Annotated in this window: 42 protein-coding genes and 1 pseudogene; 23 read left to right on the top strand and 20 right to left on the bottom strand. The window is 46.0% G+C overall.

Annotation, left to right across the window (positions count from 1 at the left end; all coding sequences use genetic code 11):
• Window positions 1-899: 899 nt before the first annotated feature.
• A complete protein-coding gene (locus L5M11_RS19670; RefSeq protein WP_263186503.1) occupies window positions 900-1,805 on the bottom strand; it encodes a helix-turn-helix transcriptional regulator in 906 nt (301 codons plus the stop codon).
• Window positions 1,806-1,860: 55 nt separating this feature from the next.
• Window positions 1,861-2,733, bottom strand: a complete 873-nt coding sequence (locus tag L5M11_RS19675) for a formate dehydrogenase accessory sulfurtransferase FdhD (RefSeq protein WP_113940335.1) — start codon at window positions 2,731-2,733, stop codon at window positions 1,861-1,863.
• Window positions 2,734-3,070: 337 nt separating this feature from the next.
• Between L5M11_RS19675 and L5M11_RS19680 the strand changes: the two genes are divergently transcribed.
• The 14 genes from L5M11_RS19680 (at window position 3,071) to L5M11_RS19745 (ending at window position 20,760) form a co-directional block, all read left to right on the top strand.
• Complete coding sequence (locus L5M11_RS19680; RefSeq protein ID WP_105250549.1) at window positions 3,071-3,535, top strand: DUF3305 domain-containing protein; 465 nt, start codon at window positions 3,071-3,073, stop codon at window positions 3,533-3,535.
• Window positions 3,535-4,215 (top strand): DUF3306 domain-containing protein, encoded by a 681-nt coding sequence (locus L5M11_RS19685; RefSeq protein WP_263186502.1) that lies wholly within the window; start codon window positions 3,535-3,537, stop codon window positions 4,213-4,215. The genes L5M11_RS19680 and L5M11_RS19685 overlap by 1 nt, the downstream gene beginning before the upstream one ends.
• Before the next feature lie 188 nt (window positions 4,216-4,403).
• On the top strand, window positions 4,404-6,065 hold the full coding sequence (locus L5M11_RS19690) for a 4Fe-4S binding protein (RefSeq protein WP_263193051.1): 1,662 nt from the start codon (window positions 4,404-4,406) through the stop codon (window positions 6,063-6,065).
• A 10-nt stretch (window positions 6,066-6,075) separates the two neighbouring features.
• Complete coding sequence (locus tag L5M11_RS19695; protein ID WP_105250552.1) at window positions 6,076-6,753, top strand: molecular chaperone; 678 nt, start codon at window positions 6,076-6,078, stop codon at window positions 6,751-6,753.
• 177 nt (window positions 6,754-6,930) lie between these two features.
• Window positions 6,931-7,122 carry a twin-arginine translocation signal domain-containing protein gene (locus L5M11_RS19700; protein WP_113940320.1) on the top strand — a complete coding sequence of 64 codons (192 nt, stop codon included), beginning with the start codon at window positions 6,931-6,933 and terminating at the stop codon, window positions 7,120-7,122.
• Between the two features lie 24 nt (window positions 7,123-7,146).
• On the top strand, window positions 7,147-9,999 hold the full coding sequence (locus L5M11_RS19705; RefSeq protein ID WP_113940319.1) for a formate dehydrogenase subunit alpha: 2,853 nt from the start codon (window positions 7,147-7,149) through the stop codon (window positions 9,997-9,999).
• A gap of 26 nt (window positions 10,000-10,025) precedes the next feature.
• Entirely contained in the window at window positions 10,026-10,622 is a 597-nt protein-coding gene (gene fdh3B, locus L5M11_RS19710) for a formate dehydrogenase FDH3 subunit beta (RefSeq protein WP_006083566.1), read from the top strand.
• A gap of 49 nt (window positions 10,623-10,671) precedes the next feature.
• Window positions 10,672-11,700 carry a formate dehydrogenase subunit gamma gene (locus L5M11_RS19715; RefSeq protein ID WP_113940318.1) on the top strand — a complete coding sequence of 343 codons (1,029 nt, stop codon included), beginning with the start codon at window positions 10,672-10,674 and terminating at the stop codon, window positions 11,698-11,700.
• Window positions 11,701-12,096: 396 nt separating this feature from the next.
• Window positions 12,097-12,297 (top strand): twin-arginine translocation signal domain-containing protein, encoded by a 201-nt coding sequence (locus L5M11_RS19720; RefSeq protein ID WP_253989766.1) that lies wholly within the window; start codon window positions 12,097-12,099, stop codon window positions 12,295-12,297.
• Window positions 12,298-12,314: 17 nt separating this feature from the next.
• The gene (locus L5M11_RS19725) at window positions 12,315-15,167 is read left to right on the top strand and encodes a molybdopterin-dependent oxidoreductase (protein WP_263193036.1); all 2,853 of its coding nucleotides are present in this window, start codon (window positions 12,315-12,317) and stop codon (window positions 15,165-15,167) included.
• 29 nt (window positions 15,168-15,196) lie between these two features.
• Window positions 15,197-15,766, top strand: coding sequence for a formate dehydrogenase FDH3 subunit beta (gene fdh3B, locus L5M11_RS19730; RefSeq protein ID WP_105250558.1), 570 nt, complete (start codon window positions 15,197-15,199; stop codon window positions 15,764-15,766).
• A gap of 79 nt (window positions 15,767-15,845) precedes the next feature.
• The gene (locus L5M11_RS19735; protein ID WP_263193037.1) at window positions 15,846-16,829 is read left to right on the top strand and encodes a formate dehydrogenase subunit gamma; all 984 of its coding nucleotides are present in this window, start codon (window positions 15,846-15,848) and stop codon (window positions 16,827-16,829) included.
• A 450-nt stretch (window positions 16,830-17,279) separates the two neighbouring features.
• Window positions 17,280-18,863 (top strand): methyl-accepting chemotaxis protein, encoded by a 1,584-nt coding sequence (locus L5M11_RS19740; RefSeq protein WP_263193038.1) that lies wholly within the window; start codon window positions 17,280-17,282, stop codon window positions 18,861-18,863.
• 505 nt (window positions 18,864-19,368) lie between these two features.
• Window positions 19,369-20,760 (top strand): hypothetical protein, encoded by a 1,392-nt coding sequence (locus tag L5M11_RS19745; protein ID WP_263193039.1) that lies wholly within the window; start codon window positions 19,369-19,371, stop codon window positions 20,758-20,760.
• Between the two features lie 73 nt (window positions 20,761-20,833).
• Here the strand turns inward: L5M11_RS19745 and L5M11_RS19750 are convergent, their stop codons facing one another.
• Window positions 20,834-21,745 (bottom strand): bile acid:sodium symporter family protein, encoded by a 912-nt coding sequence (locus L5M11_RS19750; RefSeq protein WP_173248130.1) that lies wholly within the window; start codon window positions 21,743-21,745, stop codon window positions 20,834-20,836.
• 380 nt (window positions 21,746-22,125) lie between these two features.
• Between L5M11_RS19750 and L5M11_RS19755 the strand changes: the two genes are divergently transcribed.
• The 3 genes from L5M11_RS19755 (at window position 22,126) to L5M11_RS19765 (ending at window position 24,818) form a co-directional block, all read left to right on the top strand.
• The gene (locus tag L5M11_RS19755) at window positions 22,126-23,463 is read left to right on the top strand and encodes a coproporphyrinogen III oxidase family protein (RefSeq protein WP_105250563.1); all 1,338 of its coding nucleotides are present in this window, start codon (window positions 22,126-22,128) and stop codon (window positions 23,461-23,463) included.
• Between the two features lie 132 nt (window positions 23,464-23,595).
• Window positions 23,596-23,829: a hypothetical protein gene (locus L5M11_RS19760; RefSeq protein WP_011787794.1), complete on the top strand. Its 234-nt coding sequence runs from the start codon at window positions 23,596-23,598 to the stop codon at window positions 23,827-23,829.
• A gap of 47 nt (window positions 23,830-23,876) precedes the next feature.
• Window positions 23,877-24,818, top strand: a complete 942-nt coding sequence (locus tag L5M11_RS19765; protein WP_219255538.1) for a DUF4424 domain-containing protein — start codon at window positions 23,877-23,879, stop codon at window positions 24,816-24,818.
• Window positions 24,819-24,871: 53 nt separating this feature from the next.
• On the opposite strand, the gene L5M11_RS19770 is transcribed toward L5M11_RS19765, so the two are convergent.
• On the bottom strand, window positions 24,872-26,872 hold the full coding sequence (locus tag L5M11_RS19770; protein WP_263193040.1) for a ligand-gated channel protein: 2,001 nt from the start codon (window positions 26,870-26,872) through the stop codon (window positions 24,872-24,874).
• A gap of 125 nt (window positions 26,873-26,997) precedes the next feature.
• Between L5M11_RS19770 and L5M11_RS19775 the strand changes: the two genes are divergently transcribed.
• Window positions 26,998-27,957, top strand: a complete 960-nt coding sequence (locus tag L5M11_RS19775; RefSeq protein ID WP_263193042.1) for a LysR family transcriptional regulator — start codon at window positions 26,998-27,000, stop codon at window positions 27,955-27,957.
• A 14-nt stretch (window positions 27,958-27,971) separates the two neighbouring features.
• Here L5M11_RS19775 and L5M11_RS19780 read toward each other — a convergent pair whose 3' ends face one another.
• The 3 genes from L5M11_RS19780 to L5M11_RS19790 all read right to left on the bottom strand — a co-directional run bounded on the left by L5M11_RS19780 (window position 27,972) and on the right by L5M11_RS19790 (window position 30,875).
• Entirely contained in the window at window positions 27,972-28,751 is a 780-nt protein-coding gene (locus L5M11_RS19780) for a hypothetical protein (protein ID WP_105250566.1), read from the bottom strand.
• Between the two features lie 299 nt (window positions 28,752-29,050).
• Complete coding sequence (locus tag L5M11_RS19785; protein ID WP_263168491.1) at window positions 29,051-29,989, bottom strand: LysR family transcriptional regulator; 939 nt, start codon at window positions 29,987-29,989, stop codon at window positions 29,051-29,053.
• 28 nt (window positions 29,990-30,017) lie between these two features.
• Window positions 30,018-30,875, bottom strand: coding sequence for a DMT family transporter (locus L5M11_RS19790; RefSeq protein WP_131525530.1), 858 nt, complete (start codon window positions 30,873-30,875; stop codon window positions 30,018-30,020).
• 193 nt (window positions 30,876-31,068) lie between these two features.
• Here L5M11_RS19790 and trmL point away from each other — a divergent pair, with 193 nt between their 5' ends.
• Entirely contained in the window at window positions 31,069-31,533 is a 465-nt protein-coding gene (gene trmL, locus L5M11_RS19795; RefSeq protein ID WP_259566074.1) for a tRNA (uridine(34)/cytosine(34)/5-carboxymethylaminomethyluridine(34)-2'-O)-methyltransferase TrmL, read from the top strand.
• A 29-nt stretch (window positions 31,534-31,562) separates the two neighbouring features.
• Here trmL and L5M11_RS19800 read toward each other — a convergent pair whose 3' ends face one another.
• Window positions 31,563-32,114: a hypothetical protein gene (locus L5M11_RS19800; protein ID WP_263143259.1), complete on the bottom strand. Its 552-nt coding sequence runs from the start codon at window positions 32,112-32,114 to the stop codon at window positions 31,563-31,565.
• Between the two features lie 212 nt (window positions 32,115-32,326).
• On the opposite strand from L5M11_RS19800, the gene L5M11_RS19805 reads away from it, so the two are divergent.
• Complete coding sequence (locus L5M11_RS19805) at window positions 32,327-34,354, top strand: alpha/beta hydrolase family protein (protein WP_263143261.1); 2,028 nt, start codon at window positions 32,327-32,329, stop codon at window positions 34,352-34,354.
• Window positions 34,355-34,442: 88 nt separating this feature from the next.
• Here L5M11_RS19805 and L5M11_RS19810 read toward each other — a convergent pair whose 3' ends face one another.
• The 6 genes from L5M11_RS19810 to L5M11_RS19835 form a co-directional block, all read right to left on the bottom strand.
• The gene (locus tag L5M11_RS19810) at window positions 34,443-35,906 is read right to left on the bottom strand and encodes a M16 family metallopeptidase (RefSeq protein WP_263193043.1); all 1,464 of its coding nucleotides are present in this window, start codon (window positions 35,904-35,906) and stop codon (window positions 34,443-34,445) included.
• The gene (locus tag L5M11_RS19815; RefSeq protein ID WP_198572369.1) at window positions 35,903-37,234 is read right to left on the bottom strand and encodes a M16 family metallopeptidase; all 1,332 of its coding nucleotides are present in this window, start codon (window positions 37,232-37,234) and stop codon (window positions 35,903-35,905) included. The genes L5M11_RS19810 and L5M11_RS19815 overlap by 4 nt, the downstream gene beginning before the upstream one ends.
• A 137-nt stretch (window positions 37,235-37,371) precedes the next feature.
• Window positions 37,372-38,769 carry an amidohydrolase gene (locus L5M11_RS19820; protein WP_263193045.1) on the bottom strand — a complete coding sequence of 466 codons (1,398 nt, stop codon included), beginning with the start codon at window positions 38,767-38,769 and terminating at the stop codon, window positions 37,372-37,374.
• A gap of 258 nt (window positions 38,770-39,027) precedes the next feature.
• The gene (locus L5M11_RS19825) at window positions 39,028-39,444 is read right to left on the bottom strand and encodes a hypothetical protein (protein WP_263182622.1); all 417 of its coding nucleotides are present in this window, start codon (window positions 39,442-39,444) and stop codon (window positions 39,028-39,030) included.
• A 311-nt stretch (window positions 39,445-39,755) separates the two neighbouring features.
• Window positions 39,756-40,202 (bottom strand): DUF6985 domain-containing protein, encoded by a 447-nt coding sequence (locus tag L5M11_RS19830; RefSeq protein ID WP_263182624.1) that lies wholly within the window; start codon window positions 40,200-40,202, stop codon window positions 39,756-39,758.
• A gap of 11 nt (window positions 40,203-40,213) precedes the next feature.
• Window positions 40,214-40,765 (bottom strand): SMI1/KNR4 family protein, encoded by a 552-nt coding sequence (locus L5M11_RS19835; protein WP_263193046.1) that lies wholly within the window; start codon window positions 40,763-40,765, stop codon window positions 40,214-40,216.
• Between the two features lie 261 nt (window positions 40,766-41,026).
• Here L5M11_RS19835 and L5M11_RS19840 point away from each other — a divergent pair, with 261 nt between their 5' ends.
• The gene (locus L5M11_RS19840) at window positions 41,027-41,170 is read left to right on the top strand and encodes a hypothetical protein (protein WP_211085969.1); all 144 of its coding nucleotides are present in this window, start codon (window positions 41,027-41,029) and stop codon (window positions 41,168-41,170) included.
• Window positions 41,171-41,366: 196 nt separating this feature from the next.
• On the opposite strand, the gene L5M11_RS19845 is transcribed toward L5M11_RS19840, so the two are convergent.
• Entirely contained in the window at window positions 41,367-42,029 is a 663-nt protein-coding gene (locus L5M11_RS19845) for a class I SAM-dependent methyltransferase (protein WP_263182627.1), read from the bottom strand.
• A gap of 105 nt (window positions 42,030-42,134) precedes the next feature.
• Entirely contained in the window at window positions 42,135-42,506 is a 372-nt protein-coding gene (locus tag L5M11_RS19850; protein WP_168827272.1) for a hypothetical protein, read from the bottom strand.
• A gap of 292 nt (window positions 42,507-42,798) precedes the next feature.
• Here L5M11_RS19850 and L5M11_RS19855 point away from each other — a divergent pair, with 292 nt between their 5' ends.
• Entirely contained in the window at window positions 42,799-44,919 is a 2,121-nt protein-coding gene (locus tag L5M11_RS19855) for a putative bifunctional diguanylate cyclase/phosphodiesterase (RefSeq protein ID WP_263193047.1), read from the top strand.
• Window positions 44,920-45,477: 558 nt separating this feature from the next.
• Here L5M11_RS19855 and L5M11_RS19860 read toward each other — a convergent pair.
• The gene (locus tag L5M11_RS19860) at window positions 45,478-46,098 is read right to left on the bottom strand and encodes a tRNA-uridine aminocarboxypropyltransferase (RefSeq protein WP_263182632.1); all 621 of its coding nucleotides are present in this window, start codon (window positions 46,096-46,098) and stop codon (window positions 45,478-45,480) included.
• Window positions 46,099-46,239: 141 nt separating this feature from the next.
• Window positions 46,240-47,448 (bottom strand): multidrug effflux MFS transporter, encoded by a 1,209-nt coding sequence (locus L5M11_RS19865; RefSeq protein ID WP_263182635.1) that lies wholly within the window; start codon window positions 47,446-47,448, stop codon window positions 46,240-46,242.
• A gap of 113 nt (window positions 47,449-47,561) precedes the next feature.
• Here L5M11_RS19865 and L5M11_RS19870 point away from each other — a divergent pair, with 113 nt between their 5' ends.
• Window positions 47,562-48,533, top strand: coding sequence for a LysR family transcriptional regulator (locus L5M11_RS19870; RefSeq protein ID WP_113940290.1), 972 nt, complete (start codon window positions 47,562-47,564; stop codon window positions 48,531-48,533).
• A gap of 82 nt (window positions 48,534-48,615) precedes the next feature.
• Here the strand turns inward: L5M11_RS19870 and L5M11_RS19875 are convergent.
• Window positions 48,616-50,390: pseudogene (locus L5M11_RS19875) on the bottom strand (methyl-accepting chemotaxis protein).
• Between the two features lie 499 nt (window positions 50,391-50,889).
• A partial coding sequence (locus tag L5M11_RS19880; protein WP_263193049.1) for a methyl-accepting chemotaxis protein occupies window positions 50,890-51,445 on the bottom strand: 556 nt, incomplete at its 5' end.

A 51,445-nucleotide genomic window follows, 5' to 3' on the forward strand; every position in this document is an offset into this window, starting at 1 on the left:
GAATTCTGATTTTTTGTTTCTAGCTAAAGAAACAAACTGTACATATTACTATGAACACTCATTGTTACATTGATTTAAATTTTTGACTGCCAACCCGAAGGCTAAGCAGTTTCGATTAACTCAACACCTGTGAGTGTCCACACAGATTTCTTGTTTTATCTTGTTAAAGAGCGTTGACCACATACCGTTGCCGGCGGGTCGTGCTGATGCTTCATCAGCTCAGGGTCGTGCATTCTACGCATTTCCCGTTTCGCGTCAAGGAGTATTTTTCAACTTCTTGCTGCGGTTGAATTAAGTGCTTAAAAGCTACTCAATTTAACCTAACTCGTCAGCCTGCTTAACGCTGTCTGCCGTGTCAGTGGATGCGCATTATAGGGAGATTGAGAAAGTGCGCAACCCCTTTTTTAAGTAAATTTGCAGTTAATTCATATTATCTAATCTAGCCACACCATACCCACCGCTTACCCCCAAAGTTATCCACAAAATAGCGCTTTATCTGTAATTTGGCCCAATTGATTGCCAGCGTACAGTATCAAGACAAAGGGATCATGAGCATGAATGCTATCAGATTTAAATGAGAATAACGGCTGCTCGAACCGGAATATCTCACCTCCACTTTTATATAGAGTCGTTAATGGGAGAATTACGGGGAACAACAGAAGAAGATGACACTCTGAGTGTATTTGGCGATGAAGATACTTTACCTATATATAGTAGTTGCCCCCCCATCAACCCACCATAGAAAGTCGAAACGACGTAATCAGCAATATAACGAGGGTCTCTTTGATACTTATTCGTTAGTAGCTGGCTACATTAGATATCAGCATGTAGTAGCAGTAATAAGTAGTTCAGAGACCATTCAACTCTATTCACCTTAATCCATTACCGAGTTGAGTGGATTAGCTCGCACTCCATAGCAGTTGTCCGCAGTCTGTAAGATCATAGCCACCAAGTAGTGCCGCCATTTGCCTCGAGTGACCGCTCGCCAACATAGTAAAAAGTTGTTGAAGCTGACGACGGAAGTAAATGCTTTGCGGCATAATGAAATCAAAAGACTCTTTAATCAACGGCACGAAACTTAAACCACTTTCCAAAGCCACAGATTGACAACCAAAACCAATATCGGCATCACCCCTAGCGATATAACCCGCCAACTCGCGTTCACTATAGGCAGTTAGCACGACATTAAGTTGATCTAAGCGAGCACCTTGCTTTAACAACCAATGCTCTAAGTGCTGTTGGCTACCTGCGCCCCCCTGACGACTCACCCAACGCCAAGGCAAGTTCACGACTTTATCTTCTTCTTGGCATCGGTGGTGCATATCGGCACGCATGATCAACCCTTGCTGACGGGAGTAACCATGCACCATGATCCATTGTTGATGGTTGTTATAACCTTTAAGTAAAGCTGGGTGGCGAATATTTCTATCCTCCATGCTACCCCAGTGTAAGGTGCACACATCGGCATAACCTTTAGCAAGCAACTCTAACCCTAAGCGTGAACCTGTTGCGCTGTAGCTTATCAACTCACGGCTACCAACTTGCGCCATCAAACGCGCCACCAGCATAGATAATAGTGGATCGTCACTACCAGTGATCAATAAACGATCGGTCAGCATGCCACTGTGGCAAGAATCCATTACCCAACGGTCGATTAACACTTTCGGAAATAGCCATTTACCGGTGATTTTAGTGGCGGGGAGAATTCTGTCATTAGCCATGGCGTAGACTTTTTTCTCATTAAGATCTAAATACTCAGCCACTTGCTTCGCGCTCATGTAGACCAATTCACTGGCAGACGTCATCTTGTTTCCTTGTCTTATTCTTCGTTACTGCATGTAAGTCTTAGCTGACTTGAGGCTAAGGAGCCGTATTGGCATCAAACTGCAGATTTTCACTGCCGTGGTACACCAAAAAGTGACGGCCTTTCGCGCGTGCTATAATAGTAATACCCAACTGCTGCGCCAGTGCTAAGCCCATTTGAGTAACGCCACTGCGTGATAACAAAATAGGGATCCCCATTTTGGCGACTTTAATCACCATTTCAGAGGTTAAGCGGCCTGTGGTATAGAATATTTTATTATCGCCACGATCCTGCGTCAGCCACATATCCCCAGCCAAGGTATCGACGGCATTATGGCGGCCAACATCCTCGACGAAAGCCATAATTTTATCGTCTTCGCACAAGCCACAACCGTGTACAGCACCCGCATTTTTATAGGTTTCATTATATTCGTTGATATTTTTCAATAAGCTATAAAGGGTGCTTTGCTTAAGACTTGGCGTTGGTAAATTGATGCCGTCTAAATCTTGCATAAAACTGCCATAAACCGTGCCTTGACCACAGCCTGATGTCACCGTTTTTTCGGAGAGTTTCTCATCCAGATCGGCGGTTTGTTCACGGGTAACCACGGCTGCAGAACTCACATCCCAATCGACAATAACCGAGTCCAATAGACTGACATCCGAAATAAAGCCTTGGTTCTTAAGATAACCTAACGCCAGTGACTCAGGTTTCGCTCCTAGGGTCATAAGTGTCACTATTGGTCGCCAGTTCAAATACACGGTAAGCGGACGTTCGCAGGCGACAAATTTATCCAACACTTCCCCGGCTTCATTCACTGCTTTTACAGCAATGGTTAGCGGTACTTCCACTTGAGTTCTCACAAAAGAACACTGATGCTGAGTTTTTTGAGAAGGATTGGCTGCAGCTATTTCGCTATCTGTGCTCATGTTGTTATCAGGAATAGTGATATTTTCAGAGATCATAATGTTACCGCTTAACGAGTCATGGCCAGAGCATAGCAATATTTATACCTAGACATAAAAATTGGGGTTAAATGCGTGATCTGCCGCAATGCAGATTTTTCATTAGCCCTTTTATGTCCCAAACAAAATCCTGTACTGGACAAAATGTCCAATTTATAGGGTGTTTTTGATGATCTAGCTCAAACTAATCCACTATGTTTACTGGCACCAATATTGCAGTGACCTTTTATCGCAATTTGTTGGTAAAACCGAACCGTTCACTCTACGGTTTGTCCATCAACACGGCTGAGACGGAGAGACAATGCAACATACAACTAGTGTTTGGCCTATGTACGTTTCACTCAAGAAAGTAGAGAAGCAAGTTGGCCGCTGGACCTCAGTACAATGGGAAATTGATCACCTACTTCCCGCCACCCATCAAGCCCCAGACGATGCAACCTTAGTGCTACTCGAACTGCATAAAGACGAACGCGCCAGCTATCGCCTCAATCTCGATTTAGATAACGCCATGCTGTATTTAGTATGTGATGAAACGGCCGATGGCACTTGGATACCTGCGGCATTATCGGCGGATCAGAATGTCGCGGCGGGTTGCCTTGAGGGCAATACCCCTGTCCTCAACTTATTGATGCCAAAAGCTATCGCTTGTTGGATTGAAGCCTTTATCACCCAATATGGTGAAGTCGAAATTGCCGCTCATCGCCGTAAACATGTCGATGGCCGTAATAATCAAGGCCCAAGTCACGATCCATTGCGGAGGGACTAATGGCTGAATCCATACAAAAAACAGGCGGGCTACTGAGTCGCTGGAACCAACGGCGCGAACAAGTTGCAGCAGAGGAAGCGCGAGAGGCTGACGGGGAAATCACACCTCAGGAGACCATCGTAGCCGAGCCCACTATGGCAGTTGAGCCGCTTCAACCCACAGAGTCAGCCATTGAACCTAATACTGCAGAGCATGACGATACTAATCGCATCCTCACTGCAGCGGATTTACCCAATCCCGACGAGATTGAAATAGGCGGCAGCTTTGCGAGTTTTATGGGCGCCAATGTTGACCCTGCGGCTAAATCAGCAGCGCTACGTGCATTGTGGAAACAACCGCATTTCAACGAGATAGATGGGCTTTTGGAATATGCACTCGATTACAGTAATCAACCGAAACTCAGTGCAGAAGTCTCAGCTGAATTGATGCAAAAAGTCTTCCGTTACATAGCCGAAGACAGCGAGACCTCGGATGAAGAATCAGCTGTTTTAGCCAAACAAACTGAAGAAAGCAATCCATCCACGAGTCTTGATGTAAGCGAAACAACAACTCATGAGACTAATGAAGTCGAAGTCGAATGGGCAGCTGAGCCGATAACGGACAATTTGGATGGGGAGACTGATGACCTACCCCAAAATGCACCAGAGCCCTTAGCTCAGGTACATACCCGAGTTGTTTAACGTCAGTTTAGCTAATTTTAATGTCCGTAACTTTGGTATGTGAATTGCTGTACTAAGATATAAAAAGCTTAGATAAAAGCAGAAAAGGCAATGACTTACTTATTACCAGCCGCCTAAATCTGCCCAGATACAGTAAAACAAGAAACAGCCAAAGTACTGTTCAGGAACGCAATGTGAGCACTTATTTGATGACCAATCAAACCCAAGAAGCGTTAAAACAAGCGCGACAACAGGTATTAACGCAAACTCAGATGTTGCAGAATCTGATCCCGCCAACTGTCAGCTATACCACCGAAGGCAATGTTCTTATTATTGGCCCAGAAGATCTGGCTCGCCTCGCCGCGGACAAATTGTCCACTATGGCCCATAGAGTGATTTTAGCCAATGAAGCCATTACCAGCCAAGATGAAGCGCACCTAGAACGTGTCATGGCAGCGGCAACTGATGTCGAAAGCTATTACAACAAACTCATTGGCGTAAAAGGCTTTTTAGGCCAATTTCAAGTCAGTGTTGAACATCAAGATGGGGCTGCCGAACTCAGTTTAGTGTCAATCCGTAAACCCCATTTCGATATCGTGCTCGATTTGAGCAGCGCAGCTTGTTTGAACTTAGAAATGCTGCCACCCGGCTATTTTTACGTAGGCCAAGACGCTGAAAAACTCGAAGATGCCCTTGCGCAAATTCCCGAACTCATCGGCCAATTTGATAAGCCGCGCTACGTCAAAATTAACCCAGATATCTGTGCCCACGACCGCAATGGCATCAATGGTTGTAATCGTTGCCTCAACTTCTGCCCAGCAGATGCGATCAGCAGTGTCGCAAAGAAAATTGAAATCGATCCATATCTTTGCCACGGCGCAGGCAGTTGTACCAGCGCTTGCCCAACGGGTGCTATCAGTTACGATTTACCTACGCCGCAAGCTTTGCATTCATACCTGAACAAAGTCGTTAGCCGTTTCCGCGAGCAAGCACAAACCGCACCAGTGATCTTGTTCCACGATAATGCCGTCGGCGCCAACTTTATTAGTGACGATTTAGCAGGCGACATCATCCCCGTTGCCCTCGAAGAAATTACCGTTGCTAGCGTAGATCATTGGTTGTCAGTACTCGCTTGGGGCGCGCGCCAAGTGCTGATCCTCAACACAGACGCAACAGCGCCAACCCTAACGCAAATGCTTAAAGGCGAACTGTCGTTAGCCAATAGCATTTTAGATGAAATGGGCCAGCCACAACGCATTAGCCTCATCGACCCAAGCATGCTTGCCGATTTAGATTCGATGCTCGATATCAGCTTAGATTGGCCCGTGATCGTGCCCGCTGCATTTGCCTCGACCACTAAACGCAATACGCTATTTGAAGCGATCGATCACCTCAATAGCCAAGCGGGTGAAATTGATACTTGCCTTAGCCTCAACAATATTCCCTTTGGCAAAGTCAGTGTGAATGTAGAAAAGTGCACTATGTGTATGTCCTGCGTGGCAATTTGTCCCACGATGGCATTACAAGATGGTGGCGACAAACCTGCACTACACTTCATCGAGCAAAACTGCGTGCAATGCGGTTTATGTGAGGCAGCGTGTCCTGAAAAGGTTATCAGCCTAACCCCGCAAATTAACTTTAATAAAGCTGCCCGTCAGCAACAACACACCCTGAAAGAAGAAGCCCCCTTCGAATGTATTCGCTGCGGCTCTCCTTTTGCGACCCAATCTATGGTGCATCGGATGCTGGATATGGTCGGCGCGCACAGCGCATTTTCTGCCAATATTGAACGCTTGAAAATGTGTGGCGACTGCCGGGTAAAAGACATGTTTGAAGACATTCTTCAAGATCCTGAAAAGCAACTGCGATAAGAGATCCGCTATGACCGAATCAGTAAGACAAGTTTCAGAAAACGATCAGTTGAGAGCCGATATCTATCAACTGTTAGCCGCCCTATTGCGCCGTCAGCCAAGCCCTGAACTGCTACACTTTTTGGCCAATCTTGAAATTGATGCCAATGAAGACAACGAGATGACTAAAGCTTGGTTATCACTCCAACTCGCCGCACAGCAGTTCAACAGTGCACAACTAGAAGACGAGTATTTTGCCCTGTTCCTCGGTGTAGGTTGCGGTGAGATCCTGCCCTACGGCAGCTGGTTTATGACGGGCTCATTGATGGATAAACCACTGGCATTGCTACGCCAAGACTTAATGCAACTAGGGTTTGAACGCGAAGACAACGTCAAGGAACCCGAAGATCACGTTGCAGCACTGTGTGAAGTGATGGGAACCCTGATTTTAGAAGCGCCAAGTTATCGCCAATTGGCTTTTTTCCAACGCCATATCGGCAGTTGGATTGGCCGTTTTTGCGACAATTTAGCCAAAGCACCAAGTGCGGCGTTTTACGCCACGGTTGCACAGCTAGCAAAAGCTTTTTTTGCAATGGAAGCCAGTGCTTTTGAGCAATTAAGCTTAGATATTCCAGTCAATTGCCCGGGCAGCGCAGACTTACAGCCAGCCACCAGCGATTTAGCAAAACCAGTAGAGTTAATGAACTAAGACTAAACTGAGTGATAGCGCGGCATGTGCGTGCTAAATGTAAATGTTAGAGATGAGTTCAAACTGCGAAGGTGAGATTAATGTTCACCTTAGCAACAATAACGGAAGCTTAGGCTTCCACAATAACCGAGGTGGTAGCCGTTTGTACCACCTTATCCAGTAACACAAGGAGACACTATGAAGAAGCCAGCTTCCGACATGGGCCGTCGTCAATTGCTTAAAGCATTGGCACTCGGCAGTGCGGCAGGCGCAGTGGTCACTGTGAGTAGTCAAGCGTTAGCTTCGACAAAAACGGCAGCAACCACAGAGCCTAAAAGTGAGAACTACCGCGAAACCGACCATATTCGTAGCTATTATGCGTCGCTTTAAAACTAAAATAGAGGAGAGTGTGTGATGCGATTAACCCGCAAAACAGACCAGGTTGTCGAAGCTAAAGCGCCAGCACTGGGTCTCAATCGTCGTCAATTCTTAAAATCGGCAAGTCTTGCCACAGGAGGGATCGCTGCGGCGTCCATGCTGGGCACAGGCATGATGCGTAAAGCACAGGCCCAAGAAGATATTGGCCACAATGTTCCCACCGAAGTCAAACGTACCATCTGTTCTCACTGTGCCGTAGGTTGTGGTGTGTATGCAGAAGTACAAAATGGTGTATGGACGGGTCAAGAACCCGCATTCGATCACCCGTTCAACGCTGGCGGTCACTGCGCGAAAGGGGCTGCACTGCGTGAACATGGTCACGGCGAAAAACGCCTGAAATACCCCATGAAGTTAGAAGGCGGAAAATGGAAAAAGATCTCTTGGGATCAAGCGATTAATGAAGTCGGCGATAAAATGGCTTCAATTCGTCAAGAGTCAGGCCCAGATTCAGTCTACTTTATGGGTAGCGCTAAGTTCTCTAACGAACAAGCTTATTTATATCGCAAATTTGCGGCATTGTGGGGTACGAACAACGTCGACCATTCTGCCCGTATTTGTCACTCTACCACGGTAGCCGGTGTTGCTAACACTTGGGGCTACGGTGCGCAAACCAACTCAATCAACGATATTCGCAACTCTAAGTGCATCATGTTTATTGGGGCAAACCCCAGTGAAGCGCATCCTGTTGCCATGCAGCATATTTTGATTGGTAAAGAACGCGGTGCCAAAATCATCGTTGTTGATCCACGTTTCACCCGTACTGCAGCGAAATCTGACGAGTACGTGCATATCCGTCCTGGCACAGACATCCCCTTCATTTATGGCCTGTTATGGCACATATTTGAAAACGGCTGGGAAGATAAAGAGTTTATCAAACACCGTGTCTATGGCATGGATCGTATCCGCGAGGAAGTGAAGAAGTATACCCCTGAAGAAGTTGAGTTAGTTGCGGGTGTACCAAAGGCGCAGATGTACCGCGTCGCCAAAATGATGGCTGAAACCAAACCCGGCACCATTATTTGGTGTATGGGTGGTACTCAGCACCACGTGGGTAACTCTAACACTCGCTCCTACTGTCTTTTACAGTTAGCACTGGGCAACATGGGTGTACCTGGCGGCGGCACTAACATTTTCCGTGGCCATGATAACGTGCAAGGCGCAACCGACTTTGGTTTGTTATTTGATAACTTACCGGGTTACTACGGTTTAACGACTGGCGCTTGGGCCCATTGGAATAATGTGTGGGATCTCGACCCTAATTGGGTAGCGAGCCGTTTCGATCAAGGCGAATATCTAGGACAAAAACCGCAAACCTCTGCGGGTATTCCTTGTTCGCGCTGGCACGATGGCGTGTTAGAAGATAAAACCAAGATAGCGCAAAAAGACAATATTCGTCTGGCGTTCTTCTGGGGACAATCGGTCAACACTGAAACCCGTGGCCGTGAAGTGCGTGAAGCTTTAAATAAAATGGATACCGTCGTCGTTGTCGATCCATTCCCAACCATGGCGGGTGTTATGCACCAACGTCAAGATGGGGTTTATTTACTTCCTGCGGCAACCCAGTTTGAAACCTACGGTTCAATCTCTGCGACTAACCGCTCAGTACAATGGCGTTCTAAGGTCATAGAGCCCCTGTTCGAATCCCTGCCTGATCATGTGATCATGTACAAACTCGCCAAAAAAGTGGGTATAGATAAAGAGCTATTCAAGCATATTAAAGTCAATGGTGAAGAGCCTTTGATTGAAGATATCACCCGCGAATTTAACACAGGTATGTGGACTATCGGTTATACCGGACAAAGCCCAGAGCGTTTAAAAATGCACCAAGAAAACTGGGGTACTTTTGATGCTGACAGCCTAGAAGCCCCCGGCGGTCCTGCCAAAGGCGAAACCTACGGCTTACCTTGGCCATGTTGGGGCACACCAGAGATGAAACATCCTGGTACCCAGATTCTGTATAACGAAGCCAAACATGTGAAAGACGGTGGCGGTAACTTCCGTGCTCGCTATGGTGTGGAACATGAAGGCAATAATATTCTTGCCGAAGGTACTTACTCTAAAGGCAGTGAGATCCAAGATGGCTATCCTGAATTTACCGCCGATATGCTTAAGCAATTAGGTTGGTGGGATGACCTTACCGAAAACGAGAAAAAACACGCCGAAGGCAAAAACTGGAAAACTGACATTTCCGGCGGTATCCAACGTGTTGCTATCAAGCACGGCTGTATCCCTTACGGTAACGCTAAAGCTCGTTGTATTGTATGGACATTCCCAGACGATATTCCACGCCACCGCGAACCACTTTACACGCCTCGTCGTGACTTAGTCGCTAAATACCCCACCTACGAAGATCGTATGGTTGCACGTTTACCGACACTGTATAAGTCAATTCAAGACAAGGATTTTGCTAAAGACTTCCCATTGGCACTCACATCAGGCCGCCTAGTGGAATATGAAGGTGGTGGTGAAGAATCCCGCTCTAACCCTTGGTTAGCTGAACTACAACAAGAAATGTTCATCGAAATGAACCCTGCTGATGCAGCGGATCGCGGTATTCGCGACGGTGACAATGTTTTTGTTCATGGTCCAGAAGGCGCCAAAATCACGGTTAAGGCTATGGTGACACCGCGCGTTATTGCCGGTGAATGTTTTATGCCATACCACTTTGCTGGGGTGTTTGAAGGCGAAAGCCTAGCGAAAAACTATCCTGAAGGCACTGTGCCTTACGTGATAGGCGAATCTGCAAACACCATTTTAACTTATGGCTACGACGTTGTGACTCAGATGCAAGAAACTAAGTCCAGCCTATGCCAAATCAGCAAAGCCTAACCTACTTGATGAGGAGATAAGCCATTATGGCAGTCATGAAATTTCTGTGTGACACCAAGCGCTGCATCGAGTGTAACGGTTGCGTCACTGCATGTAAGAACGAAAACGACTCCGCTCTCGAGTGGGGAATTCAACGTCGCCGCGTGGTGACGATCAACGATGGTCTACCTGGCGAAGCCTCAATTTCAGTGGCTTGTATGCACTGTACTGACGCTCCCTGCATGGCCGTATGTCCGGCAGATTGTTTCTACCGTACCGAAGACGGCATAGTGCTACACAACAAAGATACTTGTATCGGTTGTGGTTATTGCTTCTATGCTTGTCCATTTGGTGCACCGCAATTCCCGAAAAAGACTGCCTTTGGTAGTCGTGGCAAGATGGACAAGTGTACTTTCTGTGCCGGTGGCCCAGAAGAAACCTTCTCCGAAGCTGAGCGTAAAAAATACGGTGCCAACCGTATTGCTGAGGGCAAATTACCTATGTGTGCTGAGCTTTGTTCTACTAAAGCGCTGCTCGCAGGTGATGCGGAAGTGGTATCAAACATTTACCGTCAACGTATGGCCTCTCGAGGCAATCCTAACGTGATTTGGGGTTACAACCCCAAGACAGGTGAGATTAACTAAGCAGAGCGAGGGTTAGGGAGAAATCCCTAACCTCTGGCAAGGAGTGAAAATGTTAAACAAACAGTTAAACAAATCACTGCGCAGTCTGTTTGCTCTGTTGGTGCTCGTCATGGGATTGGGATTAGGTTCAGTCATGAGCTCAAACCCAGTACACGCAAGTGATCAGCAATCGAGTCAACAACAGGCGAAAGCGCAAACCAGCGATGCCGATCTTTGGCGAGCGGTAAAAGCAGGCGATGCCGGCTATACCACTGCCAAAGGGATAGATACTGGGGTGTTGATTAACGTTGCCGGTAACCAAGGTAAAGAACTGAGAAATGAATACTTAACCCCCGTCATGGCGCTAGCCGTGGTAGGTGTGTTTGGTGCTTTCTTATTGTTTTATCTGGTGAATGGTCCATCAAAACTGAGTCATGGCTTTTCAGGCAAGATGGTTTCGCGCTGGTCAAAGGCGGATCTGTGGATCCATTGGATCATGGCGAGCAGCTGTCTGGCACTGATGTTTACCGGTCTAACCATAATGTTAGGTAAGCATGTCATACAGCCAATGTTAGGCCCCGACCTTTGGGCGCCATTGATCTATGGCAGCAAAACAATCCACGATTGGGCAGGTCCCATTTTTATCGCGGCTTGGGCTGTATGTGTGGTGAAATGGATGCCGTTACAAACCTTCAAGATGTATGATTTGAAATGGTTTTTAGTGGTAGGTGGTTATATCAACTTTGGCCCGTTCAAAGGTAAGCACCCTGACAGTGGTTTCGCTAACGCCGGTGAAAAAATGTGGTTCTGGACCCTGATGTTGTTTGGTTTATTCATCAGCGTATCTGGCATCATGTTGGTATTGCCAGGCTTGGATTTACCCCGCGAAGCCTCTATGGGCGCGCTGCTGATCCACTCTATCAGCGCCATTATCTTGATTGCCTTTACTATAGTGCATATTTGGATGGCGACCGTATTGAGCGAAGGCGGTATGGAGTGTATGAAGTCAGGCTATTGTGATGAAAACTGGGCAATCCAGCACCATAATCTCTGGTATGACGAAATCAAAGCCAACGGCAGCTTAAAGTATAAAGACTAAGTTAAACCGCAGCTTTTACATCCTCAAAACACCCCGCATCGCGGGGTGTTTTTTATTCGCACTGATACCCATCGCATTAATTCAAAAGCACAAAAAATTAACAACTGAAACAGCGAGATACAAAAATCCGCCAACGCCCTCTTCCCCAGTAGTTCACTAAACTATGAGCGAGTTAACGCTTTAAGAGAACGGTCGCCGATTTCAGGGCTGCAAACTGTCCTAGATCAATTCCTACTCAACCCTTTCCTACTATATTGCCGTCACGCGCGATGATTGATGGTAAACAAGATGATTCCATTATCTTTTCCGCCGCTAATCTTCACTTTTTGATAACAAGATGAACCCCACAAAAAGCCGTGCGATCTCAAAAACTAAACCCTAATTTCAGGAGTCAGCATGAAGCAGCAACCCAGCGATTTATCTCGCCGATCTTTGCTCAAAGCGCTCACCGTCGGCAGCGTAGCGGGTGCCGCCATTGCCGCAACCGGCATGAGCGTGGCACAGGCCAGCGAGAGCAGCAAGGTAACCACTAAAGAGTCAAAGGGTTACCACGAAACTGCGCATATCAGCAGCTATTACGATAGCTTGCGCAGCTAATCTAGGAGAAGTCAGCGATGAAGTTAACTCGCAAGTCCAATGTTGCCACAGTGGCAGACAAACCGGCGTTAGGCATCAGCCGTCGTCAATTTATGAAGCACGCAGGTATCGCCACAGGTGGTATTGCCGCAGCATCTCTGATGGGCACAGGCATGATGCGTCGTGTCGAAGCCAAAGAAGTGCCGCATGATGCGCCAATCGAAATCAAACGTACTATTTGTAGTGCCTGCGCCGTCGGTTGTGGCCTGTATGCCGAAGTACAAAATGGTGTGTGGACGGGCCAAGAACCCGCATTCGACCATCCATTCAACGCTGGCGGTCACTGCGCGAAAGGTGCTGCACTGCGTGAGCATGGTCATGGTGAAAAACGCCTGAAATATCCAATGAAATTGGTTGATGGCCAGTGGAAAAAAATCTCTTGGGAAGATGCTATTAACGAAGTGGGCGACCAAATGCTCAACATTCGTCAAGAATCTGGCCCAGACTCAGTGTACTTCATGGGTAGCGCTAAGTTTTCTAACGAAGGTTGTTACATGTACCGCAAGTTGGCGGCTATGTGGGGCACAAACAACGTCGACCATTCAGCTCGTATTTGTCACTCTACCACGGTAGCCGGTGTTGCTAACACTTGGGGCTACGGTGCGCAAACGAACTCTTTCAACGATATCCAGAATGCTCATGCCATCTTCCTGATCGGGGCAAACCCAGCAGAAGCGCATCCCGTTTCGATGCAACATATTCTGATCGCTAAAGAAAGAAACAACGCCAAAATCATCGTCGTTGACCCACGTTTCTCTCGCACTGCAGCGCATTCAGACTTGCATTGTGCAATTCGCCCAGGCACTGACATTCCTTTTATTTACGGTATGTTATGGCACATTTTTGAAAATGGTTGGGAAGATAAAACCTTTATCAAGCACCGCGTATTCGAGATGGAAAGTATCCGTGCTGAAGTGAAGAAGTTCCCACCTAAAGAAGTCGAAAACATCACTGGTGTGAGCGAAGCCGAGGTTTATCAAGCGGCTAAATTAATGGCTGATAACCGTCCTGGCACTGTGATTTGGTGTATGGGTGGAACTCAACACCACGTGGGTAATGCCAACACTCGCGCTTATTGTATTCTGCAATTAGCACTGGGCAACATGGGCGTTTCAGGCGGCGGCACTAACATTTTCCGTGGCCACGATAACGTACAAGGCGCAACTGACTTAGGTTTGTTATTTGATAACTTACCCGGTTACTACGGTTTGACCTCAGCAGCATGGAGTCACTGGACCCATGTTTGGGATCTGGACATGGCATGGGTGAAAGGTCGTTTCGATCAAACAGCCTACCTTGGCAAAGATCCAATGACGACACCGGGTATCCCTTGTTCTCGTTGGCACGATGGTGTGTTAGAAGATAAGAGCAAATTAGCGCAGAAAGATAATATCCGTATGGCGTTTTTCTGGGGACAATCGGTCAACACTGAAACCCGTCAACGTGAAGTGCGTGATGCCTTAGACAAGATGGACACAGTCGTCGTTGTCGACCCATTCCCAACGATGGCAGGTGTTATGCACCGTCGTAAGAATGGCGTATATCTGCTGCCTGCGGCAACTCAGTTTGAGACTCACGGTTCAGTATCTAACTCAGGCCGTTCTATCCAGTGGCGTGAGCAAGTCATCGAGCCACTGTTCGAGTCTAAAACCGACATCGAAATCATGTACCGTTTAGCCCAAAAACTGGGTATTGCCGAGCAGTACACTAAACGCATCGCGATTGAAAATGGTTTACCTGTGATTGAAGAAATCACCCGTGAAATCAACCGCGGTATGTGGACTATCGGTATGACAGGTCAAAGCCCTGAGCGTATCAAGTTACACACCCAAAACTGGGGCACTTTCAGCAACAAGACGTTGGAAGCCGCAGGCGGCCCAGCTAAAGGCGAAACCTATGGTTTACCTTGGCCATGTTGGGGAACGCCAGAGGCTAAACACCCTGGCACTCAAATCCTCTATAACCAAGCCAAACACGTTAAAGACGGCGGTGGTAACTTCCGCGCCCGTTACGGTGTTGAATATAAAGGTCAAAGCATTTTAGCCGATGGCACTTATTCTAAAGGCGCTGAAATTCAAGACGGTTACCCTGAATTTACTGCCGATATGCTCAAACAATTGGGTTGGTGGGATGATCTGACGGCGGAAGAAAAAGCGGAAGCCGAAGGTAAAAACTGGAAAACAGATTTGTCAGGCGGCATAGTGCGCGTGGCGATCAAGCACGGTTGTATCCCCTTTGGTAATGCTAAAGCTCGTTGTATTGTTTGGACTTTCCCTGACCAAGTCCCTGTGCACCGTGAACCGTTATACACAGCACGTCGTGACTTAGTGGCGAAATACCCAACCTATGACGACATGCAAGTACACCGTCTCCCTACGCTGTATAAGTCTATCCAAGACAAAGACATGAGCGGCAAGTACCCGCTGGTACTGACATCGGGTCGTCTGGTTGAATACGAAGGTGGTGGTGAAGAATCTCGCTCCAACCCTTGGCTGGCTGAACTTCAACAGGAAATGTTCGTTGAGATAAGCCCTGCCGACGCTGCCGATCGCGGTATTCGTAACGGTGAATACGTCTGGTTAGAAGGCGCCGAAGGTGGCCGTATTAAGGTGCAAGCCATGGTTACCCCAAGGGTAAAACCCGGCGTTACCTTTATGCCATACCACTTTGCGGGTGTGATGCACGGAGAAAGTTTGGCGCCTAATTATCCAGAGGGAACAGTGCCTTACGTTATTGGTGAATCTTGTAACACTGCGCTGACCTATGGTTATGACCCTGTGACACAAATGCAGGAAACCAAGGCATCACTCTGTCAGATTGTTAAAGCGTAAGTGCAGCTTAAGCTAGGAGAATTGCCATTATGGCTACAATGAAATTTTTGTGTGATACCAAGCGCTGCATCGAATGTAACGGTTGTGTCACTGCCTGTAAAAACGAAAACGACTCCGCTCTCGAGTGGGGGATCCAACGCCGCCGCGTAGTGACAATCAACGATGGTCAACGTGGTGAAGCCTCAATCTCTGTCGCCTGTATGCATTGCTCAGATGCACCTTGTATGGCGGTTTGCCCAGCAAACTGCTTCTACAGAACTGACGACGGCATAGTGCTACACGACAAAGATGCCTGTATTGGTTGCGGTTACTGCCTGTACGCCTGTCCATTTGGCGCACCTCAGTTCCCGAAAAAAGGTGCCTTTGGTAGCCGCGGTAAGATGGATAAATGTACCTTCTGTGCCGGTGGCCCAGAAGAAAACCACTCAGATGCAGAACGCCAAAAATACGGTTCAAACCGTATTGCCGAAGGCAAACTGCCTATGTGTGCAGAACTGTGCGCGACTAAAGCCCTGTTAGCGGGTGATGCCGAAGTGGTTTCAAGCATCTTCCGTGAGCGTGTGGCTTATCGTGGTGCTAAAAACGCGGCTTGGAATTAATTCAGGTCAACAGGATCTGTCCACAGACTTAGCTTAGCGCCTATCTAGGTAGGCGCGACTAAGTGAGAGAGGATGTATGATGAACAAATGGTTCAAACACATAGGTTTAGCCATAGCACTGTTATTTAGTGCTGTGTGTATAGCCAATGGTGGTGATGAACTGGCGAATCAAGTTCAACAGTCTGATGCCCAAATTTGGGCGCAACTGAAGGATGGTGCCACGGGATACACTACCTCCCAAAGTGAGTTTCATGCTCAGCCGATCAATACCTACGATTTACGGGTATTAGCGCTGCGTAGCGACTGGTTAGCGCCCGCCTTAATGGCAGCACTATTCGGTATGATCATTATCTTTGTCCTATTTATCAAGGTGAATGGCATCTCCAAGCTGCACCATGGTTTTTCAGGCAAGTTAGTGCATCGCTGGTCTAAGTTTGATGTTTCAATCCACTGGTTAGGCGCGATTCCATGCTTACTGTTGATTTTAACAGGCTTAACCTTGCTGGCGGGTCGCTTCTTCTTCCAACCTTGGTTGGGTGAAGGCATCTGGGAAGCAATCGTCTATGGCGCGAAGCAAATCCATGACGTGATGGCGATTCCCTTCATGATAGGTTGGGCATTGATGACCACCCTATGGGCGAAAAACCAGCTGCCAAAAATGTACGACGTAAAGTGGTTCATGGTAGTAGGCGGTTACATTAACTTTGGTCCGTTCAAAGGTAAGCACCCAGATGCAGGTTTTGCTAACGCGGGTGAGAAAATGTGGTTCTGGGCATTTGCCCTGTTTGGATTAGTCATTTCAGCCTCGGGCATGTTATTACTCTTCCCTAACCTGTTCGAGCCAAGCCGTTCATTAAGCTTGATCGCCCTGGTACTGCATTCAGTGAGCGCTATCGTGATCTGTGCTTTCTCTATCGTACACATCTTCATGGCAACTGTGATGTCAGAAGGTGGTATGGAATGTATGGTGTCAGGCTACTGTGATGAAAACTGGGCCAGCCAACATCACAACCTATGGTTTGACGAAATCAAAGCTAACGGCACGCTTAAATATAAAGAATAAGACTGAAATCTAGTTGTAGGTATTCAAAAAATACTTAGCCACTAGCAAACGTAGAGCCCCCGTCAATCACTACTGGCGGGGGCTTTTATTTCAGCATGAGTCATCGGCTTTAAGTATATGTCTGAATTACATTTTGAATCATTTATAGCATTTGAGTACGAGATCACAAAGACCAATTTAAATGCTAAATCACTGTAAAAAAAATTGCATGTATCATAGGTATTTAATAATAAAAACAATCATCTAGATAAAATTTGAATTTAAACAACACAACATTTCGTAACTTAGCAACCAACCAGATGCAACACCAATAAAACAATTCAATTAAAAACAGTATCTTAGTAGAAATTCCCATAAAATACTCTCTTGCTGGCTAGCTCACGCGCACGCTAAAATTACCTATAGCGTAATTAAATTACGCATTGCTGCTTTTTATCCTAGAAGGTCACCATGTTTAAAAATGCCAAAACCAGTACATTGACGGCATTGCCATCAGTGTTTACAAGTATCTTACTGATCATCATAGGTATTTCGTGCTATCGCAGTTTTAACGAACTCGGTGAGACCAGTAAAAGCCTAGTCGACAACACTCAGCTCGCAGAAACTTTCACTACAGTACGAGAATCCTTTTTTGAGCTGCGCTTAGCCACCTTAGTCCACAACGGTAAAGCTATCGCCGATCAACAACATAATGTCGCACAACTTGTCTCTCAACTGACCAAATTTAATACCGACTTCATGGGCGCTGATGCTCAAGCTATTCACACTCTTTTACCACAAACAGAACATTATGTTCGTCTCTACCAAGAAGAACTGGCACTCGCTAAACAAACTGGAGCAGTACCTGAGCTAACCGCTGAGCGTGCGGCGCTCGGGCCTAAGGTCAGTAATCAAATCAACCAATTAGTCACGCTGATCACTCAGAGAAATCATGAGTTAGGCAAACAAGCTGAAGATAAAGTCACCTCGACAGAAAGTATCCTACTGGGATTGATCTTGTTCGCGATTGTAGCGTCACTCTTTAGCGCCCTCATTATGAGTAAACAACTCGTCCACATAATCAATGAGATAAAACGGGTAATGGAACGTCTTGCCCATGGCGACCTAACTCATAAAACAAATATTAAAGGACAAAATGAGCTCTGCTCACTCGCAGAAGATCTCGACAGCGTGATAGGTAATCTACGTGAAATTATGTCTGAAATTACCCAAGCCTCAGATCATATGTCCGACCAAATAGGACAATTGAATGTACAGTCAAATGCCAATAATCATGCACTGCAAATCCACGCCGTTGAAACCGACCAAGTCGTGACAGCCATGACTGAAATGAGCGCCACGGCCCATAATGTCGCGGGTGATGCTGCATCCGCAGCCCAGTTTACTCAACAAGCAAATGCGCAAGCGGATAAATCGAAGAAAGCCGTTGAACAAGCTGCCAACACTGTGATTGCCTTGGTCGCTAAAGTCGATGTCGCTGCTGATGCGATTAATGATATGAACGAAAATACTCGTCATATCGCCGCGATTTTGAATGTAATAGGCGAGATTGCCGATCAAACCAATCTGCTAGCGCTTAATGCAGCCATCGAAGCCGCTCGTGCAGGTGAACAAGGTCGAGGCTTTGCTGTTGTCGCCGATGAAGTTCGCTCACTGGCCGCGCGCACGCAAGCAAGTACCGCAGAAATCAACCAGATGCTGGAACAACTTTATCTTGGTGCCAATGCCGCCGTAACCGCAATGGAGCAAACCAAACACAGTTGCCAACAAGCCGCCGATACCACTAATCTAGTGACGGAAAACCTTGATACCCTGACCACTTATGTGTTCGATATTAATGGGCTAAGTAATCAAATCGCCACCGCAGCAGAAGAGCAAAGCGCTGTGACCGAAGAGATAAACCGTAATCTGGCCACCATTCGTGAAATGGTCGATGAACTGAATCAAAGCGGTAAAGCCACCCTCAATAGCGCAACCTCTTTGGCCGCGACGAAGGAACAACTCGTCGGCGTGGTCTCGCATTTTAAGCTTTAAGTTTAGGTTTAGGCTCCCTGAAAAAAGCTTTTAAATCTGCGGCCTAATAACAAAAATTATTGGGCTGTCAGATTTTTAGATGAAATATAAAGCGCGTCACACACCTGCAATATAAATCGCAGCCAAGAAAAATAACCTATTATTAATGCTGTATTTTTAGAAAAATTATTTACCAAAAAATGATTAAATTGATTCAGTGTCAACAGTGCTAAACCAATAATAAGGGCGTGAAGCCTAAAGTTCAGGAATGAAGATACGTATTGCCCATCTCCCACTCCCACAATATTGAATACCACTAAAAAACTTCGGACTCAGCTAATCAACGATTAGCTATCGTCGGCTTCCATGTAAGGCCAACACACGGCAGTGCTACCGCTGCAATTCATCCGCCTGTCCATAACACAGTGGTAAACCACAAGGCTTGCTTGTAGCATAACAAGCCTCTACGTTAAACAACTTCACTAGCACTACCGCTTACAAGTACCCGCTTAACGACAAGGATGTTATGAAGATATTCACTATTGCTACTCTCCTATTACTGTTGACCGTAAGCTTTGCAGCAACTGCAGAAAAGTCCGCGCTGGAACAGGTATTTGAGCAACAACAATACGACGCTTTCTTGCAACAAGCACAGCAGCAAGCAGCAGAGAACAATGCTGAGGCGTTATTCTTACTGGGTAAAGCCTACCATCTCGGCCGTGGCGTCACGCAAGACAATGCCACCGCCAGCCAATACTATGAACAAGCCAGAGCCTTAGGTTCGGCCCGTGCCAGCCATAATCTAGGCAGCATGGCGCTGGATAATGATCGAAAAACGCAGGCAATCCCCTTGTTAGAAGAAGCGCTGGCGCGGGGTCTTAAACTACCGACCTTATATAACCTAGGACGGGTACACAGTCCGGCAGATCCCAGCTCAAGGTTCTATCTAGCGAAAGCAATCACTGCGGCGCAGCAAGCGGGGAGTTACTTTGGACAAGCCTTTGAACTTCAACCCGATAACCTCTATCTGGATAATGCCTCACGCGAGTATCTGCGCGCTTACTTAATAGCGATGCAAAGTGTCGGCAGCGAAAGAGAAAGTCTCGACCTCCCGCAGTTACGCCAGCAAGCCATAAAGTGGCTGGAATTGGGTATGGCAGCAGATGACGGTACGACGTGGACAAACTACGGCGCCCTGCTGTTGAATGAAAATGACTACAGCGGTGCGAAAGCCGCATTTTTACAAGGTGCTAAACGTCAAGTTGCCATCGCTAATTATCATTTAGGCAGCATGGAAGAGCGCGGTTTGGGCGCAGAAGCCGATAAAGTGCAAGCACTGGCATACTACGAGAAAGCGGCGTTAGCCGGCATGGAACAAGCGAAGGCTCCCGCTTATGAACTGCTTAAGGCACAACTGGAATATGAGGACGATCTCACTAAATTGGAACAAGGCATTGCCCGCTTTAATGCACTAAAACAGCAAGCTCAGTATGCTCCCATCTCACTGGACTCAGTTATAAATCGGCTGGCGTGGGGCACGTTTCTGGCACAGCAGCGGCAACAGACTCTTTCGCTACCCACAGCGGCCAAAACCCAATTAAGCTTGCAGGCCTGTGGTTTAGGCTACAACCAATTGCATGGCAGCACATACAATATTGGAGAAAACTCGCACTGGCGTATGGCGGCGTATCTGACCTTAGCCGACAAAATCGCTTTACCACTTGAAGGCAGAGTCGATGAGCATGGCTGCGCCAGTTTAACGATTGCCATGACAGATCAGCTGTATCACTTGTTACAACAAGGTGCCGTATTCGGATTGCGCTTTCCCAACTACACACTACCACTGGCATTAAGCCGGCAAGAAAATATCTTGCAGCTGACACTTATGCCCGTCGAGACCCCATTACCGGTTAATTAGTCACAGCAATTTAAGCCTGTGGCCGCGCTTGCTCAGGTTACAGGCATAGTCTATTTTCGACAGCAACATCTTATTAATCTTGCGATTCCCTCGCCCAATATCCGGCCAACATGGCGCCTGATAGGTTATGCCATATCGAGAAGATGGCACTGGGGATAGCGGAAATGGGGCTAAAAAATTTAATACATAAAGCAGTGGCGAGACCGGAGTTTTGTAGGCCAACTTCGATAGAGATAGTTTTACAAACTGTGTGGTTAAAGCCTAATAAACGGCAACAGAAATAGCCTAAGGCGAGACCAAGACCATTATGTAAGAACACGGCCAGCAGAATAATGGGGCCAACTTTATCAAACTGATTGGCATTTAACGCCACGATAATCGTAATCGCCATCACAATTGCCAAGATAGAAATCAGTGGCAATGCAGGAGCGACTTTAGCCACCAGCGATTTAAAAAAATGATTGATAATCACGCCAACGCTGACAGGGATTAGCACAATTTTCACTAAACTCAGCAGCATATCGGCGAAGGGTATATCGATCATTTCCCCAATCAACAGCTTAATAATCAGTGGTGTTAACACCACGCCCGCTAAGGTTGATAGGGCCGTCATGGTTATCGATAAAGCCACGTCGCCTTTCGCTAAATAACAGACCACGTTTGAGGCGGTGCCGCCTGCAACACTGCCTACTAGCACCATGCCTATGGTGAGTTCCCTATCTAATCCTAATAACAGGCTGATCAATAATGCGCTGAGCGGCATGACCGAAAATTGCAGCACGAGTCCTGCGAGTACCGCACGTTTCTGTTTGAAGGCATTAGCAAAATCCTGAAGATCTAAGGTGAGCCCCATAGATAGCATGATGATCACCAACAGCGGCACTATGGCGGATTTAAGCTCAGTAAACCAACTCGGTATCAGATAAGCTGTCATTGCGCCTATCAGTGCCAACAGCGGGAAGAAGCGGTTTACGTTTGCCAACATAGTGGGCCCTTTACATCAAGAGGTTATTTTTATCGCTCGGATGATGACAGCCGTCCCTTGGATAGACAAGCGCTAATCCGCCAGCAACAAAATGCCTAGAATGGTGATTTTCAATCTCAGTATTTAGACTGACACGGCAAGCTAACCCCGCAAATCTACAATAAACTCCGCTAAAAAATGTATGATAAAAATGCATTCTCAATCGCTAAAACATGATCTGCTTAACAAAAAGCCCGTGATTTCCTTGTTAGGAAACCGTAACTTATAACCAGTTCACGTTTTAACAATTACATACGAGGTAGTCTTATTGCGCTAGGTGGTCGTGAATTACCTAAAGCAATTTCGGTGTTTACGGTTAGCACTCTCAGATAGGAATCGTTATGTCATCAGTTATTCAAACGCTCAGCGGCGCTATCGCAACGCCTTATCAAGCGAATATTACCGTCCCTAACTGGATGCTCGGCTCGATGGAACGGGTCATGCAGTACTATGTCGATAAGAATCTTCGCCTCGATACGCTTTCCGCAGAAATGATGCCTGCACCGGTTGAAGGCAAAAAATATATGCTATACGCACATATTCCCTTCTGCCATACCCTGTGCTCTTACTGTACCTTCCACCGTTTTATGTTTAAGGAAGACAAGGCGCGTGCCTACTTCATCTCATTACGTAAAGAGATGGAAATGGTCAAGGCCCTCGGCTATGACTTTGAATCTATGTACATTGGTGGTGGTACCACCACGGTATTAGAAGACGAATTAGCCCGCACCATAGAACACGCTAAAACCCTATTTCCTAGCATTAAAGAAGTCTCCTGCGAGTCCGATCCGCAGCATTTAGACAGCCCAGGCTTTAAACAGCTCAAAGGCTTAGTGGATCGCATGTCTATCGGCGTACAAAGCTTTAATGACGATATTTTAAAAATGACCGACCGACTCGATAAATTCGGCACGGGTCAGCAAACCTTCGACAAGATCATGGGTGCCAAAGAGTTGTTCCCTATTATCAACGTCGACCTGATTTTTGGTTTCCGCGGCCAAACCGATGAAGTGATCCAGCACGATTTAGATATGGCATCGCGCTTAGACCCAAGACAAATTACCACCTATCCGCTGATGATCACTCATCAAACCCGTAAAAGTGTTAAAGGCAAATTAGCGGCGCCGCAAGCGGATATGGCAAACCAATATCGCCAAATATTAAACAGTCTTAATGGTCAATATAATCAATTGTCTGCATGGGCATTTGGTAAAACCGATGATGAAGGATTTGACGAATACGTTATTGATTACGACGAATACTTAGGGGTAGGTTCGGGCTCATTTAGTTTCTTAAATGACACGCTTTATGTGAACACTTTCTCACTACGTAAGTACCAAGAACGCATCGCAGCGGGTCAAATGGGTGTCGAGCAACAAAAGAACTACAGCAAAAAAGACGTGATGCAATATCGCTTTTTGCTGGGCATGTTCTCCGGCCGTTTATCGCGTAAATATTTCCGCGAAACCTTTGGCGTCAATTTAGATACCGCCTTATTTAAAGAAATGACCTCGATGAAACTGATTGGCGCCATCAAAAACGACCCAACAGATCCAGACAATCTGATCGTCACCGATAACGGCAAGATGATGGGTCTATTGATGATGAAAGAGTTTTACTCAGGCATGGACAACGTGCGCGCTCAATTGCGTAAGCCACTCAAACCCTGCGATATGTAACACTTATTGATGATTGTTGATTCATAAAGACTAAACAGGCCCTTCGAGGGCCTTTTTGTTAACTCGGTTTAAAGGTAATCTTGCCCAGTACTATTAATTGAGCACAATCCCAACAATAAAGGAGTATTCGTTATGGGTTTTAATGAACAAGAAAAACAAGCCTTATTAGCACTCAAAGGCGTTGGCCCGACGGTAATTAAACGCTTCGAAGAAATTGGCATCAGCTCGCTGCAACAACTCGCCCAACACGAAGTGGATGATATTGCTAACTTAGTCGCCAGCATGCTGCGCACCACTTGCTGGAAAAATAGCCCACAAGCGCGAAATGCGATAAGTGCGGCCATCGACCTCGCCCGCGCGCAATAATCGTTCCCCATTGATACTTAAAGCATCCAACTAGAGTTAAGAAGTACATGTCAGCACACTTAGCCATACCCCTTTTTGCTATAGTTTTACTCGTCTACGGAGAAACTGCCTCTGCCAACGATAGCAGTTTTGGCGATGCTAATGGCTCTATTACCTTGAAATATCAGCCTAATATCAGTATGGATAAAGAGTCCCTCTTCATCAGCGAGACCGAAGTCAGGGTCGATTATGTGTTTACCAACACCAGTTCGCAGGATCTTATCGTCCCCATCGCCTTCCCCATGCCACCGATGTTTTTTGGCTCCGCCGATCACAGCAGTATTGATAACTTCACCCTTAAAGTGAATGGCAAAACCCAGCCAACTCAACACAGGCTTGTTGCCCAACTTGCCGATAAAACCGATATTTCAACCGAGCTGAAACAGCTTGGCTGGGGGGTAGATGAAGTCGCTTACTTTGCCGAATATGCCGAAGTCCCCGAGGGCAAACCCGCACTCCCCAAGCAATGGTTGGATGAGGACCAACAAATCGCCTTTACCCTAAGTGATTACTTTGTGTGGGAACAAACCTTTCCCGCGGGCCAATCTGTCGCTATCAGCCATAGCTACACGCCAAGCCTCTCAACGGGCATCCCCGATACTGCCAGTAGTATTATTGATACTTACACTGAACTGGCCTGTTTAGATGAAAGCGCCAAGCAAGGGATTAAGAAACGCAATCTCATCGTCAAACAAGACGGTGAAGATCAGGAGATTGGCGTCGAATGGAGCCATCTTAGCTATATTTTGGTCACAGCTAATAACTGGCAAGGGTCGATTAAGGACTTCAAACTCACCCTAAAAAAATCCCAGCCCACAGATCTCATTAGCTTGTGTTTTGATGGCGAGCTTAAAAAAACCGATCCACTCACCTTTGAATTCCAACAAAAACAGTTCACGCCAAAGCAAGATCTCAGCGTCCTGTTTATTCGTAAACCGAATTTTGAATAATCAAAAAAGAAGCCAGCTAAGTGCTGGCTTCTTTATAACTCGCTATTTTTAATTTAAAAACTATAAGTCATACCTAACCAGTAACGGCGGCCATCTTCGATATAACCGTATTCCTCTTGGGTAATTTCCTTATCGAAGGCGTTATAAATGCCCGCACTAAATTTCAAGCTATCGTTCAACTGGTAGTTAGCCCCCAAATCCAGCAGAGTATAAGAAGGGGCGATTAAACTGCTCGATGAAGGTCCTGTCGTCGGTTGGCTCTCTTCACCACGGTAGTTCACCCTCAACCAAGTGCTTAAATTATCAATAGGCTCGTAGTTGAAAGACGCTTGGATCAAATGCTTAGGCAATTGATTCAATGGGCTACCTTTATAAACACCTGTCTTTTGCTCCGAATCCGTATAGGTATAGTTACCCGTCAAACTCAAGTTTGAGCGAATGCGATAATCGATACTCAGTTCAATCCCTTGGGTCACAGCTTCGTCGACGTTCACATAAGTCGTTGGATTAGAACCAAATTGATTTGGACCATCAGTACATTGAGTCGCAGGACAGGCAACGCGGGTGATCTTGTCATTAAACTCGTTATAGAACACTCCCGCGCTGGCGGTAATGCTCTCGGTCAGATCAGAATACAAACCTAACTCGTAGTTAACTGAAGTTTCAGGTTGTAAATCTGGATTACCGTACATGTTGCCACCGCGGCTAACTTGTCCCCAGTCGGGCACTGTCTGGCGTAAACTCGGCGCCCTAAACCCTGTTGATACACCGCCCTTTAAGGTGGTGCTGTCGGTTAATCCCCACACGCCATAAACGCGCGGACTGACATGATTACCAAAGTTCTCATCATCATCCAAACGCAGCCCCATGGTCAGAGCAAAGTTATCGACAATGCGCCATTCATCCTCTGAAAACACCGACCATTGTTTGCGACTAATATCAGTTAAGTCACTCACTTGGTTACCTGTTTCGTCGGTGAGATCTTGATGGTTGAATGCTGCGCCAAAGGTCGCTGTATGACTTTGGCCTAACGTAGTGATAAGGCTAGATTGCGCATCCGTGTTAGTGATTTTCATCTTACGGGTTTTATTATCAAACACTTCATGCTTGATATAACTATCCGAAGTACCAAAGTCCCAACGACCTGTATGTGAAAGGGAGAAGGTGCTGTTTTCATATTCTGTCGTTGAAGATTCAGGGCAACCGCGACGGCCACAGGCTTCGCCCGGTGCTAACGGTGTGACGGTTTTACCTAAACTGCTGTCGAGTTCTTGGTTAGAAGTACCAACTTCAAACATGATATCGTGATTTTCATTGGGTGTGAGCGCAAATCTCGCGGTCAAGTTAGTCGCATCGCGACCTCGGTAACCACCATAGATTTGATCTTCTTCACGCTGGGTATATTGACCATAAAGTTGCATCCCTAGCAGATCTTTGATCAAACCACCGTTGACGAAAAAGTTGCCTTGATACACATTTCCCGAGTCAGATTTTTCCTGCAAAGTGCTGTCGAGTCGCACCTCACCCTGCCACTCGTTTGGCACTTTGCGAGTGATAATGTTAATTACCCCACCGATGGCATCCGAACCATAAAGTGACGACATAGGCCCACGAACGATCTCAATTCTATCGATAGCAGCCAATGGTGGCGTCCAAGCGCCTTCAACGCCTGGGCCGTCACTGTTGGTCCGTGTCTCGCGCGAGGATTGGCGTTTACCATCCACTAAAATTAACGTGTATTGGCTACCCATGCCCCGCAGACTGATATCCTGACGGTCTGCACCGCCCGTAATCACTACGCCGGGCACTTCTAACATGGCATCGGTTAAGTCGCGGTAGAAGCGGTTATCCAGATCCTCACGGGTGATCACACTGATAGAAGCTGGCGCATCGCGAATTTGCTGTTCAAATCCCGATGCAGTCACCACGATTCTTTCCATCATCTTTTCTTTATCTGACGCGGTATCCGCAAGGGCATTTGTTACTGGTACTGTGGGCAACAAACATAAAGCGGTGATCACTTGAGCGAGGTACTTCTTACGACTTAACAACATAACCGACAAGTCTCCATTAGAGCAAAGATTGTAAATGAGAACAATTTTCAATACGGCAATGTATCTCTATGTTACAATCAGCTCAAGTTAGACTTTAGGTATTCACTTGTAAGAGTTACTTAAAAATGAATAAAAACATGATCAAAGGGATGATCGTTTTTGCGACAATCGCAGAAAAGGGCTCAATGAGTGCCGCAGCGCAGCAATTAAATCTCAGCTCGTCGGCGGTAAGTCAGCAAGTGACCAAGCTCGAAATGGACATGGGGATCAGCCTGTTCCACCGCAATACCCGCAACCTCACACTCACCGAAGCGGGCAGTTTGTTCTACGAGAATTGCCGCAAGGTCATAGCGATAGTCGAAAGCACAGAGCAGAAACTTAATAACTTGAAAGGTATTCCATCAGGGGAATTAAAGATTGCCGCGCCTATAGGATTTGGCGGCGGCCTGTTAAGCGAACCTTTTAATTACCTGTTGGCAGCACATCCACAGATAAGTTTGAATTTACTACTGCAAGATGGCCCGATAGATATAGTCAACGACGGTATCGATCTGGCGATTTGCATCGGCCCCTTATCGGATTCCAACCTAATTGCCCGCCATTTAGCCGATTGGCGTATGTTACTTTGCGCCTCACCCCATTATCTGCCAATGCATAAAAACCTTAGCCACCCAAAGGAATTAACTGAATTAAATCGGATCTATCACACTTATGCTAAAGGCGATATCTTAACCCACGCCTTCAGCCAAGAGTGTTTTGAACTGACAAGCCAGCGAATTAGCGTCAACAATATGCAGGCGTTAATTCAACTCACACTCGATGGTCTAGGATTTGCCGCCCTGCCCGAACCTGAAGTACACAAATACCTCGAAAGCGGCCAACTTGTCACCCTATTACCCGAATGGTCACTCAATACCTACAGTGTTTATAGCGTAACGTCGGCGCGGGATAAGCAGCCCGCAAAAGTAAAAGAAGCGCTCAATGCACTTAGCCAATACTTTAGTCAGGCAGATTTTACAGATAATTATCATAATCGTGCCCCAGCACTCAGCAATATACTATTCGATATGAATTTAAATTTATAAAAACTAATTTACAATTATTTATTAAGCATGTTAGCTAGAGCTTGTAAATTAATAGGTGTCACTTTTATAATACCTTTCCCTGGAGCGTCTATTTCAGCAATCATCAAGAATGATAATGAAATCATTGCAGGTAAGATAAATAACAAACCTAACTTCCCTTTAACTTTCCTTGCATTATAACCAATCAATATATTGCAATTAATTGCAATAACCACCAATAAAATCCAAGCTGCTAATGGAATTTGATGACGCCATCCAGCAAAGGTTTTCTGTTGAGCGAGTACAATTTCGTTAATACTGGCAATCACTAATGAGGTCACAGGAGTTTGTTTCTGGGTAGTTTCATGCACCGCTGTTTCCCATAATACTTTCTGCAAATCCAACACTTTCATCCTAATAAAGTCAATACCTTCAGGCGATTGTGCATCATAAATATTAATTCGTTGCTGTAAATATTCTCGTAGTGTGGCCTTCATTAAATCACGGCTCGATTCAGTCAATAAATCTGCTCGCATAAAACCAGTACGAATAACAAAAGCCTCATACTCTTCCGCTGCCTGCCGACTATTGAAGCCACTTATTGACATCGATAACGTAAAACCAATAATTAAACCAAGAAGAGATAAAGTAGCTCCTAGTATTACTCTAAAATCTTCATCGCCCTCATTATTACTAACGCCCTTCCTACCGATAACTTTTTTCCCAATCCAAGCGGACAGAAATAGCACTATAAATGAACCTAAAAACAATCCAATTGAATATAAAGTTAAACCAAAAAATTGAATATCAAGCAAAGTTTCAACCTATTTAATCATAATAAAACTTAAACCTATGTAATAAAAAAGAGAACCATCTCTTCTAAATAAATTATAGGCCTTCGAAAATTACCTTCGAGAAGTTTAGCCCCGAGGTCCCTAGCTATAAATTTGACCAACTCGCAAAGGTGGTGCTCTGGCATTATATTTACTTATCTATTATTTACAGTAGTCAAAATCCAATTAAGATATTTCCTACAAAAAAACAAGATGCCACTGGGACGATGAACTTAAATCAACCATTAAAAACAGGGAGGGAAACGATACAAGCTATTAATTTATAATGATAAATTATTATCTCGCACTTGGCTAATAATCAACTCTCGCAGCCATTTATGGCTTAAATCATGCTCAAAGTGTTTGTGCCACATCAATAAATACGCGCCGGGGATCAATTTAATGGGTGATGGTAAAGACTGAAGCTCAAAAGACTTCATCACAGCCAAGGCATAGCGCGAAGGCGCGCAGAGGATCAAATCGCTCTGTTCACACAGGGTAAGCGCGCTCTGAAAGTCGGTCATATTCACGGCAATATCCCGTTTACGGCCCTCGAGTTGCAACACATCATCCAGCAACCAATGCTCTAAACCGCCAAAGGCCACTTGCAGATGGCGATAACTCAAGAAGGTATCTAAATTCCATTCTTGTGTTAACGCCGGATGATCACGACGCATCAAACACACGGGATAATCCTGCACTAACTCAACATGGCATAAGTCATCGGGAATATTATTCACATGCATGGGCGAGCGCTCATCCCACTCGCGGCAACCTATGGCTAAGTCGATGTCGCAGCGCAGTAATCTGTCCATGGTATCGAGTCGCCACGTTTGGCAATTGAGACTCACACCGGGCGCTTGAGTGAGCAACATGGGCATAAAATGGGGAAAGGTCAGCGAATAGGTGGTTTCGACCAAATGCATTCTAAACTGTCGTTGGCTCAAGGCGGGTTCGAAGGTATCCGGCCGAGTAAATTGCGCCAATTGCTGTAAGCATTGGCGCAACTCAGGCGCGAGTGACAAAGCCTTGGGCGTCGGTTTTAGGCCGTAGGCGGTACGCTCAAATAAAGGATCATCAAACACTTCCCTCAGACGTGTGAGCTGTTTACTCACCGCCGACTGGCTCAAATGCAACCGCGCAGCAGCGGCGGTCACGCTTTGCTCCTCAAGTAGAATTTCGAGTACGGGCAGTAAATTCAGATCCAAACGTTTTAGCATCTATGCCTCATTCACCCCAAAATAATGACTAGGGTTGCACTTTTTTAAATGGATTTAACCTTAAATTCTGCGGCAATTTCATCAATAACAGTGACAATAAAATCACCGCTATTCCCATCCATTGGCGCATATCTAAAGTTTCCCCCACAATCATGACCCCTAATGATACGGCAACCACAGGGTTGACTAAAGCGACCATACCCATGATTTCTGGCCCTAAGTTTCTCATAGACCACAGCCAAGCCCAATAGGCAACGGCGGTGTTGGCAATCACTAACCATATCAGTGAAGGTACAAGCGTCATACTCGGTAGCTGCGGTGGCCCTGCCATAAACCAAGCCAGTGGGATCAGCATCAAACCGCCCAATAATAGCTGCCACGCGGTCAGCACTAAAAAGTCGCCCACATCCCACTTTTGCATCCAGCGAGAAGAAAAGGCAATTAACGTAGTGGCGCTCAACATGCACAACACGCCGATAGGATCGAGATCCGCCGAAGGGTTAAGCAGTAAAATGACCCCACCTAATCCCATCAAACCTAATAATAACCACTTCATTCCTGGGCGTTTTTTATCAATGAGCCAAGCCAGTATTAAGAAGATGAGCGGCAGAGTGGCCCCTAAGGTTCCCGCCACTGCGCCCGGCAAACGGTAAGCGCCGATAAATAGCAAGGCGAAGAAGGCACCAATATTACAAAAAGCGAGCAAACCAAGCTTTGACCAAACCAAAGTTGGCAAACGAGGACGCAGCATCAGCATTAATATCCCCGCAGGCAAGGCACGCCACACGGCTACCCAGTAGGGCGACATGTCATGTAAGTAGAGACTCACTAACGCATAGGTAGTCCCCCAAAATACAGGAGCGAGTAACGCAATAATAAAGGGCATAATGACTTCTTAGAAAGTATCTTGACGCTGAGATATATTACTTTGAGATAATAAAACAGGCAAGCCTTGAGATAACAATTCCACCAATTACAACCTCTATTGCATGAACTTAGCCAAATCCACTCACAACAGACACTGCGCTTGGGCGCCGTTTGCCGTATAATCGGCCGTCATTTTCTACAGGCGGGCCAGTATGTTCCATATCGCACTCTATGAGCCAGAAATCGCACCTAACACAGGTAATATCATTCGCCTTTGCGCAAACAATGGCTGCCAGCTGCATTTGATTGAGCCATTAGGTTTTGATCTAGAAGAGAAAAAGCTACGCCGCGCGGGTTTGGACTATGCCGACTTAACCAATGTGACTCGCCATAAAGACTTCGATACTTTCCTCGAAGCTATGGCTGGCAAGCGCATTATGGCCTGCACCACTAAGGGGAGTCGCCCGCATACTGAGCTGAGTTTTGCCAAAGACGATGTGCTGCTATTTGGCCCAGAAACCCGAGGTTTACCGATGGCGATTATCGAATCCATCCCCACTGAGCAGAGACTACGCATCCCCATGGCGGCCACCAGCCGTAGCTTGAATCTGTCTAATGCGGTGGCAATTATCAGCTATGAAGCGTGGCGCCAACTGGATTTTGCTGGCGCACTTTAAGCGCTATCGAAGGTAAATCGGATTGGCGACTAAGGAGATGGCGCGACTGGCGTCATCTCTATCCCGCGAAAAAGCTGATAGCGATCAACATCATCATCTAAATATTGAATATTCTGCGTCCATTGCCATGCGTTAGCTTGAGCACCCGCCCCCTTTACCTCAAACAGTAATTGAATTAACGCAGACCGGGCAGTCACCACGCCCTCACCCAGCAAAGAATAATCGCCATTTTGACGATATAAGCTAAAGACTTGCTGCTTCTCTTGGGACACGCCATCGTAATAGGTCAACAACACTTGCTCGCCCTGCTCCCTAAACCACCAGGTTTCACTATAGGGCGCACGCGTGCCAACACTCACAGACAATAACAGCTGCCGCATATCATGGGAGCAAAATCCGGTGACTGTGACTTTTCGTGGCACTTCCCCCACTTTGGCGGCATCGCCCACCCATTGACCGGTAAACTGAGGGCAAAACTCACTAAAACTTACCTTAGCCGCGTGCGCAGCCAGAGGAATAACAGTACTCAGTGCAATTGTCACTCCCCATAATAGTCTTAATCGGTTGATTTTATTCTGCATCTACCTAGTCCTCAGCCGAAATATCACCCTAGATTAGCCTGTAATTCTGTCATCAACAAATCACAATTAGCCGACAACCATTCACAGATGCTTACACAAAGCGTCCCGCTATGGGTTATCACTCAGTTTGCTTTCATGCTCGGTTTCTATACTCTCGAATCTGCACTACAAATAAAATCATTATAACTATATGTATGATAAGGAGACTCACAGTGAAGAAGACAGGAATCTTATTGCTCTGTCTGTTGATGCCATTCGGCTCAGCATTTGCGGAGCAGGGTAAACCGCTCTCGGTGGAATTACTCTGGCAACTTAAGCGTATTGGTACCCCAGTCGTATCGCCCTCTGGTGAGCATATTATTGCGCCAGTCACAGAATATGATCTGAAGGAAGATAAAGGTTCGACCCAGTTATGGCGTTTTGATGGCGAAGGTAAAAATAATCGCGCTATTACAGTCAAAGGGTTAAAGGTGAGCGAGCCCGTGTTTTCGCCCGACGGCAAAACCTTGGCCTTTGTGAGTGAGCGAAATGAAGACGACGCAGGCCAAATCTACCTATTGCCTATGGACGGTCCGGGTGAAGCGCAGCGCTTAACCGACATACCTACTGGCGTAAATGGTATTAAATGGGTTGGCAAGCATTTGTATTTCATCAGCAATGTATTCCCAAATCAAACATGGGACGAGATGAAAACCCAACTAAAAGCCGACGAGGACAATAAGGTCTCCGCTCGCCAGTGGAATGCTTTGCCCTACGCTCAGTTCGATCATTGGTTAGATGAACGTCGCCAAGCCCATGTATTTAAGATCCCCGCTTCGGGCGGCGAAGTCGAATCCGTGACGCAAGCGCTCGGCCATGAGTTACCACGCTCGAGCCAAAGCAGTTCAAGTTACGATATTTCGCCTAATGAACGCTTAATTGCCTTCAGTACTTATGGATCAGACAACCGTGTCGACCCTAAACTGGATATTTTCCTTGCGACGATTGGCAGTGGTAAAGCAGAGAATATCACCCCAGAAAATCAAGCCGCAGATGCTGATCCCAGCTTTAGTCCCAATGGCAAAACGCTGGCTTTTACCCGTCAGAAAATCCCCGGTTTCTATGCCGATACCATAAGGCTGATGTTACTGGATATTGATAGCCGCAAACTTAATACGCTAACACCAGACTGGGATCGCTCGGTCAGCCAATTTAATTGGACCCCCGACAGTAAAGGCTTTTATGCCACCATCGAAGATGCCGCCACTAACCGCATTTATCATATCGATGCCAAAAACGGTAAAGTCAAAGCCATTACAGAGGCAACTGACTTTGGCCAACCCGCCATAGGCAAAGACGGTGAACTGATTGCCACCAACGAGAGCTTTTTGCACCCAGCGCGCTTGGTCAGCATTAATCCCCGCAATGGTAAGACGGTACGCCTAGAGAATTTTAATGACGATATTCTCAAAGATGTTGATTTAGGCACTTACGAATCAGTGACCTACAAGGGATATCAAGATCAAGATATTCAAATGTGGGTTCACTATCCCCCCGGATTTGATCGCAGTAAAAAATATCCCCTCTTTATGCTGGTTCACGGCGGGCCACATAACGCCATTACCGACGGTTTCCATTACCGTTGGAACGCACAAACCTTCGCCTCTTGGGGATATGTCACTGCTTGGCCAAACTTCCATGGTTCTAGCGGCTTCGGACAAGCGTTTGCCGATGCGATTAACCCAGATTGGAAGAATAAATCCCTCGAAGATGTGCTCAAGGCGGCCGACTGGTTTAAACAGCAAAGCTGGATAGACAGCGACCGCATGGTGGCGGGTGGCGCAAGTTACGGCGGTTATCTGACCTCAATTATTTTAGGTCAACCACATCCCTTTAAAGCCTTGTTGATCCACGCTGCGGTTTACGACATGTATTCACAAATGGCGTCGGATTTTGCCGTGCACAGCACCCGATTTGGCAACTACTGGGATAATCCTGAGCTGTATAAAGCTATTTCTCCGCATTACTTTGCGGCTAACTTTAACACTCCGACCTTAGTCAGCCACGGTCAGCTCGACTACCGGGTACCTGTGGGACAAGGATTTGAACTGTTCCGCACCCTGCAAACTCGCAATGTGGAATCACGGATGATTTACTTCCCCGATGAAAATCATTGGGTTATGAAACCCAATAACTCTATCTATTGGTATAACCAAGTGAAAGATTGGATGACCCATTATGCTAAGCCAGGTGGACAATAAACGCAGCACCTAGAACCTAGAACAGAAAAGCAAAAGGTCTGCACTATGCAGACCTTTTCTTTATCGAATCAAGCCTCGCAATGATGGCTTATTGGCCAAATCCCGTGGCTTTAATATCGACGGTTTGCACTTTGCCGTACTTAGCAGCAATCGGTGCAATCTTAGCCGCATTGCCAATCAGCACAAATTGCAGATCTTTTTGCGGGAAGTAAGTTTTCACTAACCTTTGGGTTTCTTCTAAGGTCAAACCATCCACCTTAGCTTGGAACTCATTGATAAACTTATCATCGAAACCGTACAAATACATGCCAGATAAGAGCCCTGCCAGCTGACCTGAGGTTTCAAACTGAGGCGGGAACTGACCCTTAACATAGGCTTTAGCCGAATCTAAAGTCGCTTGATCTACACCTTTCTCCCATAAACGTGCATAGGTTTTTAAGGCTAGATCCATCGCTTCTTGAGTGGTTTCCGTCTTAGTGAAAGTGCTGATTGTGAATACGCCCGAATCGGTATAAGGGCTAAAACCTGAGCGCGCGCCATAGGTTAGCCCCGCGTTCACCCGCAGCTCGTCGTTAAGCCAAGAGGTGAAACGACCACCTAAAATAGTGTTCACTACCGTTAAACCTACATAGTCTGGATTGTCACGACTAATACCTAAGCCCCCAATCACAAAAGTAGTTTCGATTGCATCGGGTTTATCCACCAGCAAGACTTTGGCCTCACTCAACTGAGGCAAACCTTGGTTTAAATCAGGCTGCACCAGCTTTTCGCTGCCCTGCCACTGACCAAAGGCTTGCGCCAGCTTGGCTTTCATCGTCGCCACATCAAAGTCACCCACAACAGTTATCGCGGTATTGGAAGGTTGATAGTAACTCTTATGGAAGGCGCGCAGCTGCGACACAGTCACTTGTTCAAGCGAATCACTGTTACCCGAAGCCGCATTACCATAAGGATGTGCACCAAATACGAGCTTATCGAAGTAACGACCAATCACCGCCCGCGGGCTCTCTTTATCCTGCTGCAGCCCAGCAATCGCGCGCTGTTTGAGTTTATCGAACTCGGCGGCATCAAAATCAGGCGTTAACATCGCCGCGCTAAATAAGCCCAGCATCAAGTCAATGTCCTTCGCCATAAAGTCAGCACTCAGATAACTGCCTTCCTTATCCGCTTCGGCCACTAAGCTTGCACCGAGAAAATCCACTTGCTGCTCGATATCAGCCTTAGATTTCCCCGCCGCACCTAACAGCAAGCCTTCTGCTGTCATTTGTGCCACGCCTGCGGTGGTGTCATTCACTGCACCAGCGCGTACCACGGCATTTAAGGTAATTAACGGCACTTCGCGCTGCGGCATTAAGTACACAGTTAAGCCGTTATCTAACACAAACTTATCGTAACTTGGCATCGCAAAGCTGCCAGTATCGACCCGTTTTGGTGCCGATGTCGTAGCACAACCCGCTAAGGCTAAACTTGTGCCTAGGGCTAATGCGGCCATTAACTTAGACGATTTCCCAAGTGATGCCATCTTAAGTGATTTCACTGCTGTCGATTTCATAGGGAAGACTCCTCAGTTGCCGCCAGCACAGCCACAGTGCGATTCGATTTACGTAAGTAGGTTTGGGCAACTCGTTGAATATCCGCAGGCGTCACCTTGTTATAGGCTTCAGGTGCATTAAATAACTTGTCGTAACTGCCAAAATACATCTCATAGGTGCCTATGGTATTAGCCTTACCATTAATGGTTTCCATCGAGCGATAAAAATCCATCAACTTAATATTTTTAACTTTATCCAGTTCTTGCTGGGTAACACCCGTTGTCGCAATCGCATCGATTTGTTCAATCAACGCATGCTCCAGCGTCGAGGCTTTCACCTCAGGTGTAGCAACACCCATCACATAGAAGAGGTTAGGATCGACCGACATCGGCATGTAGGTTTGCGCTTCTAAGGCCACTTGTTTATCAACCAATGATTGATATAAACGCGAGCTATTACCTTGGCTTAGAATCGAGCTTAATAAATCCAGCGCATAAAAATCCGCATGGGTTGCCGCCGGAATATGGTACGCCAACATTACGTTAGGTGTGCTGACCGATGCCTTTTGTACAAAGGTGCGACGCTCACCCTTTTGCTCAGGTTCGACAGTGCGAATCGCTTTAGGCGGAGTCTGTGCCGGAATAGGCGCAAAGTACTTGTCTGCCAAGGCTTTTACTTGGGCAAGCTTTACATCACCGGCAATCACGACCACGGCATTGTTCGGCGCGTAATAGGTTTTATGGTACTGGACTAAATCTTCCAGCGACCAAGCGGCGATATCCGACTCATGGCCGATCACCGACCAAGAATAAGGGTGGGCTAAAAATGCCACGCCTTTGATTTCGCCTTCGAGAGCATTCCAGTTAGAGTTTTCTAAGCCAGTGGAACGCTCCGACTGCACTACACCACGTTCGCTATCGACCATGGCTTGGTTGATATCTAAGTTAGCGATGCGGTCAGCTTCGAGATCGAACATAGTTTCGAGCGCATTGGCGGGGAACCAATCGGTATAAACCGTCATGTCTTCAGTGGTATACGCATTGTTCGCGCCACCTGCGGCTTCCATAGTACGGTCGAACATTTTTGGGCCGTACTTTTTCGAACCGTTGAACATCATGTGTTCGAAAAAGTGCGAAATACCGGTAATGCCGGGCACTTCGTTACGTGAACCGACCTTCCAAAATAAATACATGTTGGCATTGGGAATTGAGGCATCTTCTAGCACCATGATTTTCATGCCGTTATCTAGCGTGAAACTCTTAATGTCTTCTGCCGTGGTGGCCTGTGCTTGGCTTAGGGGGTTCAAAAGTCCCATGGCCAACACCAGAGCCGATAGCGTGCGCTTCATCTTGTTCGCTCCTTGCTGTAAATATCCACATATAGAGGTAAATTGTTTAACAAATCAAGCGCAGGAAGCGTATCCCGCGCCGATTTTTTGTAAGCTCAAGTTATACCGCAGTGCTTACGGAATAATACGTTAGCCACTTATTGGGCTTTGAGCGCCGTTAACGCCACTTTGGTCATGGCCTCAACGCCCACTTTTAGCGCGCTTTCATCCACATAAAATGCCGGGGAATGATTGCTAGCCGCCGTTTCAGGGTCAGTTCCCTTTGGCGTAACCCCAAGGAAGAAAAACATCCCCGGTGTTTCTAAGGCATAGTAAGCAAAGTCTTCGGCACCTGTGATTAACCCAGGTTCAATCAGCATCTTATCGCCCACCACACTCGCAAGCACAGGCCGCATACTGGCGACTAATTCGGGATTGTTGACCACCACAGGATAACCTTGATGGATCTCAGTAGTGGCAGTCGCCCCTAAGGTTTTCGCCGACAGCTGTGCCATTTCCGCTAGACGCAGTTTAATATCGGCGCGCATAGGTTGGTCGAAGGTGCGAATTGTACCAATCAGCTCGACTTCATCAGGAATAATATTAGAGCGAATACCGCCATTGACCGCGCCAAAACTCACCACTGCCGGCGCTTTAGTGATATCCACCTGACGGCTGACGATCGTTTGCACGTTAGTGATAATTTGTGCCGCAGCGACAATAGGATCGACCCCATTCCAAGGACGCGAACCATGGGTTTGGCTGCCTTTCACTTTGATAGTAAAAGAGTCTTCACTCGCCATTGCTGGACCACTGCGCAGGCCAATCATGCCACTCGGCATGCTCGAGGTCACATGCATACCAAACACTTGGGCAGGTTTACGCTTAGCAAACAGCCCTTCCTTTAGCATCAATTCTGCGCCGCCTTCTTCCCCGTCTGGCGCGCCTTCTTCGGCAGGTTGGAAGATAAACATCACATCACCCGCGAGGCTGTCTTTCACTTTCACGAGGTTTTCAGCCACGCCCATCAACATTGCCACATGGGTATCGTGCCCACAGGCATGCATCACCCCCACTTTTTGATCACGATAGGTATCGGTCGCTTTAGAGGCAAAGGGCAAATCAACCACCTCAGTCACAGGCAAGGCATCCATATCCGCCCGAATCGCAATCAAGGGACCGGGCTTGCCGCCTTTCAGCTTCCCGCCTTTCAAAATGGCCACCACGCCCGTATGCGCCACACCCGTTTGTACTTCTAATCCTAAGGATTTCAGATGTTTTTCAATAATCTTGCTGGTGCGAAACTCACGGTTAGACAACTCAGGATGTTGATGCAAATCACGACGCCAGTCGATCACCTTTTGCTCCACACCCGCCGCCAACTTAGCCGCATCCGGCATAGCACTGGTCGCCGCTTGTACCGAATTAAAACCCGTGCCCATAAAACTCAAGGCTAAGGCCGACGCGAGTAAGGTCTTGGAAAAACGGGATTTATTTACTAGGGGCTTAAATTCAAATGATGTTGATGCAGCAAGTGATACAGAGGGTAAAGTCATAGCGATAGCCTATTGTTGTTTTTATAAGCTACCTAAACTACACGGACAAGGAGGAATTGTTAATAGATTTAGTGATAAAGGTAAAAGAGACTGTGCTTCATTAGAGGCTGTCTTTAACCGTCATTCCCGCAATGTTTGTGGGCTGGAATCCAGCTTTTAGATAAATCAACCTGAAAAAAGATAGGGATGGCGGATCTCAGTTAAAGAAACTCAAGGCAACGGAAAAGCTGTCCTAATGCTTGGCATCGTTAGCTTTAGTCACAAAACAACAAATTCACGATTTTCTTTAAAACCACATGGCCATCGGCCTTGGCTATACAACTCAGCCACCTCACTCCATACGCCCTTTTGTCTGAGAGCGGCCTCTCTCGCTGCCATTTTGAAGGCAAAGAGTGCGCCGCCTCTAAAGCTCTCAGTAAAATCATGAGGACCATACACAAGCAAAGGATGTGACCGGCCAATTTTTCTCAGAGATCTGAGCGCCGATTTATACACAAGCATCTCTGCGTCTTTTGTTTCCTCACATTTTTTCGGACCATTCAAAGGATCCTCTTGATCTCTGCTTGTAGGCAGCCACTCCCATCCATATGTAGAACCCAATATGCCTTCAATCGGACTTGCAGCCGAGAGCCAGTCAATAAATTCAACTTGTTTGGCTAGATATTCAGGTGTCATAGGAAGTTAACTCCGTGTTAAAGGAGTTTCAAACTGAAGCAGCAGTTTGAACTTCCAGTGAGTAAAGCGAAGGATTTTAAACGCTTTGTTACGTTTTGGCTCCTTAGCTTGGTTTACCAGCCAAAGTCTAGCCACCCATTTTAAATCAACAACATAATGCACTTTCGGTTTCTCTACCACCTGTACTGGCTAAAATTACTTGAACAAGAGCCATCATATGTGGATGTCTGGCTAAAATGCTTAGCTAAAATTGCCTTTCTGAGTAACACAGTATTGCGCGGGAATAATAGTTGTAAAATTTAGTCAGCAACTCACAGAAAATTAAGCTCTTCATCTTGAAGGGATAAAGCACTATCAATGGAGGCTAATAACACACCATAGGTGTAACCGCAGTTGCCCACAAAAATCACTTGATTACCATTGAGTACCATCACTTCTACCCCATGATCGGTTTCCCAGTTGCAGGCGTAATGATAACGAATTGCCCGAGTCTCCATTGTGCTGGTGTCATCCAATATAATGTACAACGGCTGGGTATTTGCGGCTATTTCATTGATGGTATTTAAAGAAACCTCCAAATCACCGCAATAATTTTCAAAATATTTATGCATTTTGAGCATAGCATTTAGAATTTGATGCTTCGTTTCTGGTGTCATCAGAGAAACGTCTTCGAGCATTTTTATGCGTAACTTATCGTTGCCCTGAAGCTCACCTTCAATAATCAGTTCACTAGGTTTGTTGAATAATGGATCGTACATTTTTGTTATCCTTAATCCTCAATTAAGTCATCTGGATATAGCGCGATTTGCGCCAAGGATTGCTCAAAAAATTGGCTTAGGTCTGGGCTAATAAAGTCCATCATATCGGGGTCATGGGTGTATGCGATCACTTGTCCCATTTTACCTAATGCTGAGGGCGAATGATCTGCAATCAAGAGTAATGTGCCACCCCCAAATTGGGCAAAGGGCAGCCAACCTTCTTGATACCATCCCGATTGGATTTTGGGATCCCGCACTTCTGGCTCTTGGTAATTAGCGTAGTGCTGGGCCCGTTTTTTCATTTGGTCACGATATGTAAGAGATGAGGCTAATGACAAAAAATCATATCGGCAAAAGTAATCTTTCCGGGCAAAGGCTGTGCTCCACTCATTGCCGCCATTGGCATATCCCCAAAGCTCCCTTAACGGAGAAACAAATTTAAAACCTAATTGTTTTTCGGCTTCATCTAAGACTGAGTTTGATAAGCCACGATCCAGCTCTAATGTTTGATTCATGTTGGTGTAAATAGCACTCAATGCTTGTAGATACGTCTTAACATCCATTGTATTTATTCCTTCATCTTGACACTTGGCCGCAGTGTTAATCCGTTTGCTTTATACCGCTAACATATACACTTGGCGAACTTATTTAATCGAATTAACCACATAAATTCTATTTTCATATTACTGCGACAGATTTTGTCGCAGCCTTCTATTACTAGAATGCTATTCCAGCCATACCTTATTAACTAGATATACAGCCTAATTTTCAGCGTCAAGTGACCCTTACTCAGTTTGAACTCTCGCTCGCCCCGTAAAATATCGGTGAATGAATTAATCGAGCGTCTTGAAAACCACACGCAGAATACGAGTAAACGTTCGGTGCAACATCCACTACTCGATGATATAGACCAAGCACTAGCGGCAATTGTGAGTGTCGTCGCGAGGAACACCATAGAACTCAGTTAATACAATCAGATAGGCGCGCTAAACAAACAACGCCCCCCACGATGCCCTAGTGATTATCGGGCTAACGACTAACCCTAATCTTGAGTCAGAGCTTGAGGTATTAGTAATAGCCACTGGCATTGCAACAAAAAACATAGAAAATCAGGTATCTATAGCGTCACAAATTGATGATAAGTACATTTAAGCGACAACAGCATTAACTCGACTGATGAATTCCTTTATGCCTCTCTTTATGCAAGAAGACTACGTCCTTATCGATAATTTCGAGTCGCCAGCCATAGTGATGCGCGAGCCACTCAAAAGTCGCTTCGGCGTAAAAATTGATGTGGGTGGGATCGTTTTTATAGTGCCAGCGGGCAAATGCGGTTTTATCCTGCACACGCTTGGTCATAACCGCCAAAATGCCGTTGGGTTTTAATAACCTATCGAGCTGAGTAAGCAAACCTGCGGCACCACTCACGTGTTCTATGACTTCGGTTAAGGTAATAAAGTCGTATTGGCGGGCTAACGTTTCGGGATTATTAGCGTAATAAAGGTCGTAATTATCTATCTGATAACCGCGCGCCTTTGCCATTAGACTCAATGCCTTACCTTCTCCGCAGCCAAAATCGAGCCCTTGGGCCGAAGTGCTAACACGGCTAAGTAGTGGCTCGAGTGTGCGATTTAAAAATGTTTGATAGCCGAGATCATCGGCATGGTTCTCGTGCTTATCGTACTCGGCTTTTTCTGCCTCGGCCGAAAGATAAAACTCAGAAGGCACGCTCACCAGTTGGCAGGTTTGGCATTGCAGGTAGTTACGCTTCCTATCTTGATGATAAGCGAGTAATTCAACGCCATGGCATAAGGGGCAGATATTCAACAACAATTCCTAGGGATAGTAAGGTGCATAGTAATGAGAATAGTCGTAATGCCCACAAATAATGCTAGCACTGACCAGCTGAAATCGACTATGTCGATGGCCTGATTAAGGTTTAGGGATTTTACGCTCTTTTGCGGCGGCTTCTTTTGCTTCCCGTAAATATTTTTGCTCGCGACTTTCTCTTTCGTCGAACTGTTTTTGTGCCTTAAGTTTTTGCTGCGCTTCCCAATCGTTGGTTTGGGATTGTTGCTTAATGTTATCTTCCCGCTCTGTCGTCTCTTTAGTGGCTTGACGGGCCTTTTCTAATTGAGCCTGTTCTAATCGCTGTGAGTCGATGCGTGCCTTATCGGCTTTTTGCTCTAGGGTCAATCTAGGCTTTGGCGCCTCGGCGGCATTCGCTAACGCGAGATGAAAACTAAAGATGAGGACTAGCGATATTAATATTTTAGAGATTAGCACTTTAAATAAATACGCCATTTCCAGTCTCCTTTATTCGATAATTGAATGAATCAATGATAAAAGCCAATTCACGCAAGATGTGCAAAACATAGCATAAAATCTGCCTAAGCTTGAAATATGCAGCAGGTGTTCTTAAAAAATATGCTTGAATACAAGTCTTAAACTACACTTTTTAAGTTTCTATTTGAGTGAAACAACAATTAGGTTTATTTTTAACCCCATTGGAATGATGTACTATTGGGCAACTTCGTGTTCAACGAAGACCTAAAAATGGGATGTGACTATTTTGCGTCACAAGGGAGTATCCTGAATGATCAGATGGCAACACTTACTTAAGAAACTCAGTACAGATGATCCTGTACTACAAGAAAAGCTGTCTCTCTGGCAAGCACATCCCCATAAAACCCCCTTAGCCTTAATTCAAGGCTTTAGCTTTATTAGTGCCAACCAAGCCACCCTCAGTTATTTTGAGACTGAATACGATGCTTTTGTGAATGCGACTCCCTATGATTTTTCTCCGAGGATCCAATCTTCAGGCCGCAATAGTGTTGAATTTGCGCGGGAAATGATCCTTGAAGCCATTGCTGGCAATAATGTTGAATTCAACTGGCTGCACATGAGCCAACAAGGCAATGAACTGCCGACTCGAATTAATCTCTATCGCTGTTATCTGCAACAACAGCCCGTGGTACTCGTTGAATTACAAGCTCTTAATCGCCGCAATCAAATGCGCGAAACGATTTCTGATGGTTTTGCTCATATTCCCAAAGAAATTTTGTCGACCACGCTCGAAGAAAGTGCCGAAGCTGTGTATATCACTGACACTGATAATCAAATTTTGGCTGTCAATAAAGCAATGTGCCGTATTTGCGGCTATAGCGCTGAGCAGCTCATCAGTAAAACCCCTGAATTTTTAGAGGTAAGAACCCATAATATGGGGGAAGAAACCGAATGCCAAATCGCCTTGAAACAAAGAGGATTTTGGCAGGGCGAAACGTGGAAAAGACGTTCAGATGGCAGTAACTTCCCTGCTTGGCAGAGCAGTCGTAAAATCGTCACGGAAGATGATGCTCATTATAATGTGAATATTTTCAGTGATATTAGTACTAAAAAACTATTAGAAACCCAGCTAACAACTCGAGCTATGTACGATACCTTGACTGGATTACCTAACAGGTTCCATCTCAAGCAGATCCTCAATAGTGCCCTCGAAAAACTTAAAACAGATCCCCTCGCACTGGGCGCGTTGATGTTTTTAGATCTCAATGGTTTCAAGAATATCAATGACAGCTTCGGTCACTCCATGGGCGATAGAGTATTACAACTGGTCGCAGCCAGACTCGAAGCAGGTTGTATCGAAAAGGCCGATATAGCCCGTATGGGAGGAGATGAATTTACCTTAGTGCTGCAAGACTGTAGCTGTAAAGATGAAATTCAGCTGTTTGCAGAGCAAATTCTTAGCCTATTTGAGAGCCCCTTTGAAATTGAAGGCCAAAAGTTCTTCCTCGGCACCAGCATAGGCATTGCGCTATTTCCTACCCACAGTAACCAAGCGGGACAGCTGATTAGTCTTGCCGATACTGCCATGTATTGCGCTAAAAAGAGCTTACCGCATCTCGTGTTTTACGATAAGGAAATGAGCCTAGCAGCCGAGTTAAAATTACAGTTAATCAATAACCTAAGGCATGCACATAGCCTAAAACAATTCACTCTCGCTTATCAAGCCATAGTCGATTTACACACAAATCAAACTATTGCTGCCGAAGCCCTGCTCCGCTGGCAGAAGTCACCGACAGAATATTATGAAGCTGCCGACTTTGTGCCATTGCTTGAGGAAACAGGATTAATTGTCAGCATTGGCCAATGGGTATTAGAACAGGCCTGTGTACAAGCGGCCCTCTGGCGAGCACATTATCAACCCGACTTTAGAATTTCAGTCAATGTGTCACCACTGCAATTAGAACACTTAGATTTTATCGACCAAGTGATAAATGCCTTAGAAATGTCGAAGTTACCCGCCGAAGCACTGATTTTAGAAATTACCGAATCGGCATTGTTACGACAACCGGAGCAAGCACGACTCACACTCAATCGTATCAAAGCGTTAGGTGTCAGCATTGCCATCGATGATTTTGGGACTGGGTTATCGTCACTCAGTCGCTTAGGGACTTTGCCAATAGACAGCGTCAAAATTGATGCCGAGTTTGCCTTGCGCTTAAACGAAGTCTCAGGACAAAAGCTCTGCAATGCTATAGTGCAACTAGCACAAGCACTCGACATTCACTTCGTCGCAGAAGGTATTGAAACTCAACAACAAAAAGACATAATGACAGATATGGGCCAAGGTTTCGCCCAAGGATTTCTATTTGGCTACCCGAGTTCAGTCGAAAACTTCACCCAAGCCTTTCTTGCGGAAAAACGCTTAGCCTAGAACAGATTTAGGACTGCCGATGTTCGCATCGGCTCGATAATCCGACTTGTGTACCAAATTAACGCTCTCAACGTTTACAAAGGAAAACGAAAGATTCCGCTAAGGTTTTATCGAAATATTTTGATGGGTCGCGAACGAAGGGGAAAGATTTTCTTGCAGAAAACATATGATTTAAGCTCGATAGCCCTGCCAGCACGCCATTTACTAATAGTTATGAATGGAATCTACTCCCCTGCAAAACCAATGATGGCCTGGCAAAGCACTCTCATTATTATCAACAAAAACACCATATTTAAAGCTCGATAGCCCTGCCAGCACGCCATTTACTAATAGTAATGAATGGAATCACTCCCCTGCAAAGCAATTGGCTGGCAAAGCTATCTCATCATTTGCTGCGCAAATGAATCCCAGTTATTAAACCGTATTTCACATTACGTTAGCGTGATCTGAATAAGATTTTGACTATTTTAATTCGTACGGAGTCTCAAAAACTCAATAACTTAAAAGCACTAATTCATACCTAAAACATCTAAGACTCAATAGCCTTAACCCCATCAACTATACCTTACCACTGGATTCATTTGAGTTCTGATAACGAGCCTGCACTGTACTCGGCATCGCCTTAATCCGCAGTTCCACCATAGCATCAAATGCCATCATTAACGGCTGAACATCAAGGGTAGGATCAAGGGCGCTTAACATATAAGCGCAAGCTTCTAAGGTCGATAAACTATCGCTACGACTCGATTTACGGATCCGATAGCGCGATTCATAACCTTCAGCCAAATGCACCGCAGGATACTGGGTTAACCAAGGATTCAGCTGCAGCATTTTGAATGCCTTACGCCAAGTGCCATCGAGCAACAGCAATATACAATCAGGATTAATATGTTGCTGTTCAACACTTACACTTAACGCAGAGGGATAGACGAGATAAATAGGCTTATTACACGCCGCTAAATATTCCCGTAAACCTTTGAAGTCAGACTCGCTTTCACCCACATAAACTTGCGTTTTAGGTACAGCAAGACTCAATACCCGCACACTATTCTTCTTATGTTCGACTTCACTCGGGTGCTGTAAAACCACCAACTGAGTCATTGGAGAGATAGGCTGAACACTCGCACATAAGCAAGCATTCTGCGGATAACGACAGATAACACAATAGTGACGTGACAAGCTTTACCCTCGGTTTAGTGAGTTATTTTACGAGTATACCAAAGGATAAAAGGGTATTAGACACAATAAAAAATACCCACAGTTCGCGGTCAAACAAACTGTGGGTAAAGGGTGTACTCTGTAATTAATCAGTGCCGCGAACTAATGCTCGCCAACTAACTGCTCTTGGTGCCAGTGGTCGAATCGACTCAGCGCCATCATCAACAACAAACCAATAGAAAACACGCCCATGACGAGTGCCACAGCGTAAGGTGCAGTTAAATTCGTTTGCTGTATAAGTCCAGCTAAAACGGATGCACCACTCATCTGAATAAAACCTAGCATAGCCGCGGCAGTCCCCGCTCGCTCACCGAAAGCTGACAGCGCCATACTAGTCGCAGGACCAAGTAAGAAGGCAAATCCCACACATAACAACATCATAGGTAACATGAAGTTAAAAGCTGCTGCCATCCCTTTATTTGGACCAAACTGTTGGCCCGCCACTGTCGCCACTGAAGACAGAACGAGTAAGGACAGAGCCAAAATAACCGTTGGACGATTACCCAGTTTGCGAATGACGATCGGTGCCGCAAAACAGGCCACGATATTGAACACAGCATTGAGTCCGAATAAGCCACTAAACGCCAACTCTGAAACCCCTAAATGCCCAATCAACCACACTGGCGCATAAGACACATAACTCAAAATAGCCGCCATAGCCGACATACAAGCAAAGGCATAAAACAAAAAGTGGGTGTTACCGAGTACAGGTTTGAATCTGCCCCAACGGTAAAGTGGGCCAGTAGTAACAGTGTTGGCTGGACGAGTCTCAGGTAAGCGATAACCAACAACGAGCATCATCAACATGGCATATAACGTCATGAAAACGAAGGTTGAACGCCAGCCGAATTGCATCGCTAACAAGCCACCTAAGGTTGGTGCTAAAGCTGGGATCACGCAAATCGCACCATTTAAGTAACTGTAAATTTTAGCGCCTTCTTTTTGCGAGTAGCAGTCGCGCACCGCACTAAACACCACGATAGAAGTTGAACAGGCGGCTAAACCTTGCAGCACACGAGCAATCTGTAACCAATGAAACTCGATGGCCGCGGCAGCGAGAAGACTACTTGCGCCGTAGAGTAAGACCCCGAAAATGGCCACAGGACGGCGGCCATAACGGTCGGCTAATGGCCCAATCAACACTTGGCCTAAGCCCATGGCGAATAAAAACAATACGAGCGTGGATTGCACATCACTGGCAGATACGGCGAATTCTGTCGCCATAGTTGGCATTGAAGGTAAATAAATATCGATGGCTAATGGGCTGAGCAGCACCATAGACATCAGGATAGGTAACAGATTGCGCCGCATAAATAATCTCAGTTGATCAGGGAAAGGTATTTCAGTGGGCGCTATTTTAATTAACTCAAGGTATGAACAGAAATGGTATAATTTCCAAAGTAAATTTCCTCTGAGGAATATCTGTGAATATCGACAACTTAGCCAGAATCGATTTGAACTTGCTGGTCATACTCAAAGTACTGCTAGAGGAGCAGAGTGTCACTCGCGCCGCCAGCCGATTACATATAAGCCAGTCAGCACTCAGTAAGAGCTTAAATCGACTCAGAGAAACCTTAGATGATCCCCTATTTCAGCGCACGGCGCATGGCTTAAAACCCACCGCGCACGCCCTCATTCTTGGGCAAAAACTGCCGAATATATTGCAAGACTTGTATCAACTCACTCAGCCTCCGACCTTTAATCCTGCCAGTAGCAATCGACAATTTTCTTTTGCCATGGTGGAAAGCGCCTATGAAACCTTAATTCCATATTTTATCGGCCCTATGCTGACCACGGCACCCAACGTCAAACTCGACTCCTATGTCTGGACCGAAAAATCGATGCAGGATTTGCAGCAAGGGCAAATCGACTTTGGCATTTCAGGGCGGGATTTGCATCCACTGTCGGATTTTCAAGTGGATCGCTTGCCAGAAGGGATTGCCTATCAAACATTATTTACCGATCAACAAGTCTGCTTAGTGCGAGAGGATCACCCGCTGATGGCGGCGCTCACCTCAGAACAATGGAATTTACCCCTTTACCTCGATATGGCCCATGTGCAGGTTCGTTGTGAAGGTAGTGATTGGTGGGCACTGGATTACTTTCTTGCCGATCTTGGGCATAGACGCCGGATCAGCACGACTGTACCCGACTTTTATGGTGCCGCCAGCGTTTGCGCCCACAGCAATTTAATCTTCACTCTGCCGTCGAGCTTTGCCCGTCACGCCTGCCAACTTTATCCGCTCAAACAACTGCCACTGCCTTTCGAATTTATGCCAATGGCCTATGTGCTGTTATGGCATCAAAGAAATGATGAAGATCAAGGGCATAAATGGATTAGAGAAACCATTTGTCAAAGTGTGGCTAAGTTATTCAATCCCACAGAAATGCTTTAACACGACAAAACGGCCAGTAAAAAGCCCGACAAAGCGAAGGCTTTATCGGGCTAATATCGAGGCACGCTATTAAGAATAGCGATTACAAAATAAATGTCGCGACTTGCGCATTCAGGTCATTAGCGCGAGCTTTTAACCCCCTCGCCTGTGCCAAATCTGCCATGGCCGATGCGGTAATCTCATCGGTCACATCTTTAATCGCAACCGTATTCTGGGTTATTTCACCCGTCACTTGAGTCTGTTCTTCCGCTGCGGTAGCAATTTGGCCTGCCATATCTGAAATCACGTTGACCGCTTGCGTAATCTCTTCAAGAGCTTTCGCCGCCGCATTGGCATCTTCTACGCTATGACCCGCTAATGCTTGGCTGCTTTCCATCAAGCTGACTGCTCTGGCAGTAGTCCGTTGTAGCGTTTCAATCGTGGTATGTACTTCCTGAGTCGAATCCTGTGTACGACGTGACAGTACTCGAACTTCATCGGCAACGACCGCAAAACCACGGCCTTGCTCGCCAGCACGCGCCGCTTCAATGGCTGCGTTAAGCGCCAACAGGTTAGTTTGCTCGGCAATTCCTTGAATTGTCGCCAGGATGCTCGAAATGGATTTAGCATGACGGCTCAAGTCTTCAATGACATCCGTTGCTTGAGTCACTTCATCGGCGAGGGAATTAATCGAGTTACGAGTTTTATTCACTAACTCTTTGCCCTGTAAACTGCTCGCTGCAGACTGTTGAGCCGCTGTTGCCGTGTTCTCAGCATTGGCTGCRATCTCATTAGTCGCACTCGCCATTTCAGTTACCGCAGTCGCGACCATAGCGACTTCTTGCTGCTGACGTTGTAACTCCGCAACTGAAGTTTGCGTGGTGGCAAGACTACGTTCAGCATCGGCATCTAACTCATTCGCTAATTGGCGAATATGGCTGATCAGCTGATGTTGACTGCCCACAAAGCGGTTAAAGCTGTCGGCAAGCACGCCCACTTCATCTTGAGTGTCGACWGAAATACGYTGAGTTAAATCACCATTRCCATCGGCAATACGCGCCAGTGCCTGCGATACTCGGCTCAATGGACCCAGCAGGACACTTACTAGCCAAGAAATGGCTAATACACTTAAGATCAACACGAGTGCAGAAAGCCCAAACTGAGTGAGTAACAAGCTCGACAGTGGCGACTCTAGCGTTTCCTTATCAAGCACTAACACTAATTCCCAATCTGTATTAGGGATATCAACGCTCCAGACTAATTTGTCACGTCCTTCATTTTCAAAATACATAGGTAACAGAGTGCCCGCTGCACGGCTTTGTTCTGGTAAGTTGCGATTAAGCTCGTTATCGATTTCAGCTATAGGTTTCATCGTCTTAGCTTGATCTTTATAAGCGATCACTGTGCCGTCTTTGTGCATCATGATGGCATAACCGTTTGCCGGTAACTTCATGCGGTTGACCTCTTCGATAAGATTACTAATCGATAGATCTCCAGCAATAACTCCGCCTGCAACAGGCTCGGCCAAGGATCATAATTTGAATAGTCAGTTGCTGGCTCTGAGTCTCTCATATTACCGTTTGACTCACCAAAATATGTCGATTCAAACCCTCCCGATTGCTTAGCCTGTTTCATTGCTTGCACAATGTCATGACTCAACTGCCCACCGATTCCTTTAACAATTTGCTGACGGCTTACGAGCCACTCACTGATAAGTAGCGCTTGCTGCTCACCAAGTCGTTGAGCCTGCTCTAAATTCACATCTAGTAAGACTTTCTTCTGACTTGAATAACTCTGCCAAGATAATAATAATATGACAGATGAAAGAGCAAGAATAACGGAAAAAAGAATTTTCTGCCTTAATGAAAATGATTTCATAATATATTTTTCACAAATAAAGACCTGATAACCATACCGACTAAATATAACAACAGCTATTTTTAGCAGCAGTGAGCTTACTTAGAAACGTAAAAATGAATTATTTCACGTTGACCATGAAAGATAAATAAATTAAAAATAAAATTTAATCTTAACAAACAAACTAAATTAGCCAAATTTAAATAAGCACAAAACATTAAACAGGCTTAGCAATGCATATTAATGCAAACAACTAAGAATTAAATGCAACTAAGAATTAAATGCAACTAAAAACTTCAAGTTAAAACAGTTATTAAGTGATTTTAAGATATTATAAAAAATAAACAGAATGGTACCTTTAAATAAAGGTATAATTAACTCATTATTGTATCATCACAAACAATCTTAAAAAGTAATACCTTCGCGCCGTCTAAGGCGCGGAGGAAAACTATTAGTTATTGTAAACCTACGATTGAAATTTACTTAAATATCTATTATTCAAAAAATCGAGTTAAGGCAACTAAAGAATAAATGTCGCGACTTGCGCATTCAGGTCATTAGCGCGAGCTTTTAACCCTCTCGCCTGTGCCAAATCTGCCATGGCCGACGCGGTAATCTCATCGGTCACATCTTTAATCGCAACCGTATTCTGGGTTATTTCACCCGTCACTTGAGTCTGTTCTTCCGCTGCGGTAGCAATTTGGCCTGCCATATCTGAAATCACGTTGACCGCTTGTGTGATCTCTTCAAGGGCTTTCGCCGCCGCATTGGCATCTTCTACGCTATGACCCGCTAATGCTTGGCTGCTTTCCATCAAGCTGACTGCTCGAGCGGTAGTGCGTTGTAGCGTTTCAATCGTGGTATGTACTTCCTGAGTCGAATCCTGTGTACGACGTGAAAGCACTCGAACTTCATCGGCAACGACCGCAAAACCACGGCCTTGCTCGCCAGCACGAGCCGCTTCAATGGCTGCGTTAAGCGCCAACAGGTTAGTTTGCTCAGCAATCCCTTGAATTGTCGCCAGAATACTCGAGATAGACTTAGCGTGACGACTTAAATCGCCAATGACATCCGTT

The organism is Shewanella sp. SM87, from assembly GCF_025653705.1.
Lineage (GTDB): Bacteria > Pseudomonadota > Gammaproteobacteria > Enterobacterales > Shewanellaceae > Shewanella > Shewanella oncorhynchi.

Excerpts from the sequence above, each read along its gene's own strand:
- L5M11_RS19670 (WP_263186503.1), bottom strand. The coding sequence starts at position 1,805 with ATGACGTCTGCCAGTGAATTGGTCTACATGAGCGCGAAGCAAGTGGCT.
- L5M11_RS19675 (WP_113940335.1), bottom strand. The coding sequence starts at position 2,733 with ATGAGCACAGATAGCGAAATAGCTGCAGCCAATCCTTCTCAAAAAACT.
- L5M11_RS19680 (WP_105250549.1), top strand. The coding sequence starts at position 3,071 with ATGCAACATACAACTAGTGTTTGGCCTATGTACGTTTCACTCAAGAAA.
- L5M11_RS19685 (WP_263186502.1), top strand. The coding sequence starts at position 3,535 with ATGGCTGAATCCATACAAAAAACAGGCGGGCTACTGAGTCGCTGGAAC.
- L5M11_RS19690 (WP_263193051.1), top strand. The coding sequence starts at position 4,404 with ATGACCAATCAAACCCAAGAAGCGTTAAAACAAGCGCGACAACAGGTA.
- L5M11_RS19695 (WP_105250552.1), top strand. The coding sequence starts at position 6,076 with ATGACCGAATCAGTAAGACAAGTTTCAGAAAACGATCAGTTGAGAGCC.
- L5M11_RS19700 (WP_113940320.1), top strand. The coding sequence starts at position 6,931 with ATGAAGAAGCCAGCTTCCGACATGGGCCGTCGTCAATTGCTTAAAGCA.
- L5M11_RS19705 (WP_113940319.1), top strand. The coding sequence starts at position 7,147 with ATGCGATTAACCCGCAAAACAGACCAGGTTGTCGAAGCTAAAGCGCCA.
- fdh3B (WP_006083566.1), top strand. The coding sequence starts at position 10,026 with ATGGCAGTCATGAAATTTCTGTGTGACACCAAGCGCTGCATCGAGTGT.
- L5M11_RS19715 (WP_113940318.1), top strand. The coding sequence starts at position 10,672 with ATGTTAAACAAACAGTTAAACAAATCACTGCGCAGTCTGTTTGCTCTG.
- L5M11_RS19720 (WP_253989766.1), top strand. The coding sequence starts at position 12,097 with ATGAAGCAGCAACCCAGCGATTTATCTCGCCGATCTTTGCTCAAAGCG.
- L5M11_RS19725 (WP_263193036.1), top strand. The coding sequence starts at position 12,315 with ATGAAGTTAACTCGCAAGTCCAATGTTGCCACAGTGGCAGACAAACCG.
- fdh3B (WP_105250558.1), top strand. The coding sequence starts at position 15,197 with ATGGCTACAATGAAATTTTTGTGTGATACCAAGCGCTGCATCGAATGT.
- L5M11_RS19735 (WP_263193037.1), top strand. The coding sequence starts at position 15,846 with ATGAACAAATGGTTCAAACACATAGGTTTAGCCATAGCACTGTTATTT.
- L5M11_RS19740 (WP_263193038.1), top strand. The coding sequence starts at position 17,280 with ATGTTTAAAAATGCCAAAACCAGTACATTGACGGCATTGCCATCAGTG.
- L5M11_RS19745 (WP_263193039.1), top strand. The coding sequence starts at position 19,369 with ATGAAGATATTCACTATTGCTACTCTCCTATTACTGTTGACCGTAAGC.
- L5M11_RS19750 (WP_173248130.1), bottom strand. The coding sequence starts at position 21,745 with ATGTTGGCAAACGTAAACCGCTTCTTCCCGCTGTTGGCACTGATAGGC.
- L5M11_RS19755 (WP_105250563.1), top strand. The coding sequence starts at position 22,126 with ATGTCATCAGTTATTCAAACGCTCAGCGGCGCTATCGCAACGCCTTAT.
- L5M11_RS19760 (WP_011787794.1), top strand. The coding sequence starts at position 23,596 with ATGGGTTTTAATGAACAAGAAAAACAAGCCTTATTAGCACTCAAAGGC.
- L5M11_RS19765 (WP_219255538.1), top strand. The coding sequence starts at position 23,877 with ATGTCAGCACACTTAGCCATACCCCTTTTTGCTATAGTTTTACTCGTC.
- L5M11_RS19770 (WP_263193040.1), bottom strand. The coding sequence starts at position 26,872 with ATGTTGTTAAGTCGTAAGAAGTACCTCGCTCAAGTGATCACCGCTTTA.
- L5M11_RS19775 (WP_263193042.1), top strand. The coding sequence starts at position 26,998 with ATGAATAAAAACATGATCAAAGGGATGATCGTTTTTGCGACAATCGCA.
- L5M11_RS19785 (WP_263168491.1), bottom strand. The coding sequence starts at position 29,989 with ATGCTAAAACGTTTGGATCTGAATTTACTGCCCGTACTCGAAATTCTA.
- L5M11_RS19790 (WP_131525530.1), bottom strand. The coding sequence starts at position 30,875 with ATGCCCTTTATTATTGCGTTACTCGCTCCTGTATTTTGGGGGACTACC.
- trmL (WP_259566074.1), top strand. The coding sequence starts at position 31,069 with ATGTTCCATATCGCACTCTATGAGCCAGAAATCGCACCTAACACAGGT.
- L5M11_RS19800 (WP_263143259.1), bottom strand. The coding sequence starts at position 32,114 with ATGCAGAATAAAATCAACCGATTAAGACTATTATGGGGAGTGACAATT.
- L5M11_RS19810 (WP_263193043.1), bottom strand. The coding sequence starts at position 35,906 with ATGAAATCGACAGCAGTGAAATCACTTAAGATGGCATCACTTGGGAAA.
- L5M11_RS19815 (WP_198572369.1), bottom strand. The coding sequence starts at position 37,234 with ATGAAGCGCACGCTATCGGCTCTGGTGTTGGCCATGGGACTTTTGAAC.
- L5M11_RS19820 (WP_263193045.1), bottom strand. The coding sequence starts at position 38,769 with ATGACTTTACCCTCTGTATCACTTGCTGCATCAACATCATTTGAATTT.
- L5M11_RS19825 (WP_263182622.1), bottom strand. The coding sequence starts at position 39,444 with ATGACACCTGAATATCTAGCCAAACAAGTTGAATTTATTGACTGGCTC.
- L5M11_RS19830 (WP_263182624.1), bottom strand. The coding sequence starts at position 40,202 with ATGTACGATCCATTATTCAACAAACCTAGTGAACTGATTATTGAAGGT.
- L5M11_RS19835 (WP_263193046.1), bottom strand. The coding sequence starts at position 40,765 with ATGGATGTTAAGACGTATCTACAAGCATTGAGTGCTATTTACACCAAC.
- L5M11_RS19850 (WP_168827272.1), bottom strand. The coding sequence starts at position 42,506 with ATGGCGTATTTATTTAAAGTGCTAATCTCTAAAATATTAATATCGCTA.
- L5M11_RS19855 (WP_263193047.1), top strand. The coding sequence starts at position 42,799 with ATGATCAGATGGCAACACTTACTTAAGAAACTCAGTACAGATGATCCT.
- L5M11_RS19865 (WP_263182635.1), bottom strand. The coding sequence starts at position 47,448 with ATGCGGCGCAATCTGTTACCTATCCTGATGTCTATGGTGCTGCTCAGC.